The sequence below is a fragment of the Streptomyces sp. NPDC051636 genome, assembly GCF_044453765.1.
GTDB lineage: Bacteria > Actinomycetota > Actinomycetes > Streptomycetales > Streptomycetaceae > Streptomyces.
Window position 1 is genome coordinate 1 of the sequence record NZ_JBITDA010000009.1, and the last position, 57,671, is coordinate 57,671.

39 protein-coding genes, 1 rRNA gene and 1 pseudogene (1 of these 41 running past the window's edge) are annotated in these 57,671 nt (G+C 72.1%); 16 read left to right on the plus strand and 25 right to left on the minus strand.

Going from position 1 to position 57,671, the window contains the following annotated elements:
* Nucleotides 1–159: 159 nt before the first annotated feature.
* A 5S ribosomal RNA gene (rrf, locus tag ACIBBH_RS17900) occupies nucleotides 160–276 on the plus strand.
* Between the two features lie 101 nt (nucleotides 277–377).
* Here the strand turns inward: rrf and ACIBBH_RS17905 are convergent.
* From ACIBBH_RS17905 to ACIBBH_RS17925, 5 genes are read right to left on the minus strand one after another with little or no spacing between them, the layout of a single operon-like run.
* Entirely contained in the window at nucleotides 378–1,688 is a 1,311-nt protein-coding gene (locus ACIBBH_RS17905) for a DUF58 domain-containing protein (protein WP_399405565.1), read from the minus strand.
* The gene (locus ACIBBH_RS17910; RefSeq protein WP_399405941.1) at nucleotides 1,688–2,677 is read right to left on the minus strand and encodes an AAA family ATPase; all 990 of its coding nucleotides are present in this window, start codon (nucleotides 2,675–2,677) and stop codon (nucleotides 1,688–1,690) included. The genes ACIBBH_RS17905 and ACIBBH_RS17910 overlap by 1 nt, the downstream gene beginning before the upstream one ends.
* Nucleotides 2,677–3,876, minus strand: coding sequence for a DUF4350 domain-containing protein (locus ACIBBH_RS17915; protein WP_399405567.1), 1,200 nt, complete (start codon nucleotides 3,874–3,876; stop codon nucleotides 2,677–2,679). Before ACIBBH_RS17915 ends, ACIBBH_RS17910 begins: the two co-directional genes overlap by 1 nt.
* Nucleotides 3,873–4,580 (minus strand): DUF4129 domain-containing protein, encoded by a 708-nt coding sequence (locus tag ACIBBH_RS17920; RefSeq protein WP_399405569.1) that lies wholly within the window; start codon nucleotides 4,578–4,580, stop codon nucleotides 3,873–3,875. The genes ACIBBH_RS17915 and ACIBBH_RS17920 overlap by 4 nt, the downstream gene beginning before the upstream one ends.
* Before the next feature lie 4 nt (nucleotides 4,581–4,584).
* Nucleotides 4,585–5,943 (minus strand): hypothetical protein, encoded by a 1,359-nt coding sequence (locus ACIBBH_RS17925; RefSeq protein WP_399405571.1) that lies wholly within the window; start codon nucleotides 5,941–5,943, stop codon nucleotides 4,585–4,587.
* A gap of 140 nt (nucleotides 5,944–6,083) precedes the next feature.
* Between ACIBBH_RS17925 and mtnA the strand changes: the two genes are divergently transcribed.
* The 7 genes from mtnA (at nucleotide 6,084) to ACIBBH_RS17960 (ending at nucleotide 14,844) form a co-directional block, all read left to right on the plus strand.
* A complete protein-coding gene (gene mtnA / locus ACIBBH_RS17930; protein WP_399405573.1) occupies nucleotides 6,084–7,226 on the plus strand; it encodes an S-methyl-5-thioribose-1-phosphate isomerase in 1,143 nt (380 codons plus the stop codon).
* Nucleotides 7,227–7,383: 157 nt separating this feature from the next.
* On the plus strand, nucleotides 7,384–8,073 hold the full coding sequence (gene mtrA / locus ACIBBH_RS17935) for a two-component system response regulator MtrA (protein ID WP_187284748.1): 690 nt from the start codon (nucleotides 7,384–7,386) through the stop codon (nucleotides 8,071–8,073).
* 1 nt (nucleotide 8,074) lies between these two features.
* Nucleotides 8,075–10,150 carry an MtrAB system histidine kinase MtrB gene (gene mtrB / locus ACIBBH_RS17940; protein ID WP_399405575.1) on the plus strand — a complete coding sequence of 692 codons (2,076 nt, stop codon included), beginning with the start codon at nucleotides 8,075–8,077 and terminating at the stop codon, nucleotides 10,148–10,150.
* A complete protein-coding gene (locus tag ACIBBH_RS17945; RefSeq protein WP_399405577.1) occupies nucleotides 10,140–11,975 on the plus strand; it encodes an LpqB family beta-propeller domain-containing protein in 1,836 nt (611 codons plus the stop codon). Before mtrB ends, ACIBBH_RS17945 begins: the two co-directional genes overlap by 11 nt.
* Before the next feature lie 122 nt (nucleotides 11,976–12,097).
* Entirely contained in the window at nucleotides 12,098–12,883 is a 786-nt protein-coding gene (locus tag ACIBBH_RS17950; protein ID WP_399405579.1) for a ComF family protein, read from the plus strand.
* Nucleotides 12,884–13,198: 315 nt separating this feature from the next.
* Nucleotides 13,199–13,891, plus strand: a complete 693-nt coding sequence (gene hpf / locus ACIBBH_RS17955; protein ID WP_399405581.1) for a ribosome hibernation-promoting factor, HPF/YfiA family — start codon at nucleotides 13,199–13,201, stop codon at nucleotides 13,889–13,891.
* 206 nt (nucleotides 13,892–14,097) lie between these two features.
* Nucleotides 14,098–14,844, plus strand: a complete 747-nt coding sequence (locus ACIBBH_RS17960; protein ID WP_399405583.1) for a response regulator — start codon at nucleotides 14,098–14,100, stop codon at nucleotides 14,842–14,844.
* Nucleotides 14,845–14,878: 34 nt separating this feature from the next.
* Here ACIBBH_RS17960 and ACIBBH_RS17965 read toward each other — a convergent pair whose 3' ends face one another.
* Entirely contained in the window at nucleotides 14,879–16,051 is a 1,173-nt protein-coding gene (locus ACIBBH_RS17965) for a winged helix-turn-helix domain-containing protein (protein ID WP_399405585.1), read from the minus strand.
* A 232-nt stretch (nucleotides 16,052–16,283) separates the two neighbouring features.
* On the minus strand, nucleotides 16,284–16,865 hold the full coding sequence (locus ACIBBH_RS17970; RefSeq protein ID WP_399405587.1) for a GNAT family N-acetyltransferase: 582 nt from the start codon (nucleotides 16,863–16,865) through the stop codon (nucleotides 16,284–16,286).
* 282 nt (nucleotides 16,866–17,147) lie between these two features.
* Here ACIBBH_RS17970 and secA point away from each other — a divergent pair, with 282 nt between their 5' ends.
* The gene (secA, locus tag ACIBBH_RS17975) at nucleotides 17,148–19,964 is read left to right on the plus strand and encodes a preprotein translocase subunit SecA (protein WP_399405589.1); all 2,817 of its coding nucleotides are present in this window, start codon (nucleotides 17,148–17,150) and stop codon (nucleotides 19,962–19,964) included.
* 86 nt (nucleotides 19,965–20,050) lie between these two features.
* On the opposite strand, the gene ACIBBH_RS17980 is transcribed toward secA, so the two are convergent.
* Nucleotides 20,051–20,557: an Rv3235 family protein gene (locus ACIBBH_RS17980; protein WP_399405591.1), complete on the minus strand. Its 507-nt coding sequence runs from the start codon at nucleotides 20,555–20,557 to the stop codon at nucleotides 20,051–20,053.
* A gap of 298 nt (nucleotides 20,558–20,855) precedes the next feature.
* Here ACIBBH_RS17980 and ACIBBH_RS17985 point away from each other — a divergent pair, with 298 nt between their 5' ends.
* The 4 genes from ACIBBH_RS17985 (at nucleotide 20,856) to ACIBBH_RS18000 (ending at nucleotide 29,385) form a co-directional block, all read left to right on the plus strand.
* Nucleotides 20,856–21,395, plus strand: coding sequence for a DUF6912 family protein (locus tag ACIBBH_RS17985; RefSeq protein WP_399405593.1), 540 nt, complete (start codon nucleotides 20,856–20,858; stop codon nucleotides 21,393–21,395).
* A gap of 57 nt (nucleotides 21,396–21,452) precedes the next feature.
* Nucleotides 21,453–22,124 carry an HAD family hydrolase gene (locus tag ACIBBH_RS17990; RefSeq protein WP_399405595.1) on the plus strand — a complete coding sequence of 224 codons (672 nt, stop codon included), beginning with the start codon at nucleotides 21,453–21,455 and terminating at the stop codon, nucleotides 22,122–22,124.
* A 706-nt stretch (nucleotides 22,125–22,830) separates the two neighbouring features.
* Nucleotides 22,831–27,771 (plus strand): NAD-glutamate dehydrogenase, encoded by a 4,941-nt coding sequence (locus ACIBBH_RS17995; RefSeq protein WP_399405597.1) that lies wholly within the window; start codon nucleotides 22,831–22,833, stop codon nucleotides 27,769–27,771.
* A 132-nt stretch (nucleotides 27,772–27,903) separates the two neighbouring features.
* On the plus strand, nucleotides 27,904–29,385 hold the full coding sequence (locus tag ACIBBH_RS18000) for a hypothetical protein (RefSeq protein WP_399405943.1): 1,482 nt from the start codon (nucleotides 27,904–27,906) through the stop codon (nucleotides 29,383–29,385).
* A gap of 63 nt (nucleotides 29,386–29,448) precedes the next feature.
* On the opposite strand, the gene ACIBBH_RS18005 is transcribed toward ACIBBH_RS18000, so the two are convergent.
* From ACIBBH_RS18005 to ACIBBH_RS18020, 4 genes are all read right to left on the minus strand, one after another.
* Nucleotides 29,449–31,095 carry a glycosyltransferase family 2 protein gene (locus ACIBBH_RS18005; protein WP_399405599.1) on the minus strand — a complete coding sequence of 549 codons (1,647 nt, stop codon included), beginning with the start codon at nucleotides 31,093–31,095 and terminating at the stop codon, nucleotides 29,449–29,451.
* Nucleotides 31,092–33,287: a CDP-glycerol glycerophosphotransferase family protein gene (locus ACIBBH_RS18010; protein WP_399405601.1), complete on the minus strand. Its 2,196-nt coding sequence runs from the start codon at nucleotides 33,285–33,287 to the stop codon at nucleotides 31,092–31,094. Before ACIBBH_RS18010 ends, ACIBBH_RS18005 begins: the two co-directional genes overlap by 4 nt.
* Nucleotides 33,288–33,397: 110 nt before the next feature.
* Nucleotides 33,398–34,264: an ABC transporter ATP-binding protein gene (locus ACIBBH_RS18015; RefSeq protein ID WP_399405602.1), complete on the minus strand. Its 867-nt coding sequence runs from the start codon at nucleotides 34,262–34,264 to the stop codon at nucleotides 33,398–33,400.
* A complete protein-coding gene (locus ACIBBH_RS18020; RefSeq protein WP_399405604.1) occupies nucleotides 34,257–35,171 on the minus strand; it encodes an ABC transporter permease in 915 nt (304 codons plus the stop codon). The genes ACIBBH_RS18015 and ACIBBH_RS18020 overlap by 8 nt, the downstream gene beginning before the upstream one ends.
* A 193-nt stretch (nucleotides 35,172–35,364) precedes the next feature.
* Here ACIBBH_RS18020 and ACIBBH_RS18025 point away from each other — a divergent pair, with 193 nt between their 5' ends.
* Nucleotides 35,365–35,991, plus strand: coding sequence for a TetR/AcrR family transcriptional regulator (locus ACIBBH_RS18025; RefSeq protein ID WP_399405606.1), 627 nt, complete (start codon nucleotides 35,365–35,367; stop codon nucleotides 35,989–35,991).
* Nucleotides 35,992–36,048: 57 nt separating this feature from the next.
* Here the strand turns inward: ACIBBH_RS18025 and ACIBBH_RS18030 are convergent.
* The 4 genes and pseudogenes from ACIBBH_RS18030 to ACIBBH_RS18045 form a co-directional block, all read right to left on the minus strand.
* Nucleotides 36,049–36,979 (minus strand): annotated as a pseudogene (locus ACIBBH_RS18030) (ADP-ribosylglycohydrolase family protein).
* 53 nt (nucleotides 36,980–37,032) lie between these two features.
* On the minus strand, nucleotides 37,033–38,025 hold the full coding sequence (gene galE / locus ACIBBH_RS18035) for a UDP-glucose 4-epimerase GalE (RefSeq protein ID WP_399405608.1): 993 nt from the start codon (nucleotides 38,023–38,025) through the stop codon (nucleotides 37,033–37,035).
* A 63-nt stretch (nucleotides 38,026–38,088) separates the two neighbouring features.
* Nucleotides 38,089–39,693, minus strand: a complete 1,605-nt coding sequence (locus ACIBBH_RS18040; RefSeq protein WP_399405945.1) for a glycosyltransferase family 2 protein — start codon at nucleotides 39,691–39,693, stop codon at nucleotides 38,089–38,091.
* Nucleotides 39,621–40,991 carry a glycosyltransferase 87 family protein gene (locus ACIBBH_RS18045; RefSeq protein ID WP_399405610.1) on the minus strand — a complete coding sequence of 457 codons (1,371 nt, stop codon included), beginning with the start codon at nucleotides 40,989–40,991 and terminating at the stop codon, nucleotides 39,621–39,623. Before ACIBBH_RS18045 ends, ACIBBH_RS18040 begins: the two co-directional genes overlap by 73 nt.
* A gap of 150 nt (nucleotides 40,992–41,141) precedes the next feature.
* Between ACIBBH_RS18045 and ACIBBH_RS18050 the strand changes: the two genes are divergently transcribed.
* Nucleotides 41,142–42,659 (plus strand): hypothetical protein, encoded by a 1,518-nt coding sequence (locus tag ACIBBH_RS18050; protein WP_399405947.1) that lies wholly within the window; start codon nucleotides 41,142–41,144, stop codon nucleotides 42,657–42,659.
* Here ACIBBH_RS18050 and ACIBBH_RS18055 read toward each other — a convergent pair.
* Nucleotides 42,595–43,101 carry a MarR family winged helix-turn-helix transcriptional regulator gene (locus tag ACIBBH_RS18055; RefSeq protein WP_399405612.1) on the minus strand — a complete coding sequence of 169 codons (507 nt, stop codon included), beginning with the start codon at nucleotides 43,099–43,101 and terminating at the stop codon, nucleotides 42,595–42,597. The genes ACIBBH_RS18050 and ACIBBH_RS18055 overlap by 65 nt on opposite strands.
* Nucleotides 43,102–43,225: 124 nt before the next feature.
* On the opposite strand from ACIBBH_RS18055, the gene ACIBBH_RS18060 reads away from it, so the two are divergent.
* Nucleotides 43,226–43,639: an organic hydroperoxide resistance protein gene (locus ACIBBH_RS18060; protein ID WP_399405614.1), complete on the plus strand. Its 414-nt coding sequence runs from the start codon at nucleotides 43,226–43,228 to the stop codon at nucleotides 43,637–43,639.
* Nucleotides 43,640–43,663: 24 nt separating this feature from the next.
* On the opposite strand, the gene ACIBBH_RS18065 is transcribed toward ACIBBH_RS18060, so the two are convergent.
* The 8 genes from ACIBBH_RS18065 to ACIBBH_RS18100 all read right to left on the minus strand — a co-directional run.
* Complete coding sequence (locus ACIBBH_RS18065; protein WP_399405616.1) at nucleotides 43,664–44,938, minus strand: hypothetical protein; 1,275 nt, start codon at nucleotides 44,936–44,938, stop codon at nucleotides 43,664–43,666.
* The gene (locus ACIBBH_RS18070) at nucleotides 44,935–47,160 is read right to left on the minus strand and encodes a CDP-glycerol glycerophosphotransferase family protein (protein WP_399405618.1); all 2,226 of its coding nucleotides are present in this window, start codon (nucleotides 47,158–47,160) and stop codon (nucleotides 44,935–44,937) included. The genes ACIBBH_RS18065 and ACIBBH_RS18070 overlap by 4 nt, the downstream gene beginning before the upstream one ends.
* 6 nt (nucleotides 47,161–47,166) lie before the next feature.
* Nucleotides 47,167–49,368: a bifunctional glycosyltransferase family 2 protein/CDP-glycerol:glycerophosphate glycerophosphotransferase gene (locus tag ACIBBH_RS18075; protein ID WP_399405620.1), complete on the minus strand. Its 2,202-nt coding sequence runs from the start codon at nucleotides 49,366–49,368 to the stop codon at nucleotides 47,167–47,169.
* 163 nt (nucleotides 49,369–49,531) lie between these two features.
* Nucleotides 49,532–51,793 (minus strand): CDP-glycerol glycerophosphotransferase family protein, encoded by a 2,262-nt coding sequence (locus ACIBBH_RS18080; RefSeq protein ID WP_399405622.1) that lies wholly within the window; start codon nucleotides 51,791–51,793, stop codon nucleotides 49,532–49,534.
* Between the two features lie 156 nt (nucleotides 51,794–51,949).
* The gene (locus ACIBBH_RS18085; protein ID WP_399405624.1) at nucleotides 51,950–52,858 is read right to left on the minus strand and encodes a carbohydrate ABC transporter permease; all 909 of its coding nucleotides are present in this window, start codon (nucleotides 52,856–52,858) and stop codon (nucleotides 51,950–51,952) included.
* The gene (locus ACIBBH_RS18090; protein WP_399405626.1) at nucleotides 52,855–54,198 is read right to left on the minus strand and encodes a carbohydrate ABC transporter permease; all 1,344 of its coding nucleotides are present in this window, start codon (nucleotides 54,196–54,198) and stop codon (nucleotides 52,855–52,857) included. The genes ACIBBH_RS18085 and ACIBBH_RS18090 overlap by 4 nt, the downstream gene beginning before the upstream one ends.
* A 7-nt stretch (nucleotides 54,199–54,205) precedes the next feature.
* Nucleotides 54,206–55,588: an ABC transporter substrate-binding protein gene (locus ACIBBH_RS18095; protein ID WP_399405628.1), complete on the minus strand. Its 1,383-nt coding sequence runs from the start codon at nucleotides 55,586–55,588 to the stop codon at nucleotides 54,206–54,208.
* A gap of 155 nt (nucleotides 55,589–55,743) precedes the next feature.
* Nucleotides 55,744–57,671: the 3' portion of an FHA domain-containing protein gene (locus tag ACIBBH_RS18100; protein WP_399405949.1), read on the minus strand. 1,438 nt of this gene lie beyond the right edge of the window; 1,928 of the gene's 3,366 nt are visible here — the last part of the coding sequence; the start codon falls outside the window, past its right edge — the gene reads right to left on this strand; the stop codon is at nucleotides 55,744–55,746.

Genomic DNA, 57,671 nt, shown 5'->3' on the forward strand with positions numbered 1-57,671 from the left:
GTTGATAGGCCGGATCTGGAAGCCAGGTAACTGGTGGAGGTGACCGGTACTAATAGGCCGAGGGCTTGTCCTCAGTTGCTCGCGTCCACTGTGTTGGTTCTGAAACCACGAACAGCCCCACGTTGCCACAACGTGGTCCGGTTGTCAGTTTCATAGTGTTTCGGTGGTCATAGCGTGAGGGAAACGCCCGGTTACATTCCGAACCCGGAAGCTAAGCCTCACAGCGCCGATGGTACTGCAGGGGGGACCCTGTGGGAGAGTAGGACACCGCCGAACAATCATTGAGAAAACCCCCGCACCCTCCGGTGCGGGGGTTTTCTGCGTTTCAGCCCGTTTCAGCCCGACGGCCCCCGAGAAATTCCCGGCAGGCCGCACCGTCAAAGCCGCCCTGCCGCCTTGAGAGCCAAATACGCGTCTGCCAGTGCCGGAGCCAGTTCGTCCGGCGTCGCATCGACGACCGTCACTCCATGTCGGCGGAGCTGCTCGGCAGTCCGGTGCCGTTCGGCCTGGGCCTGAGCACCGGCCGCAGCCTCGTACACCGCCTCCGTGCTTCCACGGGCCGTCGCCATGCGAGCGATGTGCGGGTCGGCCACCGATGCCAGCAGGACGGTGTGGCGCTGGGACAACTGCGGAAGGACAGGGAGCAGGCCCTGCTCGACCGGTGCCGCGTCGAGCGCGGTGAGCAGGACGATCAGGGATGTGCGCGGGGCCGTACGAAGGGCCGTGGCCGTGAGGCCTCGGGCGTCGGTCTCGACGAGTTCCGGTTCGAGGGTTGCCAGGGCATTCACCAGCGACGGGAGCACGTCGCCCGCCGCGCGGCCCTGGACCAGCGCACGGACCCGGCGGTCGTACGCGAGCAGGTCGACGCGGTCACCGGCACGGGATGCGAGCGCCGCAAGAAGCAGGGCCGCGTCCATGGAGGCGTCCAGGCGGGGGGCGTCGCCGACGCGGCCGGCGGAGGTGCGGCCGGTGTCGAGGACCAGGAGGATGTGGCGGTCGCGTTCCGGGCGCCACGTGCGTACCGCGACCGTGGACTGGCGGGCGGTGGCACGCCAGTCGATGGAACGGGTGTCGTCGCCGGGGACGTATTCACGCAGGCTGTCGAATTCAGTGCCCTCGCCGCGGGTCAGCACGCTGGTGCGGCCGTCGAGTTCACGCAACCGAGCGAGTTTCGATGGAAGGTGCTTGCGGCTGGTGAACGGGGGCAAAACCCGTACTGTCCAGGGAACTCGGTGCGCGCTCTGGCGGGCGAACAGGCCCAGGGGGCCGTACGAGCGGACGGTCACGCGGTCGGCCTGTCGGTCGCCGCGGCGGGTGGGCTTCAGCCGGGTCGTCACGCGGCGGCGCTCGCCCGCGGGAACCGTGAGACGGTGCCGGGACGCCTCGACCTCCGTGCCGGGCTGCCAGCTGCTGGGCGGCCAGGCGTCCCGCAGCCGGGCCCGGAGCGGGCGCCGGGACGGATTACTGACAGTGAGCGTGACGTCGGCGGTCTCGCCCAGGCGCACAGAGGAGTCGCCGGAGCGGGTCAGGACAAGGTGACGTACGGGCGCCGCGAGCGCGAAGTCGCACGCGCAGGCCAGGGCCAGCGGTGCGTTGACCGCGAGGATGCCCGTCCAGCCGGGTTCCCAGACACCGACGGGGATCGAGCCGAGGGCCGCGAGGAGAGCAGCGCGTCCGGTGAGAGCCATCAGCGGGGAACCGGAACGTGAGTGAGGATCGCGTTGATGACGGAGTCGGCTGTCACGCCCTCCATCTCGGCCTCCGGGCGCAGCTGCACGCGGTGCCGGAGAGTGGGCAGGGCCAGCGCCTTCACATCATCGGGGATGACGTAGTCGCGGCCGGTCAGCCACGCCCAGGCGCGTGAGGTGGCCAGGAGGGCGGTCGCGCCGCGGGGCGAGACGCCGAGGGTCAGGGACGGGGACTCGCGCGTGGCGCGGCAGATGTCTACCACGTAGGCGGTGATCTCGGCGGAGACCGTGGTTTTGGCGACCGCGGCGCGTGCGGCTTCGAGGTCCGCGGGGCCGGCTACGGGGCGTACGCCGGCGGCGCGCAGGTCGCGCGGGTTGAAGCCCTCGGCGTGGCGGGTGAGGACGTTGATCTCGTCCTGGCGGGAGGGCAGAGGGATCGTCAGTTTGAGGAGGAACCGGTCCAGTTGGGCTTCGGGGAGGGGGTACGTGCCCTCGTACTCCACCGGGTTCTGGGTCGCGGCGACCAGGAACGGGTCGGGGAGCGGGCGGGGCGTTCCGTCGACCGTGACCTGGCGTTCCTCCATGGCCTCAAGGAGGGACGACTGGGTTTTGGGGGGAGTCCGGTTGATCTCGTCGGCGAGGAGGAGGTTGGTGAAGACCGGGCCGGGCTGGAAGGAGAACTCGGCAGTGCGGGTGTCGTAGACGAGGGAGCCGGTGACGTCGCTCGGCATGAGGTCCGGAGTGAACTGGACGCGTTTGGTCTCGAGTTCGAGCGCGGAGGCGAGTGCGCGGACGAGCAACGTTTTGGCGACTCCGGGGACTCCTTCAAGTAGTACGTGTCCGCGGCAGAGGAGGGCGACGACGAGGCCGGTCACGGCGGGGTCCTGGCCGACCACGGCTTTGGCGATCTCGGCGCGCAGGGCTTCCAGGGAGGCCCGGGCGGTGCCCGGATCCCCGGTGTACCCGGCGTTGTCAGTGGTCGGGTCCATCATGGACGGCGTACCTCTCTTTCGAGGGCGTCGAGTTGGTCGGAGAGTTCGATGAGGGCTGCGTCGTCGCCGGGCGGCGGGCCGAACAGGAGGGAGTGCAGGGACTGCCCGTCGCCGTGGAGATGGGCGGACAGCGCGGGCAGCAGGGCCTCGGGCGCGTGCGCCTGGGCGACGGGGACGCCGACGAGGGGCGCGAGGCGGGTGCGGGTGGTGGAGCGCAGGGCGGCGGCCGCGCGGTCGCGGGCATTGGCCTTGCGGTAGAGGCGGGCGCGGCCTTCGACGGTTTCGGAGGCGCGGATCGCGACGGGGAGTCGTTCGGGCACGAGGGGGCCGAGCCGGCGTGCCCGCCACAGGGCGGCGAGGGCGGCGGCGACGAAGAGCTGCAGCGTGCCCCAGAGCCAGCCGGAGGGGAGCAGGTCGAAGAAGCCCTTCTGGTCGCCGCTGTCGGTGGCCGAGGCGTCGGAGAGCGAGGGGAGGTACCAGACCAGATGGGGGCGCGAGCCGAGGAGTTGCAGGGCGAGCGAGGCGTTGCCCTGCTCGTCGAGACGGTCGTTGTAGAGGATGTCGGGTGCGCCGAGGACGACGGTGTCACCGCCCCCGGAGGCCGCGGGGACGCGGAGCAGAGTGGCCAGGCGCTCGCTGGGGTAGCACGAGTCGGCGTCGAGGTGGGTGGTGGTGTAGCGGATGCCGCCGGTGTCGGCGGTGCCCGCGCGGCGGGCGGCCGGCAGGTCGCAGTCGGGGGCGAGTGTCGAGTCGTGGCTGGTGGCGGGGTCCGCGGTGACGCCGGGGGCAAGTCGTTCGACGGACCAGCTGCCCGCGGCGACGAGGACGGTCCGCCCGCCGGAGTGGGCGGTGGCGGAGCGCAGTTCGGTCTGTTGCCGGTGGGTCAGCAGGTCGGGGACGGCGACCAGGAGCGTGGTGTTCGGGCCTGCCGCGGCGCGGGCCTCGTCCAGGGTGGCGACCACGCGGGTGGATACGCCCTGTTGGGCGAGGAGCCCGGCGACGGCGCGGCTGCCGTAGGGGTCGGCGGAGCGCGGGTCGAGCTCGCCGTGCCTGGCGTCGGACCGGACGACGGCGATAGCGACGGCTCCCGCGAGGAGCAGCACGAGAGCGATCGCGACACCTCGCGCGCGGGTCCACACCTGGCGGGCGGTGGGCGAGGCCGAGGTGGACGGGAGCGTGGTGGCCTCGGCGGTCATCCGGCGGCCCCCTGGCGGGTGTTGTGGGGCGTGCTGTGCGTGCTGCTCGCGAGGACGGGGCTGCTGCGTTCCAGGTCACGGTCGAGTTCGGCGACGCGGTGGTACGACTGCTCGCTCGCCCTGCGTCCGCCGTACGTCACGTCGTCGAACTCGCGGGCGGCGGCCCGCAGCCGGTCGGTGTGCGAGGGCAGGGCGCGGCCGGCTTCGGCGGCGGCCTCGTCGGCGGTGCGGCCGGGGCGGACGTCGAGCAGGGCGCGTTCTTCGAGGGCGCGGACGATGGCGCGCATGCGTTCCTGGAGGGCCTGGTTCCAGTGGCCCTGGGCGGCGTGTGCCTCCGCGGCCGCGCGGTGTTCGGTGGCGCTGCGGGGGCGGTCGTCGAACAGGGCGGCGGCAGAGGTCGGCTGGCGGCGCGGCGTGCCCAGGCGCCACCACAGGGCGGCCACGACGGCGACGACGGCCAGGACCACGACGGCCAGGCCGAGCGTCCCTCCGGGTGTCGCCGCCGACGCGGCGTTGAGTAGCCGGTCGACCCAGTCCCAGAAGGCGTTGAGGGCGCGTTCGAGGAGACTGGGATCGTTCTGGTGGTACATCCGCTTGGCCAGCTCGCGCCGTGCGGCCTCCCGCGCGGGGTCGCGCGAGATCGTCACCGGTGGCTCGTCCCCGGAGCCCGCCAGTGACAGGAGAACTCCCCCCGTCAGGCTCACCGCATCAGCTCCCCGGGGTCGTGCCGGCGCCGTAGTTCTGGACGCCGGCGGCGCGGGCCAGTTCGAGGTCGAGGGCCTCGCGGCGGATGCGCTGGTCGATGTACAGGAGCACGGTGACGCCGGCCGTGATCGGGAACGTGATCATGGAGCCGATCACCGAACCGATGCCGCTGACGATGAGGAACGTCCAGCCGAGGTCGCCACCGGTGCCGTTGAGGAGGTTGGAGACGCTGTTGCCGCTGACCGCGGCGGCGATCAGGGCGAACGGGATGGCGATGATCGAGGCGACGATGTTCGCGATGATCGCGGCGAGCAGCTGGATGCCGAAGACCCGCCACCAGGAGCCGCGGACCAGCTTCGCGGAGCGACTCATCGATTTCAGGATTCCCTGCTTCTCCAGCATCAGCGCCGGCGAGGCGAGGGAGAAGCGGACCATGAGCCACAGCGCGACGATGGCGGCCCCGAAGAGACCCAGGACGGCGAGCGCGGCAGCGCCGTCGCCGTTGCCGCCGGCGACCGCGACGAGGATGCCGGGCAGCGCGCCGCCGAGCGCGATGCCGAAGGCGATGAGCAGCAGCAGGAAGATGAGGCCGAACAGCTTCGGGATCTGCGGGCGGGCGTCGCGCCAGGCCTCACCGGTGGTCACCGACTTGCCGAGCACGGCGCGGCTGGTCACGGCCGTCAGCAGGGCGGTCGCGACGATCGTGCCGATCAGGGAGATCAGGATGACGACGCCGGAGCCGAGCATGACGTCGCCCATGGCGCGGGTCACTTCGCTGACGCTGGCGCTCGGGTCGTCGAGGGCCGCGGTGCCGGCGCTGTCGTTGAGGACGAGGCCCTGGAGGAGGACGACGATGATCTCGGTGACCACCGCGACGGTCAGCGAGATGCCGAGGACCGTGCGCCAGTAGGTGCGCATGGTGGAGACGGCGCCGTCGAGGATCTCGCCCACGCCGAGCGGGCGCAGCGGGATCACGCCGGGCTTGGCCGCGGGCGGGGGGCCGCCCCAGCCGCCTCCCCAGGCGCCGTATCCGCCGGGAGGGCCGTAGCCCCCCGGTCCTCCGTGCCCGCCGGGGCCTGCGTACCCGCCGCCGGGGTGCTGTCCGCCCCAGCCCGGGCCGGGGGGTGGGGGCGGCGGCGGTGCCTGGCCCTGGCCGGGAGCGCCTGTGGGCGCGGACCACTGGCTGGGTGGCGGCTGCTCCTTGGACCACTTCGAGCCGGGGTCCTGCGCGCCCGCGCCCGGTTGTTCGGCGGGCTGTGCGGTGCCCGGCCGGCCGGCGGGCTCGGCAGGTCCGGACGCGCCGGGTTCCTGCCCGTCGGACGGGGCGGATCCGGGCGAGGCCCAGCCCGGAGTGTCTTTCATCGAAGCTCCTTCACGGTGCCGGTCCGCGGTCGCGGTGGCAGGTTGGCAGCCATCGTGCCATGGGGCGGTCTTCGGGGGACCGGCCGAGGTATGGGCTGCGCACCTTCAATTGTCCGCCGGATACGGGGCAGACTGACCGCATGGCTGATCAGTACGCGCAGACCCGCGAAGACCAACGGCCGACCGAGAAACCGGCGATCCGATGGGAGGAGCCACCCGAAGGCCCTGTCCTGGTCCTTCTCGACCAGACGAGGCTGCCGACCGAGGAGGTTGAGCTGGTGTGCACGGACGCGTCGGCCCTGGTCGAGGCGATCCGTTCGCTCGCCGTGCGCGGGGCGCCGCTGCTCGGTCTCGCGGGGGCGTACGGTGTCGCGCTCGCCGCCGCGCGGGGCTTCGACGTGGACGAGGCCGCCGGGGCGCTGGCGGGTGCCCGGCCGACGGCGGTGAACCTTTCCGTCGGCGTGCGCAGGGCCCGGTCCGCGTACCGGACCGCGCTCACCGAGGGCGGGGACGCCCAGCAGGCGGCCGCGGCAGCGCTGGCCGCGGCGCGGGCGCTGCACCGGGAGGACGCCGAGGCAAGCGCCCGCATGGCCGCGCACGGGCTGGCGCTGCTGGACGAGCTGCTGCCCGCCGGCGGGCACCGGATCCTCACCCACTGCAACACCGGGTCGCTGGTGTCGGGCGGTGAGGGCACGGCGTTCGCGGTGGCGCTCGCCGCACACCGGGCCGGGCGGCTGCGGCGCCTGTGGGTCGACGAGACGCGTCCGCTGCTGCAGGGCGCCCGCCTGACGGCGTACGAGGCGGCCCGCAGCGGCATGGCGTACACCTTGCTGACCGACAACGCGGCGGGCTCGCTGTTCGCGGCCGGGGAGGTGGACGCGGTGCTGATCGGGGCGGACCGCATCGCGGCCGACGGTTCGGTGGCGAACAAGGTGGGAAGCTATCCGCTCGCGGTGCTGGCGCGGTACCACCATGTGCCGTTCATCGTGGTGGCGCCGGTGACGACGGTCGATCCGGACACGCCGGACGGGGCGTCCATCGAGGTCGAGCAGCGCCCGGGCTTCGAGGTGACGGAGGTCGCGGCACCGCAGATGCCGGTGACGGGCGCGGGCGGCGGGATCGCGGTCGCCCCCTTGGGGACCCAGGCGTACAACCCGGCGTTCGACGTGACGCCGCCCGAGCTGATCACGGCGATCGTCACCGAGGAGGGCACCGTGTCTCCGGTGACGGCCGAGGCTCTGGCGGAGCTGTCCGCAGGGCCTCGCGGGGTGGCCATCGGTTGACCGGATGCCGTGGCGTCCCCGGCCCGGTGACCTCCACCCCGGGTGGAGCACTCGCCGGGCCCCTGGGACGAGGGCAGACAGTAGCGGTCCCGTACGACTATCGTCACTGGCCAGTGACCTCTCTCACCAGCGCCCCGGTCACTGTTACGAGAATGGGATGATGTCGTTTATGAAGGGACGAGTCCTTGTCGTCGACGACGACACGGCACTGGCCGAGATGCTCGGCATCGTGCTGCGTGGTGAAGGTTTTGAGCCGTCTTTCGTAGCCGACGGCGACAAGGCGCTGGCCGCATTCCGTGAGAGCAAGCCCGACCTGGTGCTGCTCGATCTGATGCTGCCCGGGCGGGACGGCATCGAGGTGTGCCGGCTGATCAGGGCGGAGTCCGGGGTGCCGATCGTGATGCTGACGGCCAAGAGCGACACCGTCGACGTCGTCGTGGGCCTGGAGTCGGGTGCAGACGACTACATCGTGAAGCCGTTCAAGCCGAAGGAGCTGGTGGCCCGGATCCGGGCGCGGCTGCGGAGGTCGGAGGAGCCCGCGCCGGAGCAGCTCGCCATCGGTGACCTCGTCATCGACGTGGCCGGTCACTCGGTGAAGCGGGACGGGCAGTCGATCGCGCTGACGCCGCTGGAGTTCGACCTGCTGGTCGCGCTCGCGCGCAAGCCGTGGCAGGTGTTCACGCGTGAGGTGCTGCTGGAGCAGGTGTGGGGTTACCGGCACGCGGCGGACACGCGGCTGGTGAACGTGCATGTGCAGCGGCTGCGCTCCAAGGTCGAGAAGGACCCGGAGCGGCCGGAGATCGTGGTGACCGTTCGTGGTGTCGGTTACAAGGCCGGACCGAGCTGACATGTCCGGGGACAGTGCCGCTTCGGCTCCCGGCCGGTCCGGGGACCGTCCGGGGCGGTCTGTCGGCCGGAAGGCGGCGGGTTCGCGCTGGGGACGCTTCTTCGAGGGCGGGCTGCTGCAGGGCGGGGTCCACGGCAGCCCGGTCCTCCGGCTGTTCATGCGCTGGGTGCGCCGGCCGCTGCTGCCGGTGATGCGGCTGTGGCGCCGCAACATCCAGCTCAAGGTCGTCGTCACGACGCTGCTGATGTCGCTGGGCGTCGTACTGCTGCTGGGCTTCGTCGTCATCGGCCAGGTGCGCAACGGTCTGCTGGACGCCAAGGTGAACGCGTCGCAGAGCCAGGCCACCGGCGGGTTCGCGGTGGCCAAGCAGAAGGCCGACGAGGCCGCGGGCGACACCGCCGACCGGACCTCCGCGGCGGGCGGACGGCCCTCCCAGAACGTGATCCAGTGGATGAGCGACCTCGTGGCGTCGCTCTCCAGCGGCGGCCAGGGCGCCTTCGACGTGGTGACGCTCCCGGTCGGTGACGAGAGCGGCGGCGGGCGCAGTCCGCGCGGCTCCGGCGACGTCGACCCCACGTCCAGCGTGCCGGAGGACCTGCGCACGCGGGTGAACAGCAACATGACCGCCGCCCAGAGCTACACCCGGATCGTCTACAACAACGGCAAGGACTCCCAGCCGGCGCTGGTCATCGGCAAGCAGGTCAACGACCCCAACGGCGACCCGTACGAGCTGTACTACCTCTTCCCGCTCACGCAGGAGGAGAAGTCCCTGAGCCTGGTCAAGGGCACGCTGGCGACCGCCGGGCTCTTCGTGGTCGTACTCCTCGGGGCCATCGCGTGGCTCGTGGTGCGGCAGGTCGTCACGCCCGTGCGGATGGCGGCCGGGATCGCCGAGCGGCTGTCCGCGGGGAAGCTGCAGGAGCGGATGAAGGTCACCGGCGAGGACGACATCGCGCGGCTCGGCGAGGCCTTCAACAAGATGGCGCAGAACCTTCAGCTGAAGATCCAGCAGCTGGAGGACCTGTCGCGGATGCAGCGGCGGTTCGTGTCGGACGTGTCGCACGAGCTGCGCACCCCGCTGACGACCGTGCGCATGGCCGCCGACGTCATCCACGAGGCCCGCGAGGACTTCGACCCGGTGACCGCGCGGTCGGCGGAGCTGCTCGCCGACCAGCTGGACCGGTTCGAGTCGCTGCTCGCGGACCTGCTGGAGATCAGCCGCTTCGACGCGGGCGCGGCGGCGCTGGAGGCCGAGCCGATCGACCTCAGGGAGGTCGTGCGGCGGGTGGTCAGCGGCGCCGAGCCGCTCGCTGAGCGCAAGGGCACGCACATACGGGTGGTGGGCGACCAGCAGCCCGTCGTGGCCGAGGCCGACGCCCGGCGCGTGGAGCGGGTGCTGCGCAACCTCGTGGTCAACGCCGTGGAACACGGCGAGGGCAAGGACGTCATCGTCAAGCTGGCCGCGGCGGGCGGCGCGGTCGCGGTCGCCGTGCGCGACTACGGCGTCGGGCTCAAGCCCGGCGAGGCGACCCGCGTCTTCAGCCGCTTCTGGCGCGCGGACCCGGCACGCGCGCGTACCACGGGCGGTACGGGGCTGGGGCTGTCCATCGCCCTGGAGGACGCCCGGCTGCACGGAGGCTGGCTGCAGGCCTGGGGTGAGCCGGGCGGCGGGTCGCAGTTCCGGCTGACGCTGCCGCGGACCGCGGACGAGCCGCTGCGGGGCTCGCCCATACCCCTGGAGCCCAAGGACTCGCGGCGCAACCGCGGACTCGACGACGCCGGCCTGCCGGGTGGGGGCGACGGCAAGCGTGCGACGGTCCCGGTGCAGCCGTCGGGTGGGCAGGTGCCGCCGCTGCCGCCGCGCGCTCCGATCGCGCACCGGCTGGCCACGGTGACTCCCGCCGCCGACCCGACCGCGCTGCCCGGCAACGGCGCGCGCGTGGTGCCCCGGCCCAACGGAGGCGTACGGCGGCAGGACGACGCGTCCGCCGGCGGTACGGCGCGCGAGGAGAGCGCGGACCGCGCGGACGCCGCTGAGGACTCGAACAAGCCAGGGGAGGCATTTCGTGGGCGCTGACCACGAGGGGGGCGTGCGTCGGCGGCCGGTGCGCGCGGTGGCGTACGCGGCCTGTGGTGTCGTACTGCTGGCCGGGTGCGCCTCGATGCCCGACAGCGGGGACCTGCGCGGCGTCGAGTCCACGCCCCGGCAGGAGACCCAGGTGCGGGTTTTCGCGATGCCGCCCCGGGAGGACGCCCGGCCCGGTGAGATCGTGCAGGGCTTCCTGGAGGCCCTGACCAGCGACGATCCGCAGTACGACACGGCGCGCAGGTATCTGACCGCCGACGCCGCGCGGCAGTGGCGGCCGGAGCGGTTGACCACCGTGCTCGCGGACGGGCCGAGCATCGAGCCCGACAAGCTGCCGGGCGGCCAGGAGGACACCGACAGCCTTTCCTACACGCTGGCCGGCAGCCAGGTCGCGACGGTGGACGCGCATCAGGCGTACGCGCCCGCCGACGGGCCGTACAGCAAGCGGCTGCACCTCACGCGGGACGCCAGAACCAACCAGTGGCGCATCAGTGTGCCGCCGCAGGGCGTCGTCATGGGCAAGTCCGACTTCCAGCGCAACTACACGTCCGTCAACAAGTACTACTTCGCCTCGAACACCTCGGTCGGGGCGAGCGGGCAGCCGGTGGCCGTCGCCGATCCGGTCTTCGTGCGCAAGGGCGTGGATCCGATGACCCAGACGGTACGGTCGCTCCTCGGCGGGCCCACGAGCCGGCTGTCACCTGTGGTCAGGTCCAGCTTCCCGACCGGTACGGCGCTGCGGAAGGGCACCGCCTCGCTGACGCCCGACGACCAGAACAAGCTGACGGTGCCGCTGAACGACAGGGCCTCCCGGGTGGGCACGGCCAAGTGCACCGAGATGGCGACCCAGTTGCTGCTCACCCTGCGGAACCTGACGCCCACGGTGGACGCGGTCGAACTGCTGGGCGCCGGTGACAAGAGGCTGTGCGACCTCACCGAGGAACGGGCCGAGGCCGCCGCCTGGCACGCGGCGGCGAAGAGCCCCGAGTACGTGTACTTCCTCGACAGCAGGCACCGGCTGGTACGGATGGCGGCCGGCAGCCCCGGGACCAGTGCCGTTGCCGTGCCGGGCGCGCTGGGCGAGAGCGGCAAGGAGCTGCGCTCGGTGGCCGTCTCGCGCGACGAGCGCACGGCGGCGGGGGTCGACACCGCCGGCAAGTCGCTGTACGTCACGGCGCTGACCTCGGGAGGTTCGCTCGGTGAGCCCGTGGTCACCAGCCAGGGAACGACCAAGGACGACCGGCTGACCACGCCGAGCTGGGACGCCCGGGGCGACCTGTGGGTGGCCGACCGCAACCCCCACGCTCCCCGGCTGATCCTGCTGGAGCAGGGCAGGGGCGAGCCGATCACGGTGCAGACCCCCGAACTCCCCGGACGCATCAAGGACGTGCGGGTCGCCGCCGACGGGGTGCGCATAGCGCTCGTGGTGGAGAAGGACGGCAAGCAGTCCCTGCTCGTCGGCCGGGTCGAGCGGGAAGACAAGTCCGCGGGGCACCCGGTGTCGGTCCTCGAACTGCGCTCGGCGACGCCGGAGCTGGAGAAGGTCACCACCATGTCCTGGGCGGGGGACAGCCGGCTCGTGGTGGTCGGGCAGGAGGAGGGCGGCCTGCAGCAGATGCGGTACGTGCAGGTCGACGGTTCCACACCGGACGGGCCGACGCCCGCTGCCCTTTCGGGCGTGAAGGCGATCACCGCGTCCGAGGACGATCGGCTGCCTCTGGTGGCGTACTCGGAGGACGGGATCGTGCGGCTGCCGTCCGGGGCGCAGTGGCAGAAGGTGGTCAAGGAGGGGTCCGCGCCGGTCTATCCGGGATGAGGTGACCTCGGTGACCTCCCGCCTGCTGCCGGTCCGGGCGCGCGGCCGGTGGTCCACGGTTGTCCACAGGGAGTTTTCCACAGGGGTGGCCGACCCGGTCGGGCCTTGGCACAGTGGAGGCCATGCGGGGGTGGTGGCAGGACTTCACCGACCTGGTGCTGCCGGCCGAGTGCGGAGGCTGCGGGAGGCCTCGTACGGTGCTCTGCCCGGAGTGCCGTGCCGCCCTGAGCGGGGCCGCACCGCGCCGGGTGCGCCCGGTGCCGGAGCCGCCCGGACTGCCGGAGGTCCACGCGGCGGCTCCGTACGCGGACGAGGTGCGGGCGACGCTCCTCGCCCACAAGGAGCGGGGCGCACTGAGTCTCGCGGGCGCCCTCGGGGTGGCTCTGGCGGGGGCGGTGCGGGCGGGGCTGTCGTCCGCCGGGCGGGACGGCCGGCCTGTGCTGCTCGTGCCGGTGCCTTCCGCGCGGTGGGCCGTGCGGGCGCGCGGGCACGATCCGGTGCGGCGGATCGCGCTGGCCGCGGCCGGTGAGCTGCGGCGCGGCGGGACATCGGCCCGGGTGGCCGCGGTGCTGCGGCAGCGGCGTGCCGTGGCGGACCAGTCGGGGCTCGACTCACGTCGGCGGCGGGCCAATCTCGCGGGCGCCCTGGAGGTGACGGCGGGCGGTGCCCGGCTGCTCGCCGGGGGGCGTCCCGTGCTGGTCGACGACCTGATCACGACGGGCGCGTCGCTGACGGAGGCGGCGCGTGCCCTGCGGGAGGTGATCACATGCGGCGGCGGGAGAACGGTCGTGTACGCGCACTCAACTCGGGAAGAGATGGGGGAACGGATGGCTGGATCCACAGGAGCGGTGATCCGCGCGGCCGTGATCGCGGCCCCGCCCGATTCCTTCGAAATAAACCGGAACTGACTTCCGACTTGCGTCGTTGCAGGTAGTGAGAAGGTAAATTCACCTGAACGGAGGTACGCCGCAGTAGAGGGTGACGACATCCGTCCGGGCGAGATATGTTCGGTTGTGAGGGAAAGGCGCAGGCCATACCCCTCATATACGAATGCCGTGCTGCGGGTTTTCTGCAATCACCCGCACCGGTGGGGTGGAGACCTTGCCCGCGGGGGAGGAGGAGGTGGACGTCACCGAGTCCGAGGTTCCGGGGCTATCCGGGACCTGGTGCAAAAGGGAGACGCTCCGCCGGTGAAGCGGAGCGATCCGGGAACGGAGTTCTGCGTGGACATCGTCGTCAAGGGCCGCAAGACCGAGGTGCCCGAGCGGTTCCGCAAGCACGTGGCCGAGAAGCTGAAGCTGGACAAGATCCAGAAGCTCGATGCCAAGGTGATCAGCCTCGATGTCGAGGTGTCCAAGGAGCCCAACCCTCGACAGGCCGACCGTTGTGAACGAGTGGAGATCACGCTCCGCTCCCGCGGTCCGGTGATCCGGGCGGAGGCAGCGGCCAGCGATCCGTATGCGGCACTCGACCTGGCGGCGGAGAAGCTCGAAGCGCGGCTGCGCAAGCAGCACGACAAGCGTTTCTCGCGCCGCGGCGCGCGCCGGATCTCGGCCGCCGAGGTTCCCGACCACGTTCCGGGCGCGGCGACGCTCAACGGGAACGGCCGCCCCGTCCACGAGGAAGAGACGGAGGGAGTGCCGACCAAGAAGATCGGCTCGCTGGAGGTGCAGGGCGAAGGCCCCCTCGTCGTCCGCGAGAAGACCCACGTGGCCTCCCCGATGACCCTCGACCAGGCTCTCTACGAGATGGAGCTGGTCGGGCACGACTTCTACCTGTTCGTCGACTCCGAGACGAAGGAACCGAGCGTCGTCTACCGGCGGCACGCCTACGACTACGGCGTCATCCACCTCAGCACGGACCCGATGGTCGCCCAGGCGCAACCCCGGGCGGCAGGCGGCACGTTGGGTGGCTGAATCATCCGGCTGACAGCTGATGCAGGTGCCCCTGGAGCGCGAGTGCGCCCCCAGGGGCACCGGTGTGCGACCAGTTCACGCCCCGCTCGGTCACCGCAGTGCCGTCCGGGCATGAAATCATGGCCGCACCGGCCCAACCGGTGGGCCGCTGCCTTGGGTTGGCGATGGCACAGGACCACAGGCCACAGCCTTCAGGGGGAGGAACGATGGCGGACAGCTTCGGACCGATGCGGGACGAGGATGCCGACGGCGGCGTCGTCGGCATGGGCCCGGACGCGGGCACTCCACGCAAGGAGCCGATCAGAGTCCTGGTCGTGGACGACCATGCCCTGTTCCGCCGTGGCCTGGAGATCGTGCTCGCCGCCGAGGAGGACATCCAGGTCGTCGGAGAGGCGGGCGACGGCGCCGAGGCCGTCGACAAGGCTGCCGACCTGCTGCCCGACATCGTCCTGATGGACGTACGGATGCCCAAGCGCGGCGGGATCGAGGCCTGTACCTCCATCAAGGAGGTGGCCCCCAGCGCGAAGATCATCATGCTGACCATCAGCGACGAAGAGGCCGATCTCTACGACGCGATCAAGGCGGGCGCGACCGGATATCTCCTCAAGGAGATCTCCACGGACGAGGTGGCCACCGCCATTCGCGCCGTGGCCGACGGACAGTCGCAGATCAGCCCCTCCATGGCGTCGAAACTCCTCACCGAGTTCAAGTCGATGATCCAGCGCACCGACGAGCGCCGACTGGTGCCGGCGCCGCGGCTCACCGACCGGGAACTCGAGGTGCTCAAGCTGGTCGCCACCGGGATGAACAACCGGGATATCGCCAAGGAGCTGTTCATCTCCGAGAACACCGTGAAGAACCACGTGCGCAACATCCTGGAGAAGCTGCAGCTGCACTCCAGGATGGAGGCGGTGGTCTACGCGATGCGGGAGAAGATCCTCGAGATCCGCTGAGCCGGGCTCGGCCAGGCTCAGCTCAGGCCCAGGCTCAGGCGACGAGGCGGGCGAGTTCCGCTGTGAGGGGCTCGCGGAGTTCGGGGGCGTCGACGAGTTCCGCGCGTACGTCTGTGCAGTCCACCCAGCTCGCGGCCTCGACCAGGGCCTGGGCCACGGCCGGGACCGCCTTGGGGCCGTCCAGGGTGACCTGCTTGGCCACCAGGGTGCGGCCTTCGCGGGCCGGGTCGACGCGGCCGACGAGGTGGCCGCCGGCCAGGACCGGCATGGCGAAGTAGCCGTACACCCGCTTCGGCTTGGGGACGTAGGCCTCCAGGCGGTGGGTGAAGCCGAAGATCCGTTCCGTGCGGGCCCGCTCCCAGATCAGGGAGTCGAACGGGGACAGCAGCGTGGTGCGGTGGCGGCCGCGCGGGGGCGTCTCCAGGGCCGCCGGGTCGGCCCAGGCCGGTTTGCCCCAGCCCGCCACCGTGACCGGGACCAGGCCCGAGTCCGCTATCACCGCGTCGACCTGCTCGGCCTTCAGGCGGTGGTAGTCGGCGATGTCCGTGCGCGTGCCCACGCCGAGGGACTGGCCCGCCAGGCGGACCAGGCGGCGCAGGCACTCGGTGTCGTCCAGCTCGTCGTGCAGCAGCGCGCCCGGGATGGCGCGTTCGGCGAGGTCGTACACGCGCTTCCAGCCGCGGCGCTCCACGCAGACCACCTCGCCGTACATCAGCGCGCGCTCGACAGCGACCTTCGCGCCGGACCAGTCCCACCATTCGCTGGTCCGCTTCGCGCCGCCCAACTCCGTGGCGGTCAGGGGGCCTTCGGCGCGGAGTTGCTTGATGACCTGCTCGTAGGCGCCGTCGGGGAGGTCGTGGTTCCAGTGCGGGCGGTTGCGGTACGCGCGGCGGCGGAAGGCGAAGTGGGGCCACTCCTCGACCGGGAGGATGCAGGCGGCGTGGGACCAGTACTCGAAGGCGTGCGTGTCCTTCCAGTAGGCGTTTTCGACCGTCTTGCGGCCGACCGCGCCGAGGCGGGCGTACGGGACGAGTTCGTGGGAGCGGGCGAGGACGGAGATGGTGTCGAGCTGGACCGCGCCGAGGTGGCGGAGGACGCCGCGGACGCCTGCTCCGCGGAGGGGGGTGCCGAGGAAGCCTTGGGCCCGGAGGGCGATGCGGCGGGCCTCGTCCGCGGTGAGTTCGGTGGTGGGGCGCGGGGTCGTCATGGGTCTGGACGATAGGGGGCGGGACTGACAGCGCGGGGTGAGCTGGGGGTTTCCGTGGGCGTTGCCTGCCAGGGCACCCGGGGCTGGTGCTGGGGTGGGTCGCGCAGCCCGGCGCTTGCGGGGTGCCGCCGCGTCCACCCGTGCCGCCCCAGCGGCACGACTGCGGCAGTACGCCGCCTGTGGCGGGGTGGCCGGTCGCCCGCTCGCGGCCGCGGATGCTCTCAGCTCCCGGTCACGCCAAGTGCCCCGGTGCCGGCAGATACGGCGCCGTTGACGGTAGCCCCAGGTCCGACGGGAGCAGGGAGCCCACCCAGCAGTCGCGGCGCACGCCCTTGTTGTTGATCACGGAGCGCAGGGTGCCCTCGATGGTGTAGCCGACGCGTTCCACCACCGCGCGGGAGGGCTTGTTGCCGACCTCCGCGCGCCACTCCACCCGGTCGACGGCCAGCTCGGTGAAGGCCCAGCGGGAGGCGGTGAGGGTCGCCTCGGTGATGTAGCCGTTGCCGCGGTGTTCCTTGGCGGCCCAGAAACCGATCTCACCGACGCCCAGGGCGCGCATCGTGATGCCGAGCATGCCCGCCAGGTCTCCCGCGTGCAGGAAGACGCCGAAGTTGAACATCGAGTCGTTCGCCCAGCCGTCCGGTACCACCTGCTCGGTGAAGCTCTGCGCGTGTTCGCGCAGATAGGGGGAGGGGAACTGGGGGATCCAGCGCTGGATGTCGGGGTCCTGCGCGGCGTCGTACACCGTGTCGGTGTCCTCCGGGCCGACCGCGCGCAGGAGGAGACGGCCGGTGGTGAGCGTCACGGGTTCCATCGGCCGATTCTGCTCGGGTGCCGGCGAGGAAGCCATCTTTTTGCCGCTCGCGTCCTGTGCGCCGTACGTGAGCGCGTGATCACGTTTCGCGCAATTCCTCCCGGCGGTGCGGCACTATCCGCGTGGCCAGGCCGTTGTCCCCGTTGAAGGCGCCCCGTGGAACGGCCCTCGCGTCGCCAGGCCTCCCGGCGTGGCCGGGTCCTCGCATACGATGGCCGTTGCTCAGTACGTCAAATGGAAAACCGACCGTCCCAGGCCCGACCGGCAAGGAGACCAGCCCCCGTGTCCGTCCTCTCGAAGATCATGCGTGCAGGCGAAGGCAAAATCCTGCGCAAGCTGCACCGCATCGCGGACCAGGTCAACTCCATCGAAGAGGACTTCGTCGACCTCTCCGACGCCGAGCTGCGGGCCCTCACCGAGGAGTACAAGCAGCGGTACGCCGATGGGGAGACCCTGGACGACCTGCTCCCCGAGGCGTTCGCCACGGTCCGCGAGGCTGCCAAGCGTGTCCTCGGCCAGCGGCACTACGACGTGCAGATGATGGGCGGCGCCGCCCTCCACCTCGGCTACGTGGCCGAGATGAAGACCGGTGAGGGCAAGACCCTCGTCGGCACGCTGCCCGCGTACCTGAACGCCCTCTCCGGTGACGGCGTACACCTCATCACGGTCAACGACTACCTGGCCGAGCGTGACTCCGAGATGATGGGCCGCGTCCACAGGTTCCTGGGCCTGAGCGTCGGCTGCATCCTCGCCAACATGACGCCGGCCCAGCGCCGCGAGCAGTACCTGTGCGACATCACGTACGGCACGAACAACGAGTTCGGTTTCGACTACCTGCGCGACAACATGGCGTGGTCCAAGGACGAGCTCGTCCAGCGCGGCCACAACTTCGCCATCGTCGACGAGGTCGACTCCATCCTCGTCGACGAGGCCCGTACGCCGCTGATCATCTCCGGCCCGGCCGACCAGGCCACCAAGTGGTACGGCGACTTCGCCAAGCTGGTCACGCGGCTGAAGAAGGGCGAGGCCGGCAATCCGCTGAAGGGCATCGAGGAGACCGGCGACTACGACGTCGACGAGAAGAAGCGCACCGTCGCCATCCACGAGTCCGGTGTCTCGAAGGTCGAGGACTGGCTGGGCATCGACAACCTCTACGAGTCGGTCAACACGCCGCTGGTGGGCTACCTGAACAACGCCATCAAGGCCAAGGAGCTCTTCAAGAAGGACAAGGACTACGTCGTCATCGACGGCGAGGTCATGATCGTCGACGAGCACACCGGCCGTATCCTCGCCGGCCGCCGCTACAACGAGGGCATGCACCAGGCGATCGAGGCGAAGGAAGGGGTGGACATCAAGGACGAGAACCAGACGCTCGCCACGATCACCCTGCAGAACTTCTTCCGCCTCTACAAGAAGCTCTCCGGCATGACCGGTACGGCGATGACCGAGGCCGCCGAGTTCCACCAGATCTACAAGCTCGGCGTGGTCCCGATCCCGACGAACAAGCCGATGATCCGCAAGGACCAGTCGGACCTGATCTACCGCACCGAGGTCGCAAAATTCGAGGCGGTCGTCGACGACATCGCCGAGAAGCACGAGAAGGGCCAGCCGATCCTGGTCGGCACCACCTCGGTCGAGAAGTCCGAGTACCTCTCGCAGCAGCTCAGCAAGCGCGGCATCCAGCACGAGGTGCTGAACGCCAAGCACCACGAGCGCGAGGCGCAGATCGTCGCCCAGGCCGGCCGCAAGGGTGCCGTGACGGTCGCCACGAACATGGCCGGCCGTGGTACGGACATCAAGCTCGGCGGCAACCCCGAGGACCTCGCCGAGGCGGAGCTGCGCCAGCGCGGCCTCGACCCCGAGGAGCACATCGAGGAGTGGGCCGCGGCCCTGCCTGCCGCCCTGGAGAAGGCCGAGCAGGCCGTCAAGGCCGAGAAGGAAGAGGTCGAGGAGCTCGGCGGCCTGTACGTGCTGGGCACCGAGCGGCACGAGTCGCGCCGGATCGACAACCAGCTGCGCGGTCGTTCCGGCCGTCAGGGCGACCCCGGTGAGTCGCGCTTCTACCTCTCCCTCGGCGACGACCTGATGCGGCTGTTCAAGGCCCAGATGGTCGAGCGCGTGATGTCCATGGCGAACGTGCCGGACGACGTGCCGATCGAGAACAAGATGGTCACGCGCGCGATCGCGTCCGCGCAGTCGCAGGTCGAGCAGCAGAACTTCGAGACCCGTAAGAACGTCCTGAAGTACGACGAGGTCCTCAACCGTCAGCGCGAGGTCATCTACGGCGAGCGGCGCCGCGTCCTGGAGGGCGAGGACCTGCACGAGCAGGTGCAGCACTTCATGGACGACACGATCGACGCCTACGTCGAGGCCGAGACCGCCGAGGGCTTCCCCGAGGACTGGGACCTGGACCGCCTGTGGGGCGCCTTCAAGCAGCTCTACCCGGTGAAGGTCACCATTGAGGAGCTGGAGGAGGCGGCCGGCGACCGCGCCGGGCTGACCGCCGAGTTCATCGCCGAGTCCATCAAGGACGACATCCGCCAGCAGTACGAGGCGCGCGAGGCGCAGCTCGGCTCCGAGATCATGCGTGAGCTGGAGCGCCGGGTCGTGCTGTCGGTCCTGGACCGCAAGTGGCGCGAGCACCTCTACGAGATGGACTACCTCCAGGAGGGCATCGGCCTGCGCGCGATGGCGCAGAAGGACCCGCTGGTGGAGTACCAGCGCGAGGGCTTCGACATGTTCCAGGCCATGATGGAGGGCATCAAGGAGGAGTCCGTCGGCTACCTGTTCAACCTGGAGGTCCAGGTCGAGCAGCAGGTCGAGGAGGTCCCGGTCGAGGACGCCGCGCCGTCGCTCGAGAAGCAGGTGCAGGACACGGTTCCGGCGCAGGCCGGCTCCCGTCCCGAGATCCGCGCCAAGGGGCTGGACGCCCCGCAGCGGCGGGACCTGCACTTCTCCGCGCCGACCGTGGACGGCGAGGGCGGCGTCGTCGAGGGCGAGTTCGCCGACGACGGCGAGCCCGTGCGCTCCGAGGCCGACGGCCTGACCCGCGCCGAGCGGCGCAAGCAGGCCAAGGCGGGACGCCGGCGCAAGAAGTGACGGTGCCTGCGGCGCCGTAGCGGATGGAAGGGCCGGGTCACCCGAGGGTGCCCGGCCCTTCGGCATGCGGTGAGGCGGCCGCGGCGTCAGTCGTCCGTCCGTGCGGGGCGCGGGCCGCCCAGTTCCACCGCCGTGCAGCGCCAGCGGAGGTCGGCGCCCTGTTCCAGGCGGAAGGCCAGGGCGCGGAGCTGGTCGCCGGCACCGATGCGGGCGAAGGCCTCGACGGCGCCCGGGCGGGGGACGTAGTAGCCGATGTCGCGGACGACGGGACGGGGGCCGCGGGTGCGCAGGGGCCCGCGTTCCGCGAGCCGGGCCAGGTCGTCGTAGGCGCGGCCGACGGTGTGCCGGAGCATCCAGTGGACGGGACGCTGACCGCTCAGCACGGCGAGGAGACGGTCGGCGAAGAGGTCGGTGGGGCGGGGACACGGCGCCGGCGTCGTACCGGCCGCCGGGTCCGTGCCCGGTGTCGTACCGGCCGCCCTCCTGGCCGGGTTGCGGGGCGGGGTGCCGCCGGGGCGGCGGGGGTCGCGGCGGCTCGGGGGGCGGGCGCCCGGGCGGTGCTGCGCCGCTGACCTGGTCATGACCTTGTTCACGGAAGTCCCCGTTCGGCGGGCCCGGCTGGTACCGGGCGGTAACTTGCTGGTGGGGATCTTGTACGTGTCCATGGACGGCGGCGGCAAGGAAGGAGCGGTCGGTGTCGGGGTGCGGGGAAGTTCACCTATCCGAGTGGCCGGGAGGGGCGGGAACCCGGTGCCGGCAGGCGGCGCGCGGGTGAGTCGAGGGGTGCCGGGTGGACGTCCGGGGCGTCACGGACGGGACCCGAAAGAGGACCTCCCGCACGTATCCTGAAGGCCCTCAACGGAGCCCGACGATCAGGAAAGAGCGGCCGGCATGCGCGTCTACGTCCCCCTGACCCTCTCCGGTCTCGCCGAGGCGTACAAGACGGGTGAGCTGGGGACCGGCCCGCTCGTCGCCTACGCCGTCACGCCCGGACTGCGCGAGTGGTACCTCTCCGACGACATTGAGGAGCTCGAGTACGCCGCGCTGAGCCGGGCCGCGCTGGCCTCGCTGCGGCTGCTCGCGGCGGACCCGGACGCGGCGCGGCGGCGCGTCGTGGTCGCCGTCGACGTGCCCGACGGCGCGGCCGCCGCCGATCCGGACCGCGGGCTCGACCCGGCGGCGCTCGGCGAGGTGCGGGTGGCCGGGCCGGTGCGGCTGGCCAAGGCGGCGGCGGTGCACGTGGACGCGGACGACGCGGAGGCGGACGTGGCCGCCGCGGCGGGGGCGCTGGAGGCGGCGGACGGCGGCGATGACGACGCGCAGTTCGTCGTGGACGGTGCCGAGGATCACGAGCTGCTGTGGTACGCGACGCAGGAGATCCCGAATCTGGTGGGACTCAGTAACCGAGGTAACGGGCGTAGCCTCCTGTGACCTGCGGGTTTCTTCGCCGCTCCCTGATTGTCAGTGGCGGCGGGTACGTTTTTGGGCATGGGGATGCACTCAAGCGCGCACATCGTCTGGGACTGGAACGGGACGCTGTTCCACGACAATGACGCGATCATCGGGGCGACGAACGCGGCGTTCGTCGAGCTGGGGCTGGAGCCGATCACGCTGGAGCAGTACCGGGCGCTGTACTGCGTGCCGGTGCCGAAGTTCTACGAGCGGCTGCTGGGAAGGCTGCCGACCGAGGCCGAGTGGGAGATCATGGACGAGATCTTCCACCGGTACTACGCCGAGCACCGGGTGCGGTGCGGGCTGACCGAAGGGGCGGTGGAACTGCTGGCGGGGTGGCGGTCGGCGGGGCGCAGCCAGTCGCTGCTGAGCATGTATGTGCATGACGAACTGATTCCGCTGGTGCGGGGGTTCGGGATCGAGGCGCACTTCATACGGGTGGAGGGGCGGACCGGGCCGTCCGGTGGCAGCAAGGCCGAGCACATGGTGCGGCATCTCGAGGCGCTGGGCGGAGTGGGGATCGAGGCCACGCGCACGGTGGTGATCGGGGACGCGGCGGACGACGCGGTGGCGGCGGGGTACGTGGGGGCGCGGGCCGTGCTGTACACCGGGGGGTCGCACAGCCGGGCCAGTCTGGAGGCGGTGGGCGTGCCGGTGGTGGACACGCTGGCGGAGGCTGTGGCGGAGGCGGAGCGGTTGGCGGCGTGACGCTGCGCGGCTTCAGCGGGTTGGTGTGGGCCGGGTTTCTCGTGACCGGCGCCGGCGGGATTGGCGTGGTCCGGCGTCTCTCGGTGACCGGTGCGGGTGCCGGGGGCAGGCCGCGCGGCCCGGCGCCGGCGGGGTGCCGCTGCGCCCACTCCCAGGCACGATGGATTCCAGCCACTCGGCACCCTCGGCGACCCCCTGGCTGCCGGGGCAGCGGCCCCGCGCCGGCATTCCGAGGGCAGGAGGACCTACGCGCGGATACGCCCCCCAGCCCCATCCACGCCTGTGCAGAACGTCAAAGTTCCACCCCCGGTTTTGTACACATACGGCTCATGACGGGCCCCCGGTAAGGAGCGATAGCCTTGTGGCGTGATCAGCGCGATAGTTCGCGGGGGCACCGGTGCCCCCGCCTTGCGCCCGGGGAGCACGGACCACATCCGTGACCGGGCGGCGGTCGCTGGTCTTCGGGGGCGGGACGGGGACGCATGGGTCCCCGAGGCGCCGCGCACACCCCGGGTCACGGCGTCGCGGAGAGCAGCGTCACACCCGTCGGGCGCGCCGAGAATGGCTGATTACCCCCCGCTCATCTCACCTTGCGGCATAGCGTCGGACCGGACCGGACACCCCGGGCCGTGGCGTCGAGCCGGAAGGAAAGAGGCCGTACTTCCTTCTACGTCACGCAACGGCGCGCGACAGGAGCCAGAGGACAATGCAGACCAAGCTGGACGAAGCCAAGGCCGAGCTGCTGGAGAGGGCCGCCCGGGTAGCTGAGAACAGCCCGGTCGGGGGGCACCTACCGACCGGGACCGCGGGCGAGGGCACCCCGGGCACCCCTGACCAGGAATCCGTGCTCTCGTTCCTCCAGCGCTACTACCTGCACACCGCCCCCGAGGACCTCACCGACCGCGACCCGGTCGACGTCTTCGGAGCCGCGGTCTCGCACTACCGCCTGGCCGAGACCCGCCCGCAGGGCACGGCCAACGTGCGGGTCCACACCCCGACGGTGGAGGAGAACGGGTGGACCTGCAGCCACACCGTCGTCGAGGTCGTCACCGACGACATGCCCTTCCTGGTCGACTCGGTCACCAATGAGCTGACCCGGCAGGGGCGCGGCATCCACGTCGTCATCCACCCGCAGTTCGTCGTCCGGCGCGACCTCACCGGCAAGCTCCTCGAGGTGCTGCCCACCCAGCCCGCCGTCGGCGAGCTCCCGCACGACGCGCACGTCGAGTCCTGGATCCACGTCGAGATCGACCGCGAGACCGACCGCGCCGACCTGAAGCAGATCACCTCCGACCTGCTGCGCGTGCTGTCCGACGTCCGCGAGACCGTCGAGGACTGGGAGAAGATGCGCGACGCGGCCCTGCGCATCGCCGAGGGACTGCCGGGCGAGCCCGTCCCCGGCGATCTCGCCGCGCCCGAGGTCGAGGAGGCCCGCGAACTGCTGCGCTGGCTGGCCGCCGACCACTTCACCTTCCTCGGCTACCGCGAGTACCAGCTGCGCGAGGACGACTCCCTGGCCGCCGTGCCGGGCACCGGCCTGGGCATACTGCGCTCGGACCCGCACCACTCCGGCGACGAGCAGCATCCCGTCAGCCCCTCCTTCGAGCGGCTCCCGGCCGACGCCCGCGCCAAGGCCCGTGAGCACAAGCTGCTGGTGCTGACCAAGGCCAACAGCCGGGCCACCGTGCACCGGCCGTCGTACCTGGACTACATCGGCGTCAAGAAGTTCGACGCGGACGGCAACGTCGTCGGCGAGCGGCGCTTCCTCGGCCTGTTCTCCTCCGCCGCCTACACCGAGTCCGTCCGCCGGGTCCCGGTCATCCGGCGCAAGGTCGACGAGGTGCTGGAGCGCGCCGGGTTCTCGCCCAACAGCCACGACGGGCGCGACCTGCTGCAGATCCTGGAGACCTACCCGCGCGACGAGCTCTTCCAGACCCCGGTCGCCGAGCTCCAGTCCATCGTCACGAGCGTGCTGTACCTGCAGGAGCGCCGGCGGCTGCGGCTCTACCTGCGGCAGGACGAGTACGGCCGCTACTACTCCGCCCTGGTCTACCTGCCCCGCGACCGCTACACCACCGGCGTCCGGCTGCGGATCATCGACATCCTGAAGGAGGAGCTGGGCGGCACCAGCGTCGACTTCACGGCCTGGAACACCGAGTCGATCCTCTCCCGGCTGCACTTCGTGGTCCGCGTCCCGCAGGGCACCGAGCTGCCCGAGCTCAGCGACAGCGACAAGGAGCGCATCGAGGCCCGCCTCGTGGAGGCCGCCCGCTCCTGGGCCGACGCGTTCGCCGAGGCGCTGACCGCCGAGTGCGGCGAGGAGCACGCGGCCGAGGTGCTGCGCCGCTACAACAACGCCTTCCCCGAGGGCTACAAGGCGGACCACTCGCCGCGCGCCGCGGTCGCCGACCTCGTCCACCTGGAGCAGCTGAGCGAGGACAAGACCTTCTCGCTGAGCCTGTACGAGCCGGTGGGCGCCGGGCCCGAGGAGCGCCGCTTCAAGATCTACCAGAAGGGCGGCTCGGTCTCCCTCTCCCAGGTCCTGCCGGTGCTGAGCCGGCTCGGCGTCGAGGTCACCGACGAGCGGCCGTACGAACTGCGCTGCGCGGACCGGACGACCGCATGGATCTACGACTTCGGCCTGCGCGTGCCCAAGGTGAGCGGCGGCGGGGACTACCTCGGTGACGACGGCCGCGAGCGCTTCCAGGACGCCTTCGCCGCCGCCTGGACCGGCAGGGCGGAGAACGACGGCTTCAACGCCCTCGTGCTGAGCGCCGGGCTGACCTGGCGGCAGGCGATGGTGCTGCGCGCGTACGCCAAGTACCTGCGGCAGGCCGGCTCCACCTTCAGCCAGGACTACATGGAGGACACCCTCCGCAACAACGTCCACACCACCCGGCTGCTCGTCTCCCTCTTCGAGGCGCGGATGTCGCCGGACCGGCAGCGCGCCGGGCTGGAGATCGTCGACGCCCTGCTCGAGGAGCTCGACGCGGCCCTGGACCAGGTGGCGAGCCTCGACGAGGACCGCATCCTGCGCTCCTTCCTCACCGTCATCAAGGCGACGCTGCGCACCAACTTCTTCCAGGAGACCGTCGGCGGCAAGCCGCACGAGTACGTCTCCATGAAGTTCGACCCGCAGGCCATCCCGGACCTGCCGGCGCCGCGCCCGGCGTACGAGATCTGGGTGTACTCGCCGCGTGTGGAGGGCGTGCACCTGCGCTTCGGCAAGGTCGCGCGAGGGGGCTTGCGCTGGTCGGACCGCCGCGAGGACTTCCGTACGGAGATCCTCGGCCTGGTCAAGGCGCAGATGGTGAAGAACACCGTCATCGTGCCGGTCGGCGCCAAGGGCGGCTTCGTCGCCAAGCAGCTGCCGGACCCGAGCGTGGACCGGGACGCCTGGATGGCCGAGGGCATCGCCTGCTACAAGACCTTCATCTCGGCGCTGCTCGACATCACCGACAACATGGTGGCCGGCGAGGTGGTGCCGCCGCAGGACGTCGTCCGGCACGACGGGGACGACACCTACCTGGTGGTCGCGGCCGACAAGGGCACGGCGACGTTCTCGGACATCGCCAACGAGGTCGCCCAGTCGTACAACTTCTGGCTCGGCGACGCCTTCGCCTCCGGCGGCAGCGCGGGCTACGACCACAAGGGCATGGGCATCACCGCCCGCGGCGCCTGGGAGTCCGTCAAGCGGCACTTCCGGGAGCTCGGCGTGAACACGCAGGCCGAGGACTTCACGGTCGTCGGCATCGGTGACATGTCCGGTGACGTGTTCGGCAACGGCATGCTGCTGAGCGAGCACATCCGCCTGGTCGCCGCCTTCGACCACCGGCACATCTTCATCGACCCGAACCCGGACGCGGCCGTCTCCTACGCCGAGCGCCGCCGCCTGTTCGAGCTGCCCCGCAGCTCCTGGGCCGACTACAACACCGAGCTGCTGTCCGCGGGCGGCGGCGTCTTCCCGCGTACCGCCAAGGCCATCCCGGTCAGCGCCCACATCCGCGAGGCCCTCGGCATCGAGGGGCGCGTCACCAAGATGACCCCGGCCGACCTGATGAAGGCGATCCTGCAGGCCCCGGTGGACCTGCTGTGGAACGGCGGCATCGGTACGTACGTGAAGGCGTCCACCGAGTCCAACGCGGACGTCGGCGACAAGGCGAACGACGCCATCCGTGTCGACGGCAAGGACCTGCGCGTCAAGGTCGTCGGCGAGGGCGGCAACCTGGGCCTGACCCAGCTGGGCCGTATCGAGTTCGCGCTGCACGGCGGCCGGATCAACACCGACGCGATCGACAACAGCGCCGGCGTGGACACCTCCGACCACGAGGTGAACATCAAGATCCTGCTCAACGGCCTGGTCGCGGACGGCGACATGACCGTCAAGCAGCGCAACAAGCTGCTCGCCGAGATGACCGACGAGGTCGGCCACCTGGTCCTGCGCAACAACTACGCGCAGAACACGGCGATCGCCAACGCGCTGGCCCAGTCCAAGGACATGCTCCACGCCCAGCAGCGCTTCATCCGCCACCTGGTGCGTGAAGGCCACCTCGACCGGGCGCTGGAGTTCCTGCCCACCGACCGCCAGATCCGCGAGCGCCTCTCCCAGGGGCAGGGTCTGACCGGCCCGGAGACGGCCGTCCTGCTGGCCTACACGAAGATCACGGTCGCCGAGGAGCTGCTGCACACGTCGCTGCCGAACGACCCTTACCTGCACCGCCTGCTGCACGCGTACTTCCCGACCGCGCTGCGCGAGCAGTTCGCCGACCGGATCGACGGCCACCCGCTGCGCCGTGAGATCACCACGACCGTGCTGGTCAACGACACGGTCAACACGGGCGGTACGACGTATCTGCACCGCCTGCGCGAGGAGACCGGGGCCTCCCTGGAGGAGATCGTCCGGGCGCAGACCGTGGCCCGTACGATCTTCTCCTCGGCGCCGGTGTGGGACGCGGTCGAGGCGCTCGACAACAAGGTCGAGGCGGCCGTCCAGACCCGTATCCGGCTGCACTCCCGCCGTCTGGTGGAGCGCGGCACGCGCTGGCTGCTCAACAACCGGCCGCAGCCGTTGCAGCTCGCCGAGACCGTCGACTTCTTCGCCGAGCGGGTCGAGCAGGTCTGGCAGCAGCTGCCCAAGCTGCTGCGCGGCGCGGACCTGGAGTGGTACCAGCACGTGTACGACGAGCTGGCCGGGGCCGGTGTCCCGGACGAGCTGGCGACGCGAGTGGCCGGGTTCTCCTCGGCCTTCCCGACGCTCGACATCGTCTCGGTGGCCGACCGCATGAGCAGGGAGCCGCTGGACGTCGCCGAGGTGTACTACGACCTCGCCGACCGGCTGCACATCACCCAGCTCATGGACCGCATCATCGAGCTGCCCCGCGCCGACCGCTGGCAGTCCATGGCCCGCGCCTCCATCCGCGAGGACCTGTACGCGGCGCACGCGGCCCTCACCGCGGACGTCCTCGCCGTCGGCAACGGCACCTCGACGCCCGAGCAGCGCTTCAAGGCCTGGGAGGAGAAGAACGCCGCGATCCTGAGCCGGGCGCGTACCACCCTGGAGGAGATCCGGAGCTCGGAGACCTTCGACCTCGCCAACCTGTCGGTGGCGATGCGGACGATGCGCACGCTGCTGCGGACGCATTCGTAGGGCGTACGGCGATGACGGCGCCCCGGGCCTCACGGCTCGGGGCGCCATGCGCTTGCCCTCCCCCACGCCCTTCCCAATGATCTTTTCAAAAGGCGCATTTCGGATAAAGTCCGCCGTGTGAGTTCCAGCCGGATGCGCGCCGCACTGCCTGGCGGAGTCCTTCCGCGGGCCGCGGTCGCGCTCGTCCTGGTCCTGATGCTGCTCGTGATCGTCCGCCTCCCATGGGTGGGCGATCTCGGCATGCACGCGGCGACGATCGAACGCCTGCGGCACAACCTGCTGCACCCCGGTAATCCGCTGGTCGACGCGGACACGCCGAGCCCGTACTACTCGCCGTGGATGCTGCTGCTCGGCTGCCTGGCCCGGGTCAGCGGGCTGTCGGTGTTCGTCGTGCTGCGGATCGCCGCGGTCGTGGGGCTGGGGCTGCTCGTCAGCGGGGTGTGGCGGTACGTGCGGACGCTCAGCGCGGCCCGGACGGCGCCGCCGGTGGCGCTGCTGTGCCTGCTGTTGCTGTGGGGGCCGAGTCTGTTCGAGTGGAGCGGGTTTCTCGGACTCAACTCCCTGGCGTTGACGGTGTCGTATCCGAGTGTCTTCGCGCTCGGGCTCTCCTTTCACTTCTGGGCCTGGCTGGCGAGGGCACTGCGCGGTGAGGGCGGGGCCGGCCAGGGGTGGGGGGTGTGGCCGGGGCTCGGAGCGCTGTGGGCGGTGATCCTGCTGTGTCACCAGTTCACGGGGGTCGTGGCGACGCTGGGGGCGCTGGCCACGGTGGTCGCGGCGCGGCCCGGGAGGAGGCTGCTGCTGCGGTCGGGAGCGGCGGCGGCGGCCGGAGTGGCGGTGTTGTGGGGGTGGCCGTACTACGACTTCTTCGCGCTCCTCCCGGCCGGTGCGGATCTCGAGGCGATCCACCGGCCGCTGTACCAGCATCTGCTCGGGCGGTTCGGGCTGGTGCTGCTCGGGGTGGTCGCGCTGGGGGTGCGGTGGCGGCGTGACCGGTGGGATCCGCTGGTGGTCTTCTTCTTGCTGGGGGCGGTCGTGTTCGCCGCGGGCGGGGTGAGCGGTCACTACTCGTGGGGGCGGGTGCTGCCGGCCGCGTTGATTCCGGCGCAGCTCGCGGCCGGGCTGGAGGCGGTGTCGGGCGGCGGGCGGCGGGGGGTTGTGCGGGCGGGGTGGGCGAGTGCGCTGGGCGCCGCGCTGGTCCTGGGGGCGTGGACGCAGGCGGGGACGGTGGGGTACGTCGTGGGGCGGAGTGCCTTGCCGGGGGTGGTCGCGGCGAAGTACCGGGCGCCGTGGGCCGGGTATCAGTGGATCACGCCGTGGGTGAAGTACGGGGAGGTGGTCATGGCGCGGACGGCTCCGGCGCGGCAGATCCCGGCGTACGGGGCGTACACCGTGGCCCCCGGGTATCCCGATGTGTTCCTGGCGGATGCGGGGCGGCGGGACGCGGCGGTTCGGCGGTACTTCGCGGCGGGGACGGCGGGGGGTGTGCGGCGGGGGATCGTGCGGGAGTACGGGGTGCGGTGGGTGGTGGACCGCGGGACCGGGGTCCGGGATGCCGGGTTGCGGGCGGTGGCTCGGGGGCCGGGCGGACAGGTGCTGTACCGGGTCGTGCGCTGAGTTCTCCGGCCCCTGAGAGTTCCCCGGCCTCTGGGATCTGCCCTCCGTACTGAGCAGCACGCGTCACTTCAACGCGCTGGCCACCAATCGTGCCGCGCGTCGCACCCTCGGCCGGGCCACCCGGCGGGCCACCGGGCGGATCAGGTGGGCGGTGACGCCCTGCGGCTCCCAGCGCACCTGCAGACGGCCCGGGTTGCGGCCCTCCGGCCCGACCGTCACCCGGTGGTGGGCGACGCGGGTGGTCAGGGCGGGGAAGGCCGGCGGGGCCAGGAGGATGCCCGTGTGCGCGAGGCCCTGCTGTCCGATGCGGAGCACCGGGTGGCGGATGCCGTCGAAGCCGTGGAGGGGGAGCGGCGCGGCGGTGAGGTCCAGGTGGACGTGGCCCTCGAAGACGCCGGGGCGGACGGGGTCCAGGCGGAAGGGGAGGGTGAGGCGGCGCCGGCCGGGGGTGAGGAGGAGGGCGGCACGCTGCGGGCCGACGGGGAGGCGCAGGCCGGGGTCGTAGGTGCGGATCGTCAGGTCCAGGGAGGCGCCGGGGCCGGGGGTGAGTTCCGTGATCTCGTGGCGGAACAGGGCGCTGGGGAAGGGGCGCGCGTCCAGTTCGAGGTCAGTGACGTCCAGTTCGCGGCGGGCCCAGACCGTCTCGGGGACGCGGTCGCCCCAGTACGTGCCCCCGCCCTCGGGATCCGCCGTCACCTGGCGCGGTGCGACGCCGTGGCCCAGGCCGCGTGCCGCCTGGCGGGCCTCGGGCAGGCGGCCGTCGCGGACGAGCTGGAGGACGACGCGTTCCGGGCGGGGGAGGCGGGCGTACGCGCCGGGTGCGAGCGTGTCGAGGTACGGGGTGACGGTCTCCGCGAAGGACGCCAGCCACTCCTCGTCGCGGTAGGGCAGGTCCCCGGCGTACATGCGGAAGTCGTGCTTGAGGAACTTGTAGTCCTTGTCCTCCCGCAGCGACTCGTGCCCGCTCTCCGCCAGGAACTCGTCGATCAGGCGCTGCACGTGTATGCGGTCGCGGACGTTGCTGAGCTTGTGGCGCTGGTTGGAGATCGAGGCCGAGCCGGCGGCCGCGTACGGCTCTATGTACCAGTGGTAGACCGGCTCCGGGATGATCGTGAACGCCTTCGCCAGGCAGTACGCCTGGGCCGAGAACAGCTGGTCCTCGTAGTGGATGCCCTCGGGGAAACGCAGGTCGTGGCGGTCGAGGAAGGACCGGGCGTACATCTTGCTGGTCGACAGGTGCTCGAACAGCAGGCGGGGGTCCGCCGCTATGCCCTCCACCGTGCGGCGCTCGGCCACCAGGTGCGGCATCCAGGTGGAGCGGCGGCCGTTGTCCACCCGTATGCGCCGCACCGCGCCCATCGTGAAGTCGACCTCGCGCTCGCGGTGCGCGGACAGGAGCAACGCGACGGCGTTCGCGGGCAGCTCGTCGTCGCTGTCCAGGAACATCACGTACGGTGCCCGGGCGATCTCCAGGGCGCGGTTGCGCGGGGCGCTGCACCCACCGCTGTTCTCCGGCAGGCGGAGGCAGCGGATGCGGGGGTCCTCGGCGGCCAGCCGCCGTGCCACGGCCGGGGTGTCGTCCGTGGAGTGGTCGTCGCTGATGATGATCTCGATGCCGGCGTGGGTCTGCCGGCGGACCGAGGCGACCGCCCGGGGCAGGCGGGCCGCGTCGTTGTGGACGATCACGGTGACGGTGACGTCGGGGGTCATGCGTCGGCCTCCTCGGGGTTCGGCGCCGGTGTGCGCTCCTCGACGGGGATCACCGGCGGCAGTGACTCCTCGCTCTCACCGAGGAAGACCCGCCGTACGACCCGCTCGGCGGCGCGCCCGTCGTCGTACTCGCAGAAACGGCGCCGGAAGACGGCCCGCGCCTTCACCGCGCCCTCGTCCCGCCAGGCGCCCGTGGTGAGGACCTCCGCCAGTTCCTCCTGGGTGCGGGCCACCTGACCCGGTGGTTCGGCCATCAGGTCGAAGTAGACGCCGCGGGTCGTCGCGTAGGTCTCCCAGTCGTCGGCGTAGATCACGATCGGGCGGTCGAGGTTGGCGTAGTCGAACATGATGGACGAGTAGTCCGTGACCAGGGCGTCCGCCGCCAGACACAGGTCCTCGACCGGGGCGTACGACGAGACGTCGACGACCCTTCCGGTGCGGCGCAGGCCGGCCAGGGGGGAGGCCGCGCCGCCGTAGAAGTAGTGGCCGCGCACCAGCAGGACGGTGTCCTCGCCGAGCCGGTCGGCCAGGGTGGCGAGGTCGAGGCGAGGGGTCCAGCCGGCCTCGTAGTCGCGGTGGGTGGGGGCGTACAGGACGGCCCTGCGGCCGGGGGCGATGCCCAGACGGTCGCGGATGGCGCGTACCCCCTGGGCGTCGCACGAGTAGAACACGTCGTTGCGCGGATAGCCGTAGTCGAGCGAGGTGTAGCGGGAGGGGTAGGCGCGCTCCCACATGCGGGTGGAGTGGCTGTTGGCGGAGACGCTGTAGTCCCACTTGTCGATGCGGGCCAGCAGGGCGGCGAAATCCATGCCCTTGGCGGCGGCCGGGCGGTCCATCTGGTCCAGGCCCATGCGCTTGAGCGGGGTGCCGTGGTGGGTCTGGAGGTGGATCGCGTCGGGGCGTTTGACCACCGCGTTGGGGAAGTTGACGTTGTTGGTGAGGTACTTGGCCGTCGCCAGCACCTCCCAGTAGCGGCGGGTGCCGGGGACGACGTGGTCGGTGCCGGGCGGCAGGAGCGGAGCGTTGTCCCTGGTCACCACCCACACCGGGTGGATGTGCGGGGCGAGTTCGGCGAGTTTGGCGGCGATCGCGGCCGGGTTGCAGGCGACCCCGCGGTCCCAGTAGGCGGCGAAGACCGCCAGGTTGGGGTCGACCGGGCGGCCGAGGGCGTGGCGGTACTGCTGCGCGCGCAGCCTGGCACCGAGCCGTCGGCGGCGGGTCCGCAGCGTCGACTTCGCCGCGCGGCGGGTGCGGTTGGCGGCCTGGAAGGCGCGGTAGCGGGTGTACGCGCCCTCTTCGAGGAGGCCGCGGCGGATGCCCTCCAGGCCGGCCGGGCGGCGGTGGTCCACCGGGCGCCAGCGGACCGCCGCCAGCGAGGCCCGGCGGAAGAACTCCCGGGCCACCGGCTCCGGCAGGTCCTCGCGGGCGAAGGTGCGCAGCAGGTCGCGGACCATGAGGTCGTAGAGGACCGCGCGCGGTGCGGGGCGGTCCTTGGCCAGGGGCAGGAGCGTCTCGTAGCGGTCGACGAGGGAGTAGCGGTCCTCGGGTGCGATCGGCGGGAGGCTCTCGGGGCGCAGCCGGCGGTCCTCGTACGCGACCTGGTTCAGGCAGGCGATCCGGTCGGCGTGCAGCAGCGCCGCGTACGCCGCGCGGGGCTCGTCGTCGGTGGCGAACCGCTCCTGACGCGTCCGCCAGAAGTCCGCGCGCAGGGCGCGGTTGCCGAGCAGCGGGGTCAGGCGCAGCAGGTGGGGGGCGTCGTCCAGGGTGAGGACGGGGCGGCCGGCGCGGGCCAGGAGGCGGCCGTCGCGGGAGGGGGTGCCGGAGGTCTCCCAGGTGCTGGTGACGTGGTCGAAGAGGAGGACGTCGACCTCGTCCGGCAGTTCGGCGGCGCGTTCGGCGACCACGCGGGGGGCGCCGGCGGGCAGGCCGTCCTTGGCGTGGACGAAGTGCAGCCAGCGCCCGGACGCCCGCGCGGCACCCGCGGCCCGGGCCGCCGCGTCGCCGGTTCCGGCCGGCAGGGGCAGCACCACCGTCTCCGGGGCGTGCCCCTCGGCGGTCTCCCGGGCCCAGTCGCCGACCGCGGCCACGATCACCTCGGCATCGGGGAGGGGATGGGCGTCCAGGGAGTCGAGGAGTTCGGTCAGGTTTCCCTGGGTGTTCGGCCCGTAGACGATGACACTGAGCTCGGGCATCGCGGGGGACTCCTTCGCCTGTCGTCGCCGGGTCGCACCTTTCAGGTCATAGTGCCACCGATGGGATGAACGGCGCGGGCCCGGTTGCGCCGGTCGGGTGGGGTCCCGGCTCAGGAGGGAAGAGCGGCCTTCGTCGCCTTTGGTTCCGTTTGCATCTTCTTCTGGGGTTTCGGCGTGGCCTTGGGTCCCTTGTCGCCGGTGAACGCCTCGTACTCCTTCAGGACGTCCTCCGTCGGCCCGTCCATGCGCAGTTCACCGCGCTCCAGCCACAGCACCCGGTCGCACGTGTCGCGGATCGACTTGTTGTTGTGGCTGACCAGGAACACCGTGCCCGCGTGCTTGCGCAGCTCGCGGATCCGCTGCTCGGAGCGCTTCTGGAAGGAGCGGTCACCGGTCGCCAGCGCCTCGTCGATCAGCAGGACGTCGTGGTCCTTCGCGGCGGCGATGGAGAAGCGCAGGCGGGCCGCCATGCCGGAGGAGTAGGTGCGCATCGGCAGGGTGATGAAGTCGCCCTTCTCGTTGATGCCGGAGAAGTCGACGATGTCCTCGTAGCGCTCCTTGATCTGCTCGCGGGTCATGCCCATGGCGAGGCCGCCGAGGTAGACGTTGCGCTCGCCGGTCAGGTCGCTCATCAGGGCCGCGTTGACGCCGAGCAGGGAGGGCTGGCCGTCGGTGCAGATCTGGCCGCTCTCCACCGGGAGCAGGCCGGCGACCGCCTTCAGCAGCGTCGACTTGCCGGAGCCGTTGGTGCCGATCAGTCCGATCGCCTCGCCCCTGTACGCGACGAACGAGACCTTCTTGACCGCGTGCACCTTGCGCACGCCCGCCGCCTTCTCGGCCTGCTTGCGGCGCAGCATGCGGTTGAGGGCGGCGGTGGCGGTGCCGCGTCCGGCGCCGGTGCCGTTGACCCGGTAGACGATGTCGACGTTGTCGGCGATGACGGTGGGGATGGTGTTCTGGTACACGGTGTCAGCCACGGCCGTACGTCTCCTCAGCCTTCCAGAAGTAGATGAAGCCGCCGACCCCGGCGAGCAGGGCCCAGCCCGTGGCCGCCACCCACACGTGCGGGGGCAGTTGGTGGGCGTGGAAGCTGTCGATCAGCGCGAAGCGCATCAGGTCGATGTAGACCGCGGCCGGGTTGGTCTCCAGCAGGACCGTCACGAGGTGCGGCAGGTGGTCCTTCGCGGTGAGCTTGTCGATGCTCCACATCACGCCGGAGACGTACATCCAGGTGCGCAGCACGAACGGCATCAGCTGCGCGATGTCCGGGGTCTTCGCCCCCATCCGGGCCATGATCATCGACATGCCCGCGTTGAACGTGAACTGCAGGCCCAGCGCCGGGAGCGCCAGCAGCCAGGAGGCGGCGACCGGGACACCGAAGCACAGCAGGATCACGAGCAGCGCGGCCATCGAGAACAGCAGCTGCTGGAGCTGCTGCAGGCAGAAGGAGATCGGCAGGGCGGCCCGCGGGAAGTGCAGCGCCCGTACGAGGCCGAGGTTGCCGGAGATCGCCCGGGTGCCCGACATGATCGAGCTCTGCGTGAACGTCCAGATGAACACGCCCGTGACCAGGAACGGGATGTAGTCCGGGACGCCGTGCTTGGTGCCCAGCAGTACGCCGAAGATGAAGTAGTAGACCGCCGCGTTGAGCAGCGGGTTCATGATCTGCCAGACCTGGCCCAGCTTCGCCTGGCTGTACTGGGCGGTGAGCTTGGCGGTGGCGAAGGCGCTGATGAAGTGGCGCCGCGCCCACAGTTGGCGGACGTACTCGGGCAGGGAGGGGCGGGCGCCGCTGACCGCGAGGCCGTGCCGGGCGGCCAGGGCCGCGAGGTCGTCGTCGGCCGGGGCCGGGGTCGTAGGCGGTGTGTGGAGAACCTGGCTCACATCCGCTGCTTTCGCTCGGGGGAGGGGGCTGTGTGCGTCCGGGGCTGCCGCCGGGCCGCGTCACCCGGCGTTTCCTTGCGCTTCTCTTCACGTTTTCTTACGTCGGAACGGGACCGTATCGTCGCAACGGGAGCGTAGGCCCAATCGTCGTCGGAACGCAACCGTTTCGTCGCGACGCCCTATGCTGGACCGCATGACGACGAACGCCGAGGAGCCCCAGACGCGTCCGCGCCGACGGACCCCCGCCGGGGCGGCCGTGCTCCGGGAGGACGTGACCGAGGCCATCCGGGCGGCCGTCTTCGAGGAACTCGCGGCCAGCGGGTACGCGCGCATGTCCATCGAGGGCATCGCGCGCCGCGCGGGCGTCGGCAAGACCGCCGTCTACCGCCGCTGGCGCTCCAAACTGCACCTCGTCCTCGACGTCGTCTCGGCGCTCGCGGTGATGGGCCTGCCCGTCCCGGACACCGGCTCCCTGGAGGGCGACCTGCGGCTGCTGTACGAGGTGACCTCCCGCGCGCTGCGCCACCCCGTCGCCTCGCAGGTCATCCCCGACCTCCAGGCCGAGGCGGCCCGCAACCCCGAGATCGCAGAGGCCATGCAGAAAGCCCTGCGGGACGGGCAGGAGGGCGTCGCCAGCAAGATCATCGCGGCGGCCGGGCAACGCGGTGAGCTCCGCACGGGCATCGACGGGGAACTGGCCCTCGACCTCATCTCCGGCCCCCTGTACTGGCGCTCGGTGGTGATCCGCAGCCCGAAGCTGCCCAAGGGCTACCTGGCGTCCCTGGCGAAGGCGACGACGGCGGCGCTGAAGGCGCTCTGAGGGCGAGACGCGGGCCGGGTCCCACGCCCCCGCGGACGGCCGCGAGCCGGACAGGCCCTACTGGCCCGCCAGCCTCCGGGCCAGCCCCGCCAAGTCCGCCGACTGCAGCACCCGGCCCCCGAACCCCGGCAACGGCACATGCAGCGCCTCGGTCCAGCGCGGCGGCACGGCGTCGATGCCGTACACGGCCCCGGCCAGACCCCCGGTGACGGCCGCCACCGTGTCCGTGTCGCCGCCCAGGTCGACGGCCGCGCGTACCGCTTCCGGTCCGCAGCGCCCAGACGGCGGAGCCCGGGCAGGGCCAGACAGCGCCGTTGAACTCCGTGGCGAGGTCGGGGTGCCAGTCGGGGGTGAGGACGGTGGCGTAGCGGTCTCGGTGATGGGGGTGGACGGCCCGCAGCGCGCCCGGTAGGGCGGTGAGCGGATCGGCGCCGTCCAGGGCGACTCGTACCAACTCGTGGAAGACGGCCGTTCCCTCCCAGGCCGCCCGGTCCCCGTGGGTGAGTGCGGAGAGGCGGCGGGCGGCGTCCATGGTGCCCTCCCGTCCGAGGCCCGCGAAGTGGACGGCGGAAGGGGCCGCGCGCATCAACGCCCCGTTCCCGGCGGCGCGTTGGCTGCGCTGGAAGTGCAGCGCCGCCGCCAGGTCCCAGGGGTCGGCGCTGCTCAGTACCGCCTCCGTCTGCAGGCCGATGTCCTTCGGGTCGGCTGCGGCCCACCGCTGGAACCGCCGGAAGACGTCCGGCAGGTCCAGTCCGCCGCGCTCCAGCAGCGACTCGGCGACCAGGACGGCCAGCTGTGTGTCGTCGGTCGCCTCGCCGGGGTCCCAGCCGCCGCCCCCGCACATCTCGCCGCCCTGCCCGGGCCGCGGGAAGCGCGCGGAGAAGGCGCCCTCCGGACCGAACTCGAAGGGTGCGCCCAGGGCATCGCCGACGGCGGCGCCCACGACAGCCCCGACGGCGCGCTTCGGCTCGCTCGACGCGGAGGGGATCGGGTGGATCGGTCACCCGGGCAGCGTAAGGGGATCGTCCCGGCAGCCGCCGGTCAGGAGCGGGCCGCCTCCGGGTGCAGGCGCACCCAGCCCTCCCAGGCCGACGTGATCATGTCCTGGACGTCGTGCTTGGCCTTCCAGCCGAGTTCGGTGGCGATGCGGTCGGCGGAGGCGACGACGCGGGCCGGGTCGCCGGGGCGGCGGGGGGTGACCGTCGGGGGGCGGTTGTAGCCGGTGATCGCGTTGATGCGGTCGATCATCTCGCGGACCGACACGCCCTCGCCGCGGCCGATGTTGAAGGTGAAGTCGGCGCCGGGGGAGGACTGCAGGGCGCGGGCGGTGGCCACGTGGGCCTCGGCCAGGTCCACCACGTGGATGTAGTCCCGGACGCAGGTGCCGTCCGGGGTCGGGTAGTCGTCGCCGAAGATGCGCGGCGGGGCGTTCTCCGTGAGCTTCTCGAAGACCATGGGGATGAGGTTGAAGACGCCCGCGTCCGCCAGCTCCGGGGTGGCCGCGCCGGCCACGTTGAAGTAGCGCAGCGACGCCGTCGACAGCCTCGTGGCCCGGCCCGTCGCCCGCACCAGCCACTCACCGGCCAGCTTCGTCTCGCCGTACGGGGACATCGGCGCGCACGGCGTCTCCTCCGTCACCAGGTCCCCGTGACGCGCGGCGTCCGGCATGCCGTACACGGCCGCCGAGGACGAGAACACGAAGGACGGGACCCCGGCCGCCGTCACCGCCTCCAGCAGGACGCGCAGGCCCTCCACGTTCTCCCGGTAGTAGAGCAGCGGGCGCTCCACCGACTCGCCCACCTGCTTCCTCGCCGCCAGGTGCACGACGCCGGTGACGGAGTGCTCGGCCAGTGTGCGTGCCAGCCGGACGCCGTCCAGCGTGGAGCCCACCACCAGCGGGACCCCCTCCGGCACGCGGTCGGCGATGCCGGTCGACAGGTCGTCGTACACCACGGCCGGTTCGCCCGCCTCGGTCATCGCCCGCACGACGTGCGCGCCGATGTAGCCGGCGCCGCCGGTGATCAACCAGGTCATGTACGGCCGTCCCCTCGTCCCGTGGCGCGTGGTGGTGCGTCGGTCATCTGCCGGTGCCGTCTCTCAGTGAAGCAGGCGGCGCAGCCTTCCGCGTGCAAGCTGGACAACTCCTCGTATCCCCACGACCACGCGCAGTGCCAATGCCCCGGAGCGTGTGGCGTACGGCCGGACCAGCAGCACGCCGTGCCGGGCGCTCAGCACGGCGCGAGGGCGCAGCAGACCGGCGCCCGCGACCGCGTGCGCCGTCACGTCGCGGTGCGCGCCGCCGGCGAAGCGCACGCGCAGCCGCAGGTCCCACGTGCCGGCGCCGAGCGCGCCGGGATCGACGGACGCCTCCGCCGTCCAGCAGTCGCCGCCGGCGGCCCTGAGGAGCGCGGCCGTACGGCGCTGGGCCGGGGGTCCGCCCTCCCGGCGCCGCCACTCCACCTCCACCAGCTCCGGCCCGGCCCGCGCCACCCGGCCGTACAGCTCGTGCAGACGCAGCCGCACACGCGTCCCCCGCGCGCGGGGGCGCAGTTCCGCCTCGACGGCGAGGGGGAGGACGCGGACCGGGCGGGTGCGGAAGGGGGCCAGGGTGACCTGGGGCAGGTCGGCGGACCAGACCGGGGTGCCGTCCGGGGCGCGGGCATAGGGAGGCAGCAGGCGGGCCGGGAGGGCGGCGAGCTCCCTGAGGCGGGGCAGGTCGCGGGGTTCGGGCGACTCCAGGACGACCCGCGCGATGAGACGACCGGGCGTGGCCGGGTCGCGCTCCCAGTCGGCCGCGTCGTACGCCGCGAGGTACGCCCGCGTGTGCGCCCACCACGCGCGCCGGTAGTGCGCGTCCCGCTCTTCGAGTTCGCGCACGTATATGCGCAGCTCGTGGTCGAGGAACTTGGTGCGGGCCGCCCGGGCCAGCTCCTTCTGCCCGGCGCTCAGCAGGATCTCGTACGCCAGCGCGCACGCCTGAGTCCGCGCCCGCCAGTTGTCGATGCGGGCCCGGTCCAGCGACAGCGACAGCCGGTCGGCCGAGCGGCGCACGTGCCACACGTACACCGGGTCCGGCACCAGGGCGATGCGCGGTCCGGCGGCCAGCACGCGCGCGGTGAAGACGAAGTCCTCGTAGAGGAAGCGGCCCTCGGGAAAGCGGATGCCGTGCTCGCGCAGGAAGTCGGTGCGGTAGAGCTTGTTCACGCAGAGCGTGTCGTGGACCAGACGGGGGCGCTGGGAGGGGCGCGCGAGGACGGCGTGCGTCTTGTACAGGGGCGCCTGCCATGGCTGCTCGCGCCCCGAGGGCAGCTCCCGGCGCACGCACAGCCCGCCCGCGACCTCCGCGCGCACCCCGGTCGCCGCCGCGAGCAGCGCGTCCACCGCGCCGGGCGGCAGGACGTCGTCGCTGTCGAGGAACATCACGTACGGCGCCGTCACCGCGTCCATCCCCGTGTTGCGCGGGCTGCCGCACCCGCCGCTGTTGACCGGGCGGCGCAGCACCTTCAGCCGCGGCTCGCCGGCCGCCAGCCGGGCGAGCGCCTCGGCGCTGCCGTCCGTCGAGCAGTCGTCGACGGCCACGACCTCACGGACCGCCGCCCCCTGCGCGAGCGCCGAGCGCACCGCGTCCGTCACATGGGCGGCGTCGTTGTACCCGATGACGACCACGCCGACGTGCGGAGGCTGCGGGAGGGCTGGGTGCATGGCGTCCACGTACCGGAATCGTAGGAATGATGGGTAACCGCCCGCCGACGGGTGCTCAGCGCTCGATGCGGAAGACGGTCGGAGCCCGAGGGCGGTTCGTTCACGGGCGCGGTCTTTCCGGCCGCGGGCCGCGTGGCGCGCCACAGCCGGACGAGGGACAGCACGGCGGCCGTCGCGAGGAGCCCGTTGCGCAGCAGCATCAGCAGGCAGCCCGTCCAGGTGCACCCCACGACCTCGCGGTACAGCGCGGGATAGGCGACGGCGCTGACCGCGCTCGCCGCCACCACCAGCGCGGTCACGCCGCGCTGGACCGTGTGTCGGGAGGTCAGGCAGACGGCGGCCAGGCCGAGCAGCCAGATCATGTACTGGGGGCTGATGACCCGGCTGGTGACGGTGAACAGCAGTACGGCGCACAGCGCGGCGTCGTAGGGCGTCGCCTCGGTCCAGCGCCGGGCTCGCACGCGCCACAGCACCAGGAGCGCGCAGGCGACCGCCGTCAGCGCGAGGGAGGCGGTGGCGACGGCGGAGACGTGCGGGCCGACGAGCTCGACCGCCCCGTACCGGTAGCGGGCCCGGCCGGTCCAGCCCGCGTGCCGGGCGAGGCTGAGCGCCGTCCCGCCGAGGGACTCGATCTGCACGCCCCGGCTTCCCTGCTGACGCAGAAAGGCCAGGGGATTGTTGAACAATCCGGTGAGTGTCCCGAGGACGAGCATCCCCGCCCCCGCCGCCCACGTCCACGCCGACCGCGTCGCCCGCCCCCTCGGCACGCCCAGCAGCACCAGCGCCGGCCACACCTTCACCAGCCCGCCCACCGCCGCGAACACCCCGCACGCGCGCGGGGAGCGCGACAACGTCAACAAGGAGATGACGGCGAACGCCGTGACCTGCACGTCGTACCGGGCGAGCGGCAGGTGCAGCAGCAGCGGCAGGGCACCGACCCACAGGGCGGCCCCGCGCAGGCTGCGGCCGGGCAGCGTGCCCGAGCGGGCCAGCACCAGCCCGATCACCGCGTCGGCGGCGAGCGTGAGGGTCACGAACGCCTGGAAGTACGTCAGCCAGGGCAGCAGCCCCGGCGCCAGCAGCACCGCGCCCGCGCCCGGCGGGTACTGCCACAGCGTGTCGTGCGCCGGGAAGGCGCCCCGGGACAGGACGCCGAACCAGTGGAAGTACAGCCGCCACACCTCACGCGCCACCGCACCCCGGCCCAGCAGGGGCACGGAGTCGTGGACGAGCAGCCACAGCATCGCGGCACGGATGGTCAGCCAGGCGACGGCGAGGAGGAGCACACGGCGGTTCATCACCTGGAGCGTAAGCCGCGAGGATGGTGTATTCATGCCGATACGCCGTCAATACACACGAAACGTTGGCTAATAGCAAAAGATCGGGCCGTGGTGAGCATCCGTCCCCTGGTCAACCCGAAGTCGAGTCGTGTCCGTCGCGGGGCGGCGATGGCGGTCCCCGCGGCCGTGATGCTCGTGCTCGGACTGTGGGGCCTCGACCGCGGCGGCATGTGGCGTGACGAGGCGGTCACCTTCCAGGTGGCGCGGCGCACGGTGCCGCAGATCTGGCGGCTGCTGCACGGGGTCGACGCGGTGCACGGCCTGTACTACCTGCTCATGCACGCCGTGCTCGCCCCGCACCCCGGCGAGGTCCTTCTGCGGCTTCCGTCGGTATGCGCGGCGGCGCTGGCCGCGGGCCTGGTCGCCGCGCTCGGCACCCGGCTGGCCGGGCCCCGGGTCGGGCTGTGGGCCGGGCTGCTCTACGCGGTCACCCCGATGGTCGGGCACTACGCGCAGGAGGGCCGCTCCTACGCCATGGTCGCGGCCGGCGCGGCCGGGGCGACCCTGCTGCTCGTGCGCGCGGTGCCGCTCGGCGGCCGGTCCTGGTGGGCGTACGGCACGGTCCTCGGCGTCACCTGCTGGCTGCACGAACTCGCGGTCCTGCTCCTGCTCGCCCACGCCGGGACGCTCGCGCTGGCCCGGGTGCCGGCGAGGGTGTGGCGGGGATGGGGCTGCGCGGCCGGGGCCGTGGTGCTCGCGCTGCTGCCGATGGTCGTGGTCTCGCACGCCCAGTCGGCACAGGTGGCCTGGCTGCGGGAGCCGACGCTGGACACCGCCTCGGGGCTGCTGCGGCAGTTCGTGGGACCGACCTCGGAGGTGTACTGGGCGTGCCTGGCCCTGGCGGTGCTGGGCCTGACGCGGCTCGTGGGCCGGCGCGGGGAGGTGACGTGCGCGGGGGTGGCGCTGCCGCTGGCGGTGGTGCCGCCCGTGGCCTTGATGCTGGCCTCGCTGCTCACGCCGTTGTACGTCGACCGGTACGTGCTGTACGCGCTCGCGGGGGCGCCGCTGCTGGTGGCGGCTGGCGCCGACCGGCTGACCGAACCGGTGGGGCGCCTGCGGCCCGCCGCCCCGCTGCGCTCACCCCTGCTCACCCTCACCGGCGTCCTCGCCGTCACCGTCGCCTTCGTCCACCAGCTCCCCGTCCTGCGCCAGGACCGCTCCCCGGACCACCGCCCCGACAACCTCGCCGCGATGTCCACCGACGCCGCCCGCGCACTGCGCCCCGGCGACCCGGTGCTGTTCCTCCCGTCCCACGCGCGGAGTACGGCGCTGGCCTACCCGGCGGGGTTCCGCGGCACCCGGGACGTGGCGCTGGCGGCGGGTGCGCCCGCGTCCGGCACCCTGTACGGGCGCGAGGTGGAGCCGGGCCTGCTGCGTCGCAGGCTGGCCGGGCTGGACCGGGTGTGGGTCGTCGCCGACCGGCGCGCCGTCCGCGCGCCCTGGTACCCCGGCAACCCTACCGACCGGGCCAAACTGGCCGTGGTGCAGGACCGGTTCGCGCTGCGGGAGGAGTTCGTGCACGACGGTGTGGTCCTGCGGCTCTACGTCCGCAGGAACCTCGTCACGGGTAGCCCGGTGCGTCCAGTGCTGCTGCGTCCAGTGCTGCTGCGTCCAGGGCGGAGGTGAGCTGGTCGAGGCGGCTGCGCAGCTCGCTGATCTCGTCCAGGTCGAAGCCGGTCGCCTCGACGATGCGGCGGGGCACCTGAAGGGCCCGCTCGCGCAGTGCGGCCCCCTCCTCGGTCAGCCGCACCTGCACCGAGCGCTCGTCGCGGGCGCTGCGCTCCCGGCGGACCAGGCCGGCCCCCTCCAGCCGCTTGACCAGCGGCGAGAGCGTGCCGGAGTCCAGGCGCAGATGCTCGCCCAGCTTCTTGACCGGCAGGTCGCCCTGCTCCCACAGCACCAGCATCACCAGGTACTGCGGGTAGGTGAGGCCGAGGTCCTTGAGGATCACGCGGTAGACGCCGTTGAAGGCGCGGGACGCGGCGTGCAGGGAGAAGCAGATCTGGCGGTCCAGGCGGAGCCAGTCGGCCTCGGGCGCGGGGACGGCGGGGGACGGAGTGGCGGTCATGACCCCAGGATAGCTCCAGCGGGCCATTTAGTTGTACGCAACTGAATTGTGTGCTCTACTTGTGGCCATGAGGCGGTCGCCAGAAGGGCCGCCGGATTCGGGACTCCGAGAGGGATGGTCATCCATGGACGCGCTCTACACCGCTGTCGCCACCGCCACCCACGGCCGTGAGGGCCGCGCCGTCTCCTCCGACGGCAAGATCGACCTTCCCCTGGCCATGCCGGTGGAGCTGGGCGGCAACGGCCAGGGCACCAACCCGGAGCAGCTCTTCGCCGCCGGTTACGCCGCCTGTTTCGGCAGCGCCCTCGGCCTGGTCGGCCGCCAGGCGAAGGTCGACGTCAGCGACGCCGCGGTGACCGCCGAGGTCGGCATAGGCAAGCAGGGCGAGGGCTTCGGCCTGAAGGTGACGCTGCGCATCGAGCTGCCCGGCACCGTGGACGAGGCGACCGGCCGCAAGCTGGTCGAGAGCGCCCACCAGGTCTGCCCGTACTCCAACGCCACCCGCGGCAACATCGAGGTCGACCTCGTCATCGAGTAACCCCCGGCCCAGGACCTGTCCTGCTCACCGCATCGAGTGAACCTGTCGGCCGGCGTGCCCCTGCGCGGGCACCGGCAGCGGACGCCGGCCGAGAGGCTCCAGCAGCAGCGGCACCCCGACCACCGGCAGCAGCCAGGCCAGCACGATCAGTCGGCCGCCCCAGATGCCGATGTCGGGGTGCGCGGCCTGGGTGAGGATCCCGGTGCCCGCCGCCGCCAGCAGAAAGCACCCGAACGCGGGCCGCCGCAGCGCACCCCACACCCCGGCCGCCAGCGCCGCCACGAACAGCGGCTCCCACAGCTGCCGCCGGACCCACTCCAGCCAGAACCTGCCCTCCAGGTCCATGAACTCCGGCCAGGGGTGGGCCCGGTCCGGGCGCGCGAAGTGGCCGGTGAGCAGGTCCTGCAGACTCTCCGACTCGGACGGGTAGTGCAGCAGCCTGGCCAGCAGCACCGTCCCCACAGCGGCGCAGCAGCCCACCGCCGCGACCGCCGTCACCCCGCGCCCCGGAGGCCGCCCGCGCCGCCGGCGCCGTACCGCGACCGTCGCGCCCGCCACGGCCAGGCACACCCCGAGGAACAGTGCCTGCGAGTGCTTCACCGCGAACAGCGCGAGCAGGGCACCGGCGGTCAGCGCCGTCCCGGCCCGCGCCCGGCGGGTCAGGGCCAGCGCGCAGCCCCACAGCGCGGTCAGGGTCAGCGCCAGCATGAGGCCCTCGGCCATCGGACGCATCGCGGTCGTGCCGCAGGGCAGCACGTAGAACAGCACCTGGCCGGTCAGCGCCGGCGGCACGGGCAGGGACAGGGTGCGCAGGACCAGAAAGGCGAGCGCCCCGCCGGCGACCGTGACGACGACGCTCGCCGCCCACACCCCCCAGGTCGCCCCGAACACCGTCACGAACGGCACCAGGAACACCGGATAACCGGGCCGCACCTCGAAGATGCGCCGCAGGCGCGGACCCACGAACGGCACGACGTGCCCGTCCGTCTGCCCGGCCCGCAGCCGCCGGTCCACCCGCCGCCACTCCTCGGCCCGGCACCGAGCGAGCACCCGCGAGGTGGGATCCGGCCCGTGGAAGCGCACCACGTCCACGTCCTGCGCGCGGAGGGCGAGGGACGCCTGGCCCGCGCAGGCCCACTCGATGGTGGCGGCGGCCGCCGCCCGCTTGTCTTCGCCGCGCAGACTCAGCGCGTACGAGAGGTAGTTCTTCGAGTCGGGTGTGTCCCGGCCGGTGACACCTGCGAGCTGGCACAGTGCGAACACGGCCCCGATGAGCAGGACCCAGGTGCGCGGTCTCACGTCGAGGCGAGCAGGTCGTGACCGGCGGCCGGACCAGGCACCCGGGCGGCCTCCGGCTCCGGCATCGGCTCACCCAGCATCAACGTCCGTACGACCCGCTCGGCGGCCCGCCCGTCGTCGAACTCGCAGAACCGGGCCCGGAACTGCGCCCGTACCCGCGCCGACTCCTCGTCCCGCCACGCCCCGGACGCGAACAGCCACGCCAGCTCCCGGTAGGAACGCGACACATGCCCCGGCGCCTCGGCCGTGACGTCCAGGTAGGCGCCCCGGCTCGCCACGTACGCCGCCCAGTCGTCGGCGTGCACGACGATCGGCCGGTCGAGATTGGCGTAGTCGAACATCAGGGCCGAGTAGTCGGTGACCAGCACGTCCGAGGCGAGCATGACCTCCTCCACGTGGGGATCGTCCGTCGCGTCCACCAGCACCCCTCGCCGGTCCAGTTCGGCCAGGCCCAGCCCGCGCGCGGGACCGGTCGCCAGGGCGGGGTGCAGCCGGACGACGAGGGTGTGGCCCTCGCCCAGGTCGGCGGCGAACCGGGCCAGGTCCAGGCGGTCGACGTGGCCGCCCCGGCGGTAGTCGCGGCGGGTCGGCGCGTACAGCACGACCGTGTGCTCCTCGGGGATGCCGTGCCGCAACCGGAACTCGGCCCCGGCGTCGTCCGTTCCCCCGACGAGGACGTCGTTGCGCGGGCTGCCGGTGCGGACCGAGGTGAAGTGGCAGGGGTAGGCCCGCTCCCACACCAGCTCGGAGTGGCGGTTGGCGACCAGGCTGTAATCCCAGCGGTCGGCCCGGCGCAGCATCTGCGGCACGTCGAAGCCGTGCCGGGCGCCCGGCTTGCCCAGCAGGTCGGCGCCCATGTACTTGAGGGGGGTGCCCTGATGGGTGTGGATGTGCACGCTGCCGCGACGCTTGACCAGGGTGCCGGGCCAGTTGACGTTGTTGACGAAGAACTTCGCGCGTGCGGTGACGTCCAGATAGCGCGGGGAGTCGAGGAGCACGTACTCGACGTCCGGGGGCAGGCACCGCGCCTCGGCCGCCTCCTTCTCGTCCCGCACCACCCACACCCCCCGGATGTGCGGCGCGATCTCGCGCGCCTTGCGGTACACGGCCGCCGGGTCGCCGAGCACGCCCCTGTGCGAGAACGCCGAGTACACGGCGAGGCCGGGATCCATCGGACGGCGCGCGTGCAGCCCGGCCAGGCCCCGCTTCGCCCGTCCGGCAACCGCCTTGCGGGCCTGGAGCGCCCGCCGCCCGAGCTCCCGTCCGGCCCGTCCGGTCTGCCTCACGACCCGGTACATGGCGTAGGTGCCCTCCAGCACCCGCACCTCACCGTCGACCGAGGCGCCCTCCGGTTTGTGCCTGCGGAACATCTCGGCCGTGCGCCGGAAGAACTCCGCCTTGTCGGCGGGCGGCAGCCGGTCCGGCTTGGCCAGGATGTCGAGGCAGTGCTCGCCCATCTTGCGGTGCAGGTAGGGCCGCCAGGTCCACAGCTGCGGACGGGAGTCGACGAAGGCGAAGACCCGCTCGTACTGGTCGTGGATGTCGAAGTGCTTGCGGCTGGTGGTGGACAGGATGTTGCCCTGACGGCGCTGGCGGTAGTTCAGGCAGATCCGGTCCAGGGCGGCGATCCGCCCGGCGCTGAGCATCACCGGGAAGGTCCAGGGGGTGTCCTCGTAGTAGCCGGGCGGGAACTCGAAACCGTTCTCCTCGACGAAGTCCCGCCGGTAGACCTTGTTCCACACCACCATCAGCAGATCGAGGATCTGCGGGTACTCGGCCACCGTGAAGGTGCCTTCCCCGGCCTCCGGGAGCAGGTGCGCCAGGACGTTGCGCCGCATTCCGCCCCACCAGTAGGTGCGCGCGTAGTCGAAGACCAGCACGTCCGGGTCGCCGGCCTCCTCCAGGCGGTCGGCGATGGCGAGCAGGGCGCCGGGGGTGAGGGTGTCGTCGCTGTCGAGGAAGAAGAGGAAGTCGCCGGTGGCGTACGGCATTCCGGCGTTGCGGGCGCGGCCGAGGCCGACGTTCTCCGGCAGGTGCAGCACCTTCACGCGCGGGTCGCGGGCCGCGTACTCGTCGAGGATGGCGCCGCAGCCGTCCGGCGAGCAGTCGTTCACGGCGATCAGCTCCAGATCCCGGAAGGACTGCTCCAGAACCGAGTCGAGGCACTCGCGCAGGAAGCCCTGCACCTTGAAACAGGGGACGATGACGCTGAAGCGGGGCACGGCGGGTCAGCTCCTCACGAGGGTCGCGGCGGCGGGGGCGGGGATGCGCTCCGCGAGCGGGATCACGGGCGGGATCGCCTCCGGTGGCTGGCCGAGCAGCACCCGCCGTACGACGCGCTCGGCGGCCCGGCCGTCGTCGAACTCGCAGAACCGCTCCCGGAACGCGGCCCGCAGTTCCCTGGACTCGGGCCCCGTGTAGGAGCCGTCGCGGAAGACGCGGGCCAGCTCCTCCGGCGTGCGGGCGACCGGGCCGGGCGGTGCGGCCATCAGGTCGAAGTAGACGCCCCGGGTCTCCTGGTAGACCTCCCAGTCGTCGGCGTACACCACGATCGGCCGGTCGAGGTTGGCGTAGTCGAACATGATCGACGAGTAGTCGGTGACCAGCGCGTCCGCGGCCAGGCACACCTCCTCCGAGGAGCGGTGCGCGGTGACGTCGATGATCCGGCCGCTGCTCCTGCCGAGCCCCCGGTCGTAGAAGTAGTGGGCGCGCAGCAGCACGACCACGTCCTCGCCGGCCGCGTCGCAGAAGGCCTCCAGATCGAGACCGGTCTCGAAGCCGGTGTGGTGGTCGCGGTGGGTCGGGGCGTACAGGACGGCGGTCTTCCCCTCCGGCACGCCGAGTTCGCGCCGGATACGGCAGACGTCCTCGCCGGTCGCCGTGTAGTAGACGTCATTGCGCGGATAGCCGTACTCCAGCGCCTCGTACGCACCGGGGAAGGCCCGCTCCCACATCTGGGTGGAGTGGCGGTTGGAGGAGAGGTTGAAGTCCCAGCGGTCCACCCTCCCGAGCAGCTTGGCGAAGCTGCCGGTCTGCGCGGCCACCACCGGGTACGTCGACTGGTCCACGCCCATCTTCTTCAGCGGCGTGCCGTGCTGGGTCTGCACGTGCACGCTGCCCGGTCGCTTGACGACGCCCTCGGCGAAGTTGGCGTTGTTCACCAGGAACTTGGCCCGGGCCAGCACCTCCCAGTAGCGACGGCTGCCGATCACCGCGTAGTCGACGCCCTTCGGCATGGCGTGCGCCTGGTCGGGCTCGACCAGGAACACCGAGCGGATGTGCGGGGCGAGTTCGCGGGCCTTGGCGTGGATCGCGGCCGGGTTGCAGGCGTAGCCGCGGCCCCAGTAGGCGCAGTACACGGCGAGGTCGGGGTCGAGGGGGCGGCGCAGATCACTGGCGTACCTCAGGCGGGTGCGCAGCGCGTGCGGGCGCGGGACGCCCTCGGCGACCCGCACCGCCGCCTGGTTGGCGCCCCGCAGCGCACGGAACGCCGTGTACGCCCCCGCCGCCAGCAGCCGGTGCTGCACGCCCAGACTGCCGCCCGGCAGCCGGAACCCGGCCGGGCGGTGGCGCCGGTACAGACGGGCCGCCCGGCGGAAGAAGGCCCGGTGCCCGGAGGGCAGCCGCTCGGGCCGGGACGCCGTCTTCAGCACGAACGCGAACAGCTGCTCGAACAGCGGCCCCAGCCGTTCACCGGGCAGCTCCCGCTCCGCGGCCCGGGTCAGCACCTCCTCGACCTGGTCGAGGAGCTCGTGCTGGTGCGCCCCCGGCAGATTGAGCCGGCTGCCCTGCCGCCGCAGCCGGTGCCGGACCAGCACCGAGCGCAGTACGGCGATCCGCTGGGCCGCGATCGTGGTCCGGCCGCCCCAGCCGAGGTCCGCGAAGTGGGTTCCAAGAAAGGCGAGTTCGTGCCCGGTGACGAAGGAACGGCGGTAGGCGGCGCTCCACGCCGGCAGCTGCACCCCGGTGAGCTGCGGCGCCCGGACCGGGGCGAACGCCCCCTGTGGGGCCTTCGCCAGCAGCGGCTGCGCCGGATTGGTCGGCTCGCCCTCCCACCACGGGATCCGCTGGTGCTCGAAGTACAGCACGTCCACGTCACCCGTCTCGGTGAGCCGCGCGTCGAGCGTGGCCAGCGCCCCCGGTACGAGGACGTCGTCGCCGTCGAGGAACAGCAGGTACGCGCCGGTCGCCGCTCGCATCCCGGCGTTGCGCGCCCCGCCCGGACCGGCCGAGGGCGGCGAGTGGACCGGTGCCACCCGGGAGTCCCGCTCGGCGTAACCGGCGGCGACGTCGGCGGCCGGGGCGTCGGGCCCGTCGCAGACCGGGATCAGCTCCAGGTCGCGGAAGGACTGGGCGAGGACCGAGTCCAGCGCCTGGGACAGCCTGCCAGCGACCCCGTGGGACGGGACGATGATGCTGAAGCGGGGCATTCTGCTCTTCCTGTTGTCTGTCCTGGCGCCAGTCCTTGCCGTCCTGGGCTCAGGCCGTACGGACGCGGCCGGGCCGCCCGGCCGGCCGCCAGGTGGACGGCCGGGACGGAGTGGGCCGCGAGGTGCTGAGGGGCATGGGAACTCCCGGAAGGGCAAACGTCGTTCAGCGGCTCTCGGTGACGGGGAGCGGGCCGGAAGGTTGCGGCACGGTGGCGAGCGGGGAGCGCGCGAGCCCTGACGCCGCCGACGGAACCGGGTGCCGCCGGTCGAGTGACACGACCTTCGGCAGCCCCGCCGGCTCGCCCAGCACGACGTGCCGTACGACCCGTTCGGCCGCGCGTCCGTCGTCGTACGGGCAGAAACGCTCCCGGAACGCGGTGCGCAGCTGGGTGGAGCGGGAGCCGCGCCAGTGCCCGGTGGCGAAGATGTCGATCAGCTCGTCCTCGCTGCGCGCGACCGCGCCCGGCGGGAAGGAGCGCAGGTCGAAGTAGGTGCCGCGGGCCGCCTCGTAGGCGTCCCAGTCACCGGCGTGCACGACGATCGGCCGGTCGAGGTTGGCGTAGTCGAACATGATCGACGAGTAGTCCGTGAGCAGCGCGTCCGAGGCGAGGCAGAGCTGCTCGACGCTCGGGTGGTCGCTGACGTCGATGACCCGGCCGCCCTCGGTGAACAGGCCGCGCCGCCCGTGGGGGGCGCGGGCCAGGATCACGTAGCGCGGGCCCAGGCGGCGCAGGATGCGGTCCAGGTCGAGGGCGGGGCGCTGGGTGCGGCGGTAGTCGCGGTGGGCGGGGGCGTACAGGATCGCGACCGCGCCCTGAGAGACGCCGAGCGACTCGCGCAGCCGGGTCACGTCGGCGGAGGTGGCCCGCTGGAAGACGTCGTTGCGCGGGTAGCCGTACTCCAGGGTGGTGTAGCGGCCGGGGTAGACGCGCTCCCAGGTCAGGGTGGTGTGGCGGTTGGCGGACAGGACGTAGTCCCACTTGTCGACGCTCTCGAGGAGCTCCTCGAAGTCCGTGTCCCGGGCGGCAGCCGGGCGTTCCTGCAGGTCGAGGCCCATGTGCCCCAGCGGTGTGCCGTGCTCGGTCTGCACGAAGACCTGACCGGGGCGCTTGCGCAGCCGGCGGTCGAAGTTGACGTTGTTGACCAGGTACTTCGAGCGGGCCAGCGCCGTCCAGTAGGCGGCGGTGCCGGGGCGCAGGCGGCGCGGGCCCGGCGGGACGGTGTGCTGGTGCTCGGGGCGGGCGATCCAGGCGGTGCGGATGTGCGGGGCGTGCGCGCGGAACGCGGCCTCCAGAGCGCCCGGGTTGCAGCCGTGACCGCGGCCCCCGTGGGCGGCGAACACCGCGCGGTCGGCGCGCAGCGGCAGGCGCAGCTGGACGCGGTAGTGCAGCCGGAGGGCGGCGGCCCGGACGGCGCGGGCCAGCTTGGCGGCCAGCTTCCGCGTGCGGCGGGCCGCGGACGCCGCCAGCTGGAGGGCGCGGTAGGTGCGGTGCAGGCCCAGGCGCACCAGGGTGTGGTGGAGGCGGGCGCGCAGCGGCACAGGGGTGCCGGGGGCGCGGTAGCGGCGGTAGTGGGCGCGGGCCAGGCGCAGGAACTCGGCGCGGGTGCCGCGCGGCAGCCGGTCGCGGCGGGTGAACACCGTCGAGAGGTGGTCGACCATGCGGCGGAACAGCACCGGCCGCCATCTGGCCAGCTCGGGCCGCTCCGCGACGTACGCGAACACCCGGTCGTACTGCTCGAAGACGTCGAAGTGCTTGCGGCTGGTGGTGCGCAGGATGCTGCCCTGCCGGCGCTGCCGGTAGTGCACGCACACCCGGTCGAGCGTCGCGATCGACTCGGCCGTCATCAGGACGGGGAACGTCCAGGGGGTGTCCTCGTAGTAGCCCGGCGGGAACCGGAAGGCCTCGCGTTCGACGAACTCCCGCCGGTAGGCCTTGTTCCAGGCCACCATCAGCACCTTCAGCAGGCCCGGGCGGTCCTCCAGACGGAACGGGGCCGGGCCCTGCTCGGTCAGCTGGAGCGCGACCTTGTTGCGGACGGCCTCGCCGGTCCAGTACGTGCGCGCATAGTCGTAGACCAGGACGTCCGGTTCGCCGGTCTCCTTGATCCGGTCGGCGATCGCCCGCAGCGCGTCCGGGGTGAGGGTGTCGTCGCTGTCCAGGAAGACCAGGTAGTCGCCCGTGGCATGCTCCAGTCCCGTGTTGCGGGCGCGGCCCAGACCCTGGTTCTCCGGCAGGTGCACCGCCCGTACGCGCCCGTCACGGGCCGCGTACTCGTCGATGACCGCCCCGCAGGCGTCCGGCGAGCAGTCGTCGACGGTGATCAGTTCCAGATCGGGGTAGGACTGCGAGAGCACCGAGTCCAGGCACTCGGGCAGGTACGCCTGGACCTTGTACGCGGGGACAATGACACTGAACCTGGGCAAGGGACATCCATGGGTCGGTCGGCGCGGGCGTTCTGCCCGGGAACGGCCGATGGAGTGAATTGGTTACGGTTCGTACTGCATGTGGGGGACATGCCGGTGAACGCCGAGGGGCGGGCCGGTGTCCGGCCCGCCCCTCCAAAAGCGTGGTGCAGCCGCCTACTTGACCGCCCCCGCCATCACGCCCGTCACGAACTGCCGCTGGAACGCGAAGAACACGGCCAGCGGGATCACCATGGAGATGAACGCGCCGGGTGCCAGGACGTCGATGTTGTTGCCGAACTGGCGGACCTGCGTCTGCAGCGCGACCGTGATCGGCTGGCTGCCCGACTTGGTGAACACCAGCGCGACCAGCATGTCGTTCCACACCCACAGGAACTGGAAGATGCCCAGGCTCGCGATCGCCGGCCCGCCCAGCGGCATCACCACCCGGGCGAACAGGCGCAGTTCGCCCGCGCCGTCCAGCCGGGCCGCCTCCAGCAACTCGCGGGGGATCTCCGCGAAGAAGTTCCGCAGCAGGAACACCGCGAAGGGCAGGCCGAAGCCCACGTGGAACAGGACCACCCCGAGGATCGTCCCGAACAGGCCGATCTTGCCGAACAGTTCGGCGATCGGGATCAGCGCCACCTGCACCGGCACCACCAGCAGGCCGACCACGCCCAGGAACCACCAGTCGCGGCCTGGGAACTCCATCCACGCGAAGGCGTAGCCCGCGAGGGAGCCGATGACCACGACCAGGACGGTCGCCGGGACCGTGATCAGGACGGTGTTCCACAGCGAGTTGGTGATGTCGCTGTTCTCCAGCAGCTTCTGGTAGCTGTCGAAGGTGAGTCGGGAGGGCTTGGCGAACACCTTCCACCAGCCGGACGCGCTCATGTCCTCCGGTGTGCGCAGGGAGGAGACGAGCAGACCGATGGTCGGCACCAGCCAGAACAGGCCGACGACGATGAGGAAGACGCGGACCAGTCCGCCGCCGAGTTTCTCCACGATCTTCGAGCCCAGCGACTGCCTGGCCTTCACGGTCTCGACGGGCGCCACCTTGCCGATGCTTCCGGCGTGCGTGGTCATCGCCGCACCTCCCGCCTGAGCCGTCGGATGTTGAACAGCATCACGGGGATCACCAGCAACAGCAGGAACACCGCGATCGCGCTCGCGATGCCCGGCTGGCTCTCCGCGAAGCCCTTGCGGTACAGCTCCAGCGCCAGCACGTTCGCGTCGTCCTGGGAGGAGCCCGGCGCGATGATGAAGACCAGATCGAAGACCTTCAGCACATTGATCATCAGGGTGACGACGACGACCGCGAGGACCGGCGCGAGCAGCGGGACGGTGACCTTGCGGAACACCTGCCACTCGTTGGCCCCGTCGACGCGCGCTGCCTCCAGCAGCTCCCGGGGCACCCCCGCGAGCCCGGCCGCGATCAGTACCATCGCGAAGCCCGCCCACATCCATACGTACGACCCGATGATGGCCGGCGTGACCAGCGACGGGCCGAGCCAGTCGAGGCCGTTGTACGGCTCCTTGAAGTTGCTCGCCGGGAGGCGGAGCCGGGCCCCGTCGGCCTTCGCCGGGAGGGTGAAGGTGCCGTCGTCGGCGGCCTCCGTGGAGGCCACCACCTTGCCGTCCTGCACCGCCTCGATCCGCATCCCCGAGTAGCCCAGCTCGGACGGGTCGGGGGCGCCCAGCTTGCCGACGCCCTTGCCACGGGTGAAGTCCTGCCAGGTCGTGCCGGTGATCTTCCCCGGCTCCGGTTTCGCCGCCACCGCCTTCTTCGCGCTGTCGGGCATCTGGTCGGGGGCCACGCCGACGAGCGGCAGGGTGACGACCTGACCGGTGCGCACGGGCGCCGAGGTGAGGAAACCGCCCCCGTCCGGCTTGAGCGGCGACTCACGGCCCGGGTGCGCCTTCGGGAACGCCGACGACTGGGCGAAGGTGTCGTGGACGCCGACCCACACCGCGTTGGCGACGCCCTTGTCGGGGTCCTGGTCGTACACCAGCCGGAAGATGATGCCGGCGGCCAGCATCGAGATCGCCATCGGCATGAAGACGACCAGCTTGAACGCCGTGCCCCAGCGCACCCGTTCGGTCAGCACCGCGAAGATCAGACCGAGCGCGGTGGAGACGGTCGGCGCGAACACCACCCAGATGATGTTGTTCTTCAGGGCGGTGCGGATGCCGTCGTCGGTGAACAGCGCCTTGTAGTTGTCGACTCCGGCGAAGCCGTCGCCGTCGGCGTTGTAGAAGCTGCGGACGACCGAGTACCCGATCGGGTAGACCACGAGCGCGCCGAGCAGCACCAGGGCGGGCAGCAGGAAGAGAGCTGCCACGGTCCTGCGGGTGCCGGTCACGCTCTTGCGGCTCTTGGGCGCGGCGGGGCCCGGTGGGGCCCCGGCCGCCGCTGCCGACGCCATGGCCGGATCAGCTCCCGTTCCCGTACGCGGCCGCCGCGTCCTTCTCCAGCTTCGCCTGGGCGCCCGCGACGTCCTTCGGGTTCTTCAGGAAGTCCTGCAGGTCCTTCCACTCGCCCTTGCCGGGGGTGCCGCCGAAGGCCTGCGGGGCCTGGTCGGACATGTCGAAGCGGAAGTCGTCACCGGAGGCGATCAGCGCCTTGGCGATCGTCTGCTGCACCGTGTTCGGATACGCCGAGTTCGGCACGTTCTTGTTCGGGGACAGGTAGCCGCCGAGCTTCGCCTGGATCGTCGCCGCGTCCGAGGAGGCCAGGAAGGTGGCCAGCGCCTGGGCCGCCTTGGAGTCCTTCAGGATGACGGCCGCGTCACCGCCGGAGACCACCGGCGCGGAGGAGCCCACCGCCGGGAACGGGAACACCTTCGCGTCCGTGCCCACCTTCGCCTTGGTGTCCCCGATGTTGACCTGCGCGAAGTCACCCTCGTAGACCATGGCCGCCTTCGGCTGGTCGCCGCCGGTGAAGGTCTGGGTGACGGAGGCCGGGAACTCGGTCTGCAGCGCGCCGTTCGCGCCGCCCGCCACGTAGTCCTTCTTGCCCCAGATATGGGCGAGCGTGGTGAGCGCCTGCTTCACCGAGGGGTCGGTCCACTTGATCTTGTGCTGGGCGAGCTGGTCGTACTTCTCCGGGCCCGCCTGGGAGAGGTAGACGTTCTCGAACCAGTCGGTGAGGGTCCAGCCGTCGGCGCCGCCGATCGAGAACGGGGTGATCCCGGAGTCGTACACGGCCTGCGCGGTGGTCAGCAACTCCTGCCAGTTCTTGGGCTCCTTGGCGCCCGCGCCCTCGAAGGCCTTGACGTTGTACCAGATCAGCGACTTGTTGGCGGCCTTGTAGTAGACGCCGTACTGCTTGCCGTCGACCTTGCCGATGTCCTGCCAGCCCTGCGCGTAGTTCTTCTGCAGTTCCTTGACGGCGTCGGCGCCGAGCGGCTTGGCCCACTTCTTGTCCACGGCCTGCTTGATGGCGCCGGGCTGCGGCAGCAGCGCGATGTCCGGCGGCTGACCACCGGCGATCTTCGAACCGAGGAAGTTGATGATCGGGTCCTGGGCGGGTACGAACGTCACCTTGGCGCCCGTGCGCTTCTCGAACTCCGCGAGGACCTTCTTGAAGTTCTTCTGCTCGGTGCCGGTCCAGACGGCGGCGACCTCCAGGCTCGCGCCGTTCAGCTTCGGGAGGGAGACGGTGGAGCCGCTCTCGGTGGCCCCGCCGCTGCTGCCGCCGTCGTCCTTCTTGTCGTCACTGCCACTACAGGCGGTGAGCGCGAGGGCTCCCGCGAGGAGGGCGGCGATGGTGGTGACGGCCCTGTTTGTCCGGATGGTGTTGCTGTTGCTACGCATCACTGCCCCGTTCTTCGTTCTTCGTTGAACGTCCGAGCGCTGTCCCGTGCGGTCCGGTCTACGCCGGGGTACTTGAACCAGGCAAGAGCGCCACCGCTGTCAACCGGGGGATCGTGACCGGCTCGTGACCAGGCGCGTATGCGCACTACTTCGAGCTACAGCAGCGAGGGGACCTCCGCGGCCGCCACCTCTCGCGCCGCCCTCTCCACCGCGCTGGCCAGCAGGGCCAGGTCCGTGGGGCCGTTGCCCAGTTCGCGGACGGGACGGCGGGTCGGGGGGTCACCCATGCGGTGCCAGTCGAGGGGGACCACCGTGGGGCGCTGGGTGGCGGTGCGGGGGATGCGGCCGGTCACCCGGCCCCCCTGGAAGGGGGATATGCGGCCGTCGGCGCAAGCCAGCCGCCCGCGCCCGGGGGCCGGTTCGTCGGGGCCGGAGGACGGCGCGTCCAGGGTGACGCGCAGGGTGGCCCGGCGGGACGGTTCCGTCTCCGCAGTGCGGCCGCCGGGGCCGGTCGCCGCCACCAGGTGGACGCCGAGCCGCTCGCCCTCCTTGGCCACCGCCTCCAGCGCGCGTATGACCGACCCGGCGGCGGGCCGCCCCGGGGAGCCGAGCGCGGGGGAGACCAGCGCGTCGAGGTCGTCGGCGACCACCACCAGCCGGGGCAGCGGCGGCGCCGCCTCGGTCTGCTGCCGGGAGGATGCCGCCGGCCGCAGCCGCAGCGTCGAACTGGGCGGTGTCTCCAGGTCCCCGGCCCCGGACGCGGCGGGCCGCCCGGCGGGCGTGCGCTGCGCGACGATGCGGCCCGACACCGCGCGGTGCGCGTGCCACTCGGCGAAGTCGGCCCGCCCGAGCAACTCGGCCCGCCGCTTCAGTTCGGCGCTCAGGGACTGGGCGAACTCCCGCATGCGGACGGGGTCGTTGGCGGTGAGGTGGGTGGTGACGTGCGGTATGTCCGTGCAGACCCGCAGGCCCTCGCCGTGCGCGCCGCCGGCGCCGACGCCGTCCCGGCCGTCGATCAGGACGATGCCCAGCCGGTCGGGGCGCTCGGCCGCGGCGAGCGAGGCGACGACCGCGCGCAGCAGTTCCGTACGGCCGCTGCCGGCCGGCCCCTCGATCAGCAGGTGCGGTCCGTCGGCGACCAGGTCGGCGGTGAGCGGGCCGCGTGGCCCGGCACCGAGCACGGCCCAGGCCCGCCCGCCGAGCGACTCGGTGTCGTCGGCCGCGTCCGCCCAGCGCGCCATCAGGGAGGCCGGGGTGGCCCGGGCGAGGCCCAGTTCGTCCAGCAGCCGCGCCGACTGGGGCAGCGGTGCCGCCACGCGTGCGTGCCCCTCGCCGATGATGCCGTCCGTCCGCAGCGGCGCCAGCGCCCGCGCGAACCGTTCCGCCCAGGCGAGGGAGACGGCGTCGACGGCGGCGACGGTGCCGGGGCCCACCGGTCCGGCAGGCGCGGCCGGGGTGTCGGTCCGCGCGACACGCATCAGCCGCAGGGCCGTGGCGACATCGCCGCTGAGCAGCGCGACCGCCCCGCAGGCGCGGAACGTGGGCGCCGCCGAGCACGCCGCCTCGTAGGTCTCCGTCACCGGCGAGGCGGGCGAGGCCGGTGCCGTCTCGGCCAGGCACACCACGTGGATCCCGGCCCGCGGCCCCTCCAGCGCCAGCCGTGCCACCGCCTCGCGCAGCGCGGCACCCCCGGGATCGCCGTCCACGACGACCACGGTGTACGGCCCCGGGAAGCCGCCGGTCCGGTCCGCGCCGTCGTCGCCCCGCGCCCAGGAGGGGCGCCGGGCCGGGCGGCGGGGGTCGGTGGCCGGGGCCTGGGCGGACGGACCTGCCGGGCTCGCTGCCTCCGGGTGCGGGCGGTCGGCGGACGCCGTCGGTCCGGGGCGGCTTGCCGGGACCGACGGCCTCCTGCCGGCCTCCTGCCGGGCCGACGGGTCGTCCAGGCGGCGCAGGAGCTCCTCGGTGCGGGCCGCCGCCTGCTCGCGGTCGTAGGCCAGCAGCAGACGGCAGTCCTGGCCGTGCCCGGGGCGTACGTGCGGCAGCCAGCCGAGCCAGGACCACTCGGCGGTGCGCTCCTCCAGCG

Coding starts and splice junctions, on each gene's coding strand:
- ACIBBH_RS17905 (WP_399405565.1), bottom strand. CDS start 1,688: ATGGCTCTCACCGGACGCGCTGCTCTCCTCGCGGCCCTCGGCTCGATC.
- ACIBBH_RS17910 (WP_399405941.1), bottom strand. CDS start 2,677: ATGGACCCGACCACTGACAACGCCGGGTACACCGGGGATCCGGGCACC.
- ACIBBH_RS17915 (WP_399405567.1), bottom strand. CDS start 3,876: ATGACCGCCGAGGCCACCACGCTCCCGTCCACCTCGGCCTCGCCCACC.
- ACIBBH_RS17925 (WP_399405571.1), bottom strand. CDS start 5,943: ATGAAAGACACTCCGGGCTGGGCCTCGCCCGGATCCGCCCCGTCCGAC.
- mtnA (WP_399405573.1), top strand. CDS start 6,084: ATGGCTGATCAGTACGCGCAGACCCGCGAAGACCAACGGCCGACCGAG.
- mtrA (WP_187284748.1), top strand. CDS start 7,384: ATGATGTCGTTTATGAAGGGACGAGTCCTTGTCGTCGACGACGACACG.
- mtrB (WP_399405575.1), top strand. CDS start 8,075: ATGTCCGGGGACAGTGCCGCTTCGGCTCCCGGCCGGTCCGGGGACCGT.
- ACIBBH_RS17950 (WP_399405579.1), top strand. CDS start 12,098: ATGCGGGGGTGGTGGCAGGACTTCACCGACCTGGTGCTGCCGGCCGAG.
- ACIBBH_RS17960 (WP_399405583.1), top strand. CDS start 14,098: ATGGCGGACAGCTTCGGACCGATGCGGGACGAGGATGCCGACGGCGGC.
- ACIBBH_RS17965 (WP_399405585.1), bottom strand. CDS start 16,051: ATGACGACCCCGCGCCCCACCACCGAACTCACCGCGGACGAGGCCCGC.
- ACIBBH_RS17970 (WP_399405587.1), bottom strand. CDS start 16,865: ATGGAACCCGTGACGCTCACCACCGGCCGTCTCCTCCTGCGCGCGGTC.
- ACIBBH_RS17985 (WP_399405593.1), top strand. CDS start 20,856: ATGCGCGTCTACGTCCCCCTGACCCTCTCCGGTCTCGCCGAGGCGTAC.
- ACIBBH_RS17990 (WP_399405595.1), top strand. CDS start 21,453: ATGGGGATGCACTCAAGCGCGCACATCGTCTGGGACTGGAACGGGACG.
- ACIBBH_RS17995 (WP_399405597.1), top strand. CDS start 22,831: ATGCAGACCAAGCTGGACGAAGCCAAGGCCGAGCTGCTGGAGAGGGCC.
- ACIBBH_RS18000 (WP_399405943.1), top strand. CDS start 27,904: ATGCGCGCCGCACTGCCTGGCGGAGTCCTTCCGCGGGCCGCGGTCGCG.
- ACIBBH_RS18005 (WP_399405599.1), bottom strand. CDS start 31,095: ATGACCCCCGACGTCACCGTCACCGTGATCGTCCACAACGACGCGGCC.
- ACIBBH_RS18010 (WP_399405601.1), bottom strand. CDS start 33,287: ATGCCCGAGCTCAGTGTCATCGTCTACGGGCCGAACACCCAGGGAAAC.
- ACIBBH_RS18025 (WP_399405606.1), top strand. CDS start 35,365: ATGACGACGAACGCCGAGGAGCCCCAGACGCGTCCGCGCCGACGGACC.
- galE (WP_399405608.1), bottom strand. CDS start 38,025: ATGACCTGGTTGATCACCGGCGGCGCCGGCTACATCGGCGCGCACGTC.
- ACIBBH_RS18040 (WP_399405945.1), bottom strand. CDS start 39,693: ATGCACCCAGCCCTCCCGCAGCCTCCGCACGTCGGCGTGGTCGTCATC.
- ACIBBH_RS18045 (WP_399405610.1), bottom strand. CDS start 40,991: ATGAACCGCCGTGTGCTCCTCCTCGCCGTCGCCTGGCTGACCATCCGT.
- ACIBBH_RS18050 (WP_399405947.1), top strand. CDS start 41,142: ATGGCGGTCCCCGCGGCCGTGATGCTCGTGCTCGGACTGTGGGGCCTC.
- ACIBBH_RS18055 (WP_399405612.1), bottom strand. CDS start 43,101: ATGACCGCCACTCCGTCCCCCGCCGTCCCCGCGCCCGAGGCCGACTGG.
- ACIBBH_RS18060 (WP_399405614.1), top strand. CDS start 43,226: ATGGACGCGCTCTACACCGCTGTCGCCACCGCCACCCACGGCCGTGAG.
- ACIBBH_RS18075 (WP_399405620.1), bottom strand. CDS start 49,368: ATGCCCCGCTTCAGCATCATCGTCCCGTCCCACGGGGTCGCTGGCAGG.
- ACIBBH_RS18085 (WP_399405624.1), bottom strand. CDS start 52,858: ATGACCACGCACGCCGGAAGCATCGGCAAGGTGGCGCCCGTCGAGACC.
- ACIBBH_RS18090 (WP_399405626.1), bottom strand. CDS start 54,198: ATGGCGTCGGCAGCGGCGGCCGGGGCCCCACCGGGCCCCGCCGCGCCC.
- ACIBBH_RS18095 (WP_399405628.1), bottom strand. CDS start 55,588: ATGCGTAGCAACAGCAACACCATCCGGACAAACAGGGCCGTCACCACC.